Origin of the sequence: Clostridium magnum DSM 2767 (assembly GCF_001623875.1) — a bacterium.
GTDB lineage: Bacteria > Bacillota > Clostridia > Clostridiales > Clostridiaceae > Clostridium_AM > Clostridium_AM magnum.
This window is the reverse complement of the sequence record NZ_LWAE01000003.1, coordinates 1-57,671: the sequence shown is the minus strand read 5'-3', so window position 1 is coordinate 57,671 and position 57,671 is coordinate 1. Positions and strand designations below refer to the sequence as shown.

General features: G+C 30.5%; 49 protein-coding genes and 1 other annotated feature (1 of these 50 running past the window's edge). Of the genes, 14 read left to right on the top strand and 35 right to left on the bottom strand.

What is annotated here, in order from left to right; genetic code table 11:
- From CLMAG_RS13730 to CLMAG_RS13710, 5 genes are all read right to left on the bottom strand, one after another.
- On the bottom strand, positions 1-614 hold the 5' portion of the coding sequence (locus CLMAG_RS13730) for a [Fe-Fe] hydrogenase large subunit C-terminal domain-containing protein (RefSeq protein ID WP_066623278.1). It extends 1,102 nt beyond the left edge of the window; 614 of the gene's 1,716 nt are visible here — the first part of the coding sequence; its start codon is at positions 612-614; its stop codon lies off the left edge, out of view.
- Positions 615-866, bottom strand: coding sequence for a (2Fe-2S) ferredoxin domain-containing protein (locus CLMAG_RS13725; RefSeq protein WP_066623270.1), 252 nt, complete (start codon positions 864-866; stop codon positions 615-617).
- A gap of 248 nt (positions 867-1,114) precedes the next feature.
- A complete protein-coding gene (locus tag CLMAG_RS13720) occupies positions 1,115-2,290 on the bottom strand; it encodes an alanyl-tRNA editing protein (protein ID WP_066623265.1) in 1,176 nt (391 codons plus the stop codon).
- 91 nt (positions 2,291-2,381) lie between these two features.
- Positions 2,382-3,278 carry a potassium channel family protein gene (locus CLMAG_RS13715; protein ID WP_066623250.1) on the bottom strand — a complete coding sequence of 299 codons (897 nt, stop codon included), beginning with the start codon at positions 3,276-3,278 and terminating at the stop codon, positions 2,382-2,384.
- 102 nt (positions 3,279-3,380) lie between these two features.
- Positions 3,381-3,626, bottom strand: a complete 246-nt coding sequence (locus CLMAG_RS13710) for a hypothetical protein (RefSeq protein WP_066623246.1) — start codon at positions 3,624-3,626, stop codon at positions 3,381-3,383.
- A gap of 333 nt (positions 3,627-3,959) precedes the next feature.
- Here CLMAG_RS13710 and CLMAG_RS35185 point away from each other — a divergent pair, with 333 nt between their 5' ends.
- Both CLMAG_RS35185 and CLMAG_RS33735 read left to right on the top strand, forming a co-directional pair.
- Positions 3,960-4,070 (top strand): iron-sulfur cluster assembly accessory protein, encoded by a 111-nt coding sequence (locus CLMAG_RS35185; RefSeq protein WP_479723207.1) that lies wholly within the window; start codon positions 3,960-3,962, stop codon positions 4,068-4,070.
- Between the two features lie 69 nt (positions 4,071-4,139).
- A complete protein-coding gene (locus tag CLMAG_RS33735) occupies positions 4,140-4,289 on the top strand; it encodes an iron-sulfur cluster assembly accessory protein (RefSeq protein ID WP_242873036.1) in 150 nt (49 codons plus the stop codon).
- A gap of 86 nt (positions 4,290-4,375) precedes the next feature.
- Here CLMAG_RS33735 and CLMAG_RS13700 read toward each other — a convergent pair whose 3' ends face one another.
- The gene (locus CLMAG_RS13700; RefSeq protein WP_066623243.1) at positions 4,376-4,600 is read right to left on the bottom strand and encodes a patatin-like phospholipase family protein; all 225 of its coding nucleotides are present in this window, start codon (positions 4,598-4,600) and stop codon (positions 4,376-4,378) included.
- 172 nt (positions 4,601-4,772) lie between these two features.
- Between CLMAG_RS13700 and CLMAG_RS13695 the strand changes: the two genes are divergently transcribed.
- Positions 4,773-5,210 (top strand): hypothetical protein, encoded by a 438-nt coding sequence (locus tag CLMAG_RS13695; protein WP_066623234.1) that lies wholly within the window; start codon positions 4,773-4,775, stop codon positions 5,208-5,210.
- A gap of 370 nt (positions 5,211-5,580) precedes the next feature.
- Here the strand turns inward: CLMAG_RS13695 and ppaX are convergent, their stop codons facing one another.
- The 4 genes from ppaX to CLMAG_RS13675 all read right to left on the bottom strand — a co-directional run bounded on the left by ppaX (position 5,581) and on the right by CLMAG_RS13675 (position 10,606).
- Complete coding sequence (gene ppaX, locus CLMAG_RS13690; protein WP_066623232.1) at positions 5,581-6,234, bottom strand: pyrophosphatase PpaX; 654 nt, start codon at positions 6,232-6,234, stop codon at positions 5,581-5,583.
- Positions 6,235-6,337: 103 nt separating this feature from the next.
- Positions 6,338-8,224, bottom strand: coding sequence for an LTA synthase family protein (locus CLMAG_RS13685; RefSeq protein ID WP_066623227.1), 1,887 nt, complete (start codon positions 8,222-8,224; stop codon positions 6,338-6,340).
- A gap of 172 nt (positions 8,225-8,396) precedes the next feature.
- Positions 8,397-9,929: a sensor histidine kinase gene (locus tag CLMAG_RS13680; RefSeq protein ID WP_066623224.1), complete on the bottom strand. Its 1,533-nt coding sequence runs from the start codon at positions 9,927-9,929 to the stop codon at positions 8,397-8,399.
- Positions 9,926-10,606, bottom strand: a complete 681-nt coding sequence (locus CLMAG_RS13675; RefSeq protein WP_066623221.1) for a response regulator transcription factor — start codon at positions 10,604-10,606, stop codon at positions 9,926-9,928. Before CLMAG_RS13675 ends, CLMAG_RS13680 begins: the two co-directional genes overlap by 4 nt.
- A 285-nt stretch (positions 10,607-10,891) precedes the next feature.
- Between CLMAG_RS13675 and CLMAG_RS13670 the strand changes: the two genes are divergently transcribed.
- Positions 10,892-11,089: a hypothetical protein gene (locus CLMAG_RS13670; protein WP_139264208.1), complete on the top strand. Its 198-nt coding sequence runs from the start codon at positions 10,892-10,894 to the stop codon at positions 11,087-11,089.
- A 293-nt stretch (positions 11,090-11,382) separates the two neighbouring features.
- On the opposite strand, the gene CLMAG_RS34970 is transcribed toward CLMAG_RS13670, so the two are convergent.
- Positions 11,383-11,991 (bottom strand): methyl-accepting chemotaxis protein, encoded by a 609-nt coding sequence (locus tag CLMAG_RS34970; RefSeq protein ID WP_423231079.1) that lies wholly within the window; start codon positions 11,989-11,991, stop codon positions 11,383-11,385.
- 748 nt (positions 11,992-12,739) lie between these two features.
- Positions 12,740-15,358, bottom strand: a complete 2,619-nt coding sequence (gene adhE, locus CLMAG_RS13660) for a bifunctional acetaldehyde-CoA/alcohol dehydrogenase (RefSeq protein WP_066623217.1) — start codon at positions 15,356-15,358, stop codon at positions 12,740-12,742.
- 505 nt (positions 15,359-15,863) lie between these two features.
- On the opposite strand from adhE, the gene CLMAG_RS13655 reads away from it, so the two are divergent.
- Entirely contained in the window at positions 15,864-16,712 is an 849-nt protein-coding gene (locus CLMAG_RS13655; protein WP_073393236.1) for a TerC/Alx family metal homeostasis membrane protein, read from the top strand.
- Positions 16,713-16,854: 142 nt separating this feature from the next.
- On the top strand, positions 16,855-17,205 hold the full coding sequence (locus CLMAG_RS13650) for a hypothetical protein (protein WP_066623213.1): 351 nt from the start codon (positions 16,855-16,857) through the stop codon (positions 17,203-17,205).
- 46 nt (positions 17,206-17,251) lie between these two features.
- Here CLMAG_RS13650 and CLMAG_RS13645 read toward each other — a convergent pair whose 3' ends face one another.
- The 3 genes from CLMAG_RS13645 to CLMAG_RS13635 all read right to left on the bottom strand — a co-directional run bounded on the left by CLMAG_RS13645 (position 17,252) and on the right by CLMAG_RS13635 (position 20,918).
- Positions 17,252-19,129 (bottom strand): PTS fructose transporter subunit IIABC, encoded by a 1,878-nt coding sequence (locus tag CLMAG_RS13645; protein ID WP_066623210.1) that lies wholly within the window; start codon positions 19,127-19,129, stop codon positions 17,252-17,254.
- Positions 19,130-19,257: 128 nt separating this feature from the next.
- Positions 19,258-20,169, bottom strand: a complete 912-nt coding sequence (pfkB, locus tag CLMAG_RS13640; RefSeq protein ID WP_066623208.1) for a 1-phosphofructokinase — start codon at positions 20,167-20,169, stop codon at positions 19,258-19,260.
- Positions 20,166-20,918, bottom strand: a complete 753-nt coding sequence (locus CLMAG_RS13635) for a DeoR/GlpR family DNA-binding transcription regulator (protein ID WP_066623206.1) — start codon at positions 20,916-20,918, stop codon at positions 20,166-20,168. Before CLMAG_RS13635 ends, pfkB begins: the two co-directional genes overlap by 4 nt.
- Before the next feature lie 416 nt (positions 20,919-21,334).
- Here CLMAG_RS13635 and CLMAG_RS13630 point away from each other — a divergent pair, with 416 nt between their 5' ends.
- Both CLMAG_RS13630 and CLMAG_RS13625 read left to right on the top strand, forming a co-directional pair.
- Complete coding sequence (locus tag CLMAG_RS13630; RefSeq protein ID WP_066623204.1) at positions 21,335-21,856, top strand: hypothetical protein; 522 nt, start codon at positions 21,335-21,337, stop codon at positions 21,854-21,856.
- A 199-nt stretch (positions 21,857-22,055) separates the two neighbouring features.
- Positions 22,056-22,850, top strand: coding sequence for a TIGR00266 family protein (locus CLMAG_RS13625; protein WP_066623201.1), 795 nt, complete (start codon positions 22,056-22,058; stop codon positions 22,848-22,850).
- 130 nt (positions 22,851-22,980) lie between these two features.
- Here CLMAG_RS13625 and CLMAG_RS13620 read toward each other — a convergent pair whose 3' ends face one another.
- Positions 22,981-23,922, bottom strand: a complete 942-nt coding sequence (locus CLMAG_RS13620) for an AEC family transporter (RefSeq protein ID WP_066623198.1) — start codon at positions 23,920-23,922, stop codon at positions 22,981-22,983.
- Between the two features lie 289 nt (positions 23,923-24,211).
- Positions 24,212-24,419, top strand: a binding site (T-box leader).
- A 146-nt stretch (positions 24,420-24,565) separates the two neighbouring features.
- Between CLMAG_RS13620 and CLMAG_RS13615 the strand changes: the two genes are divergently transcribed.
- Positions 24,566-25,996 (top strand): sodium:solute symporter family protein, encoded by a 1,431-nt coding sequence (locus CLMAG_RS13615; protein WP_066623191.1) that lies wholly within the window; start codon positions 24,566-24,568, stop codon positions 25,994-25,996.
- 114 nt (positions 25,997-26,110) lie between these two features.
- Here the strand turns inward: CLMAG_RS13615 and CLMAG_RS13610 are convergent, their stop codons facing one another.
- The 7 genes from CLMAG_RS13610 to CLMAG_RS13580 all read right to left on the bottom strand — a co-directional run bounded on the left by CLMAG_RS13610 (position 26,111) and on the right by CLMAG_RS13580 (position 37,702).
- Positions 26,111-28,306 carry a methyl-accepting chemotaxis protein gene (locus tag CLMAG_RS13610; protein WP_161486974.1) on the bottom strand — a complete coding sequence of 732 codons (2,196 nt, stop codon included), beginning with the start codon at positions 28,304-28,306 and terminating at the stop codon, positions 26,111-26,113.
- Positions 28,307-28,399: 93 nt separating this feature from the next.
- Positions 28,400-29,896, bottom strand: coding sequence for an HD-GYP domain-containing protein (locus CLMAG_RS13605; protein WP_066623188.1), 1,497 nt, complete (start codon positions 29,894-29,896; stop codon positions 28,400-28,402).
- 3 nt (positions 29,897-29,899) lie between these two features.
- A complete protein-coding gene (locus tag CLMAG_RS34965; protein ID WP_066623185.1) occupies positions 29,900-30,586 on the bottom strand; it encodes a response regulator in 687 nt (228 codons plus the stop codon).
- A 33-nt stretch (positions 30,587-30,619) separates the two neighbouring features.
- Positions 30,620-33,445, bottom strand: a complete 2,826-nt coding sequence (locus CLMAG_RS13595) for an ATP-binding protein (RefSeq protein ID WP_066623183.1) — start codon at positions 33,443-33,445, stop codon at positions 30,620-30,622.
- 388 nt (positions 33,446-33,833) lie between these two features.
- Positions 33,834-35,021, bottom strand: coding sequence for a pyridoxal phosphate-dependent aminotransferase (locus tag CLMAG_RS13590; protein ID WP_066623172.1), 1,188 nt, complete (start codon positions 35,019-35,021; stop codon positions 33,834-33,836).
- Positions 35,022-35,185: 164 nt separating this feature from the next.
- The gene (locus tag CLMAG_RS13585; protein ID WP_066623165.1) at positions 35,186-36,514 is read right to left on the bottom strand and encodes an aminotransferase class III-fold pyridoxal phosphate-dependent enzyme; all 1,329 of its coding nucleotides are present in this window, start codon (positions 36,512-36,514) and stop codon (positions 35,186-35,188) included.
- Between the two features lie 36 nt (positions 36,515-36,550).
- The gene (locus CLMAG_RS13580; protein ID WP_066623164.1) at positions 36,551-37,702 is read right to left on the bottom strand and encodes an iron-containing alcohol dehydrogenase; all 1,152 of its coding nucleotides are present in this window, start codon (positions 37,700-37,702) and stop codon (positions 36,551-36,553) included.
- A 530-nt stretch (positions 37,703-38,232) separates the two neighbouring features.
- Between CLMAG_RS13580 and CLMAG_RS13575 the strand changes: the two genes are divergently transcribed.
- On the top strand, positions 38,233-39,561 hold the full coding sequence (locus tag CLMAG_RS13575) for an IS701 family transposase (protein ID WP_082831782.1): 1,329 nt from the start codon (positions 38,233-38,235) through the stop codon (positions 39,559-39,561).
- A 307-nt stretch (positions 39,562-39,868) separates the two neighbouring features.
- Here the strand turns inward: CLMAG_RS13575 and CLMAG_RS13570 are convergent, their stop codons facing one another.
- Genes CLMAG_RS13570 through bioD form a run of 3 tightly spaced genes read right to left on the bottom strand, consistent with a single transcriptional unit; the run spans position 39,869 to position 42,467 of the window.
- On the bottom strand, positions 39,869-40,306 hold the full coding sequence (locus CLMAG_RS13570; RefSeq protein WP_066623162.1) for a tellurite resistance TerB family protein: 438 nt from the start codon (positions 40,304-40,306) through the stop codon (positions 39,869-39,871).
- A gap of 55 nt (positions 40,307-40,361) precedes the next feature.
- On the bottom strand, positions 40,362-41,723 hold the full coding sequence (gene bioA / locus CLMAG_RS13565) for an adenosylmethionine--8-amino-7-oxononanoate transaminase (RefSeq protein WP_066623156.1): 1,362 nt from the start codon (positions 41,721-41,723) through the stop codon (positions 40,362-40,364).
- Positions 41,724-41,741: 18 nt separating this feature from the next.
- Complete coding sequence (bioD, locus tag CLMAG_RS13560) at positions 41,742-42,467, bottom strand: dethiobiotin synthase (protein WP_066623154.1); 726 nt, start codon at positions 42,465-42,467, stop codon at positions 41,742-41,744.
- A gap of 430 nt (positions 42,468-42,897) precedes the next feature.
- On the opposite strand from bioD, the gene CLMAG_RS13555 reads away from it, so the two are divergent.
- Complete coding sequence (locus CLMAG_RS13555; RefSeq protein ID WP_066616512.1) at positions 42,898-44,172, top strand: IS110 family RNA-guided transposase; 1,275 nt, start codon at positions 42,898-42,900, stop codon at positions 44,170-44,172.
- Between the two features lie 181 nt (positions 44,173-44,353).
- Here CLMAG_RS13555 and CLMAG_RS13550 read toward each other — a convergent pair whose 3' ends face one another.
- The 6 genes from CLMAG_RS13550 to CLMAG_RS13525 form a co-directional block, all read right to left on the bottom strand.
- Complete coding sequence (locus CLMAG_RS13550; RefSeq protein WP_175562182.1) at positions 44,354-44,905, bottom strand: biotin transporter BioY; 552 nt, start codon at positions 44,903-44,905, stop codon at positions 44,354-44,356.
- Between the two features lie 130 nt (positions 44,906-45,035).
- Positions 45,036-45,362: a NifB/NifX family molybdenum-iron cluster-binding protein gene (locus CLMAG_RS13545; RefSeq protein ID WP_066623152.1), complete on the bottom strand. Its 327-nt coding sequence runs from the start codon at positions 45,360-45,362 to the stop codon at positions 45,036-45,038.
- Between the two features lie 101 nt (positions 45,363-45,463).
- The gene (locus CLMAG_RS13540) at positions 45,464-46,357 is read right to left on the bottom strand and encodes a radical SAM protein (protein WP_066623151.1); all 894 of its coding nucleotides are present in this window, start codon (positions 46,355-46,357) and stop codon (positions 45,464-45,466) included.
- Positions 46,358-46,374: 17 nt separating this feature from the next.
- Positions 46,375-47,223, bottom strand: a complete 849-nt coding sequence (gene nifH / locus CLMAG_RS13535; RefSeq protein ID WP_066623149.1) for a nitrogenase iron protein — start codon at positions 47,221-47,223, stop codon at positions 46,375-46,377.
- Between the two features lie 137 nt (positions 47,224-47,360).
- Positions 47,361-48,689: a nitrogenase component 1 gene (locus CLMAG_RS13530; protein WP_066624993.1), complete on the bottom strand. Its 1,329-nt coding sequence runs from the start codon at positions 48,687-48,689 to the stop codon at positions 47,361-47,363.
- A 49-nt stretch (positions 48,690-48,738) separates the two neighbouring features.
- On the bottom strand, positions 48,739-50,211 hold the full coding sequence (locus CLMAG_RS13525) for a nitrogenase component 1 (RefSeq protein WP_066623144.1): 1,473 nt from the start codon (positions 50,209-50,211) through the stop codon (positions 48,739-48,741).
- Positions 50,212-50,565: 354 nt separating this feature from the next.
- Here CLMAG_RS13525 and CLMAG_RS13520 point away from each other — a divergent pair, with 354 nt between their 5' ends.
- Positions 50,566-52,563: a response regulator gene (locus CLMAG_RS13520; RefSeq protein ID WP_066623141.1), complete on the top strand. Its 1,998-nt coding sequence runs from the start codon at positions 50,566-50,568 to the stop codon at positions 52,561-52,563.
- Between the two features lie 103 nt (positions 52,564-52,666).
- Here CLMAG_RS13520 and CLMAG_RS13515 read toward each other — a convergent pair whose 3' ends face one another.
- Entirely contained in the window at positions 52,667-53,104 is a 438-nt protein-coding gene (locus tag CLMAG_RS13515) for a zinc ribbon domain-containing protein (protein WP_066623139.1), read from the bottom strand.
- Positions 53,105-53,382: 278 nt separating this feature from the next.
- On the bottom strand, positions 53,383-54,681 hold the full coding sequence (locus CLMAG_RS13510; RefSeq protein ID WP_066623137.1) for a hemolysin family protein: 1,299 nt from the start codon (positions 54,679-54,681) through the stop codon (positions 53,383-53,385).
- Positions 54,682-55,058: 377 nt separating this feature from the next.
- Between CLMAG_RS13510 and CLMAG_RS13505 the strand changes: the two genes are divergently transcribed.
- On the top strand, positions 55,059-55,550 hold the full coding sequence (locus CLMAG_RS13505) for a hypothetical protein (RefSeq protein ID WP_066623134.1): 492 nt from the start codon (positions 55,059-55,061) through the stop codon (positions 55,548-55,550).
- A 522-nt stretch (positions 55,551-56,072) separates the two neighbouring features.
- Positions 56,073-56,474, top strand: coding sequence for a hypothetical protein (locus CLMAG_RS13500; RefSeq protein WP_066623133.1), 402 nt, complete (start codon positions 56,073-56,075; stop codon positions 56,472-56,474).
- Between the two features lie 153 nt (positions 56,475-56,627).
- Here CLMAG_RS13500 and CLMAG_RS13495 read toward each other — a convergent pair.
- On the bottom strand, positions 56,628-57,671 hold a 1,044-nt coding region (locus CLMAG_RS13495), incomplete at its 5' end, for a DUF438 domain-containing protein (RefSeq protein WP_066623126.1).

Below are 57,671 nucleotides of genomic sequence, written 5' to 3'. Positions count from 1 at the left end.
GTTAGAACCGCATCAACTACATCTTTATTTGAAAAACTTTGTGATTCTATTTTTTTCGCTATACAAGGTCCTATAAATACAATAAAGCTATCTTCACCATAAAACTCTCTTATCGCCTTGGCATGAGCTACCATCGGTGATACTACAGGAATCATGTACTGAATCAAATCTGGGTAGTATTTTTCAATTATATAGTTAGCAGAAGGGCAGCAGGTTGTGATGTAGTTATCCACCTTCATATTTTTTATATAATTTTTATATAATTCCGACACAATACTAGCTCCTATGGCAGTTTCTTCTACATATAAGAAACCAAGTTTTCTTAATAACGTTATAATCTTACCAGGGCTTGTATCAAAGAAACCTGGAAAAGATGGAGCAACACTGGCTATAACCTTTTTACCTAAAAAAACAGCTTCTTTTACTCTTTCTAGATCGCTAACTATGCGCCTTGCATTCTGAGGACATATTGAAAGGCAGTGGCTACAAGCAATGCATCTATCATCTACAATTTCTGCCTGTTCATTTTTAAATTTAATAGCCTTTACTGGGCAGGATCGTAAACATTTATAACAATTTTTACAATTAGCCCTGGAAAAATTCATATAATTCATCTACTTTATCCTCCGTAAAACTTGCTCTTTAAAAAACTCCTCAACATTTGTTTCATTCACAGAAAAAATACTATCTTCTTCATTAATCTTTACAGATACCCCTGTAGTACAGTATCCTAAACAAAAGGCACCTTTCAATTCTACTTTTTTAGTAATATTATGAACTTTAACCAACCTTTGAATAGCTTTTATTACATCATAAGATCCTTTAAGATGACATGCACTTCCTACACAAACTTGTATTATAATCATAAAAATCACTCCTACTTATGAATAACTTAAAAAACTGCATTATTGGACTTCTATAGTTTTTAAAATTTATAAAAAAGTTATATCTTATTTTAATTATTTAATATAATTATGCTTATATATAATTTTATACTAAACACTTGTAAATTTATATATATATTTGTTTAATTTAAAAAAATATCGGAAAATAATAAAGCAACATGAAATCTCTAAAAATAGAGATTTCTCATGTTACTTTTGGTTTAAAAATATTAATTATTTTCAGTTAAGCTTCTGTTTAAAAACTGAGAGAAATTTATTAGATCTTGTTTATTTTCAAAACTTCCCTGCGCTCTTTTGGCATTTCCACCGCCTTTTCCATTAAACACCTTAATATTTTCCTTAAACAGCTTACCACAACTTATATCAGAGTGACTATCATTCATAAATAGAATTTTATTCTCCTTTAATGAACTTAAGATTAATATGAAATTTTTTGAGCTTAATGCGGCAGCAATTAGTTCTATATCCTCGAAGGATTTATCTTCATATTTTCTTAGTATGACTTTTGAATTCTCTGCTTTAATTATGTTCTTTGCTTCACTTTCAGCTATGATTTTTTTAAGACTCTTCAGTTCCTTTGTAAGTTTTTCAATTTCTAAAGATTGATTTTCAACCCTTTCTAGTAAATTATTTTCATCAGAAGAAAGATGTCTGTTTAAATTGCTTATAATATTTTGCTTATTTTGAAAGTCTTTTAATACTCTAATGCCACAGTTAAGATATATTCTAGTCATTCCCTTATATCTTTCACTCTTTATAATCTTTATAATTCCTATCTCGCCAGTTCTAAGTACATGGGTGCCGCAGCATGGGCAACAATCCATATCCTTTGCCTCAACAACTCTTACATCCTCATCAACATTAATTTGCTTCCTCATAGGGAAATTTTTGCTTTCTTCCTTTGAAACTACATATGTGCATATTTCTCTATTCTTGTAGATATAGGAGTTAACTTCATCTTCAGCAGTTCTAAGCATCTCTTCTGTCATTCCATCTATATCAATATCTATAGTTACATAGTCTTCTCCAAGGTGAAAACCCTTATTATTTCCATTGTAAAGTTTAAATATTGCTCCAGATAAAAGATGTTCCCCACTGTGTTGTTGCATATGGTCAAAGCGTCTATGAAAATCTATTTTGCATAAAACTATTTTATCTTCAACAGCCTTTTCAACCTGATGGTAGATAACATTATCTTCCTCATAAACATGTAGAACCCTAATACCATTAAGTTCACCACGGTCTGAAGGCTGCCCTCCACCCTCAGGGTAAAAAGGTGTTCTATCTAAAACTACTAATATTTTGCCATCCTTATTAATTATATCTTTAACCTCTGCCTCACATTGAGTTAAATAAGGGTCATTATAAAATAATTTTTCTGTCATATCTAATAGCTCCTCTCAAGCATTCTATTATTTTGTTATATTTACTTCTTTACAGTTAACTAATTTAAGCAAGTTTAGTTTTAATTTACCTTTAATCCTTTTCATTCCAAAACAAACAGGAGGCAAACATTCCTATAATGACTACCCCTAAGATGGTTTCAAACATCACAAGTATACGTACTATAGTAGAATTAGGAAGTATATCACCGTAGCCTAGTGTAGTAATAGTTACAGAACTAAAGTACATAAAATTCCATAATGGATATTTAAAATTCCCAGTTGCTACGCTTTTCAAAATTAAAGGACTATCATCTAAGAAAGACATGGAGTTTTCCATAAGCACTGTAAAATAAAAACTTAGAGGATAGAATTTGTAATCTTTTTTCAGAAACTCATCTTCAATTAAGGGATAATCTTTTATCCATACTATTACAGTATCTATTTTATCTAACTTTTTACTATCACCCTTTTTATATACAATATAACTATCATCTCTATTCATACTATTTATTTTGTATAAGGATATTCTAAGCTTATAGGCTGTAATTTTATTATTTATAACTTGCTCTTCTGCACTATCTATTCTCATATGAGTGATTCCCTTACCTTGAAGTAACAGGTAGTAATAATTTGCCCACATTTCTCCAATAGTCTTATCTAAAACAAAAACATTTAATTCATTCTCTTTATCATATACGTCTCCGTAAAGCTTAACTATAGGTCTTTTATATTCTTCACTTTTAATTAAATCATTTATTATTTCATTAAAGTCTTTATTATGTATATTGATTTTTAAGTTTTTTTTAAAGACAGTTATCTTTGTGTGCATATTAATATCATTTTGAAATACAAAATATTCTCCAGAGGACATATTTGCTATCTTCCAGTATAAAAAACCGAATATAATTAATATACTTAAATATAGCATAGCTAGTATTAATAATAAAGTTCTCTTTCTTAAATTATGCAGTGGCTTTAATAATATCATCATGTATCCTCAAATAAATAATTTATACATTAATTTTATTACTTAAAGCTTGAATATATGAAATGAACTTCTATCAATTATGAAAGATCTTTAATCTTTACTCTATAGATCCTCCATTATTCTCTTTGCTAAATAATCTGCATCTAAATTTTCATCCACTTCAATTGATATTATTTGACTTAATCCAGCAACTTCCCCTGTAGTATACAGTATCTCTCCAGAAGTTTCATTTACTTTTCTTACAACAATAGCAATATCACCTTTTACAATTTTAGCTTTCTTTCCATTTTGAACTTCAATAGTGAAGTTATCTGTAAATTCTATTTTCTGACCTATTTTATACTTCATTTTCATCCTCCCTAGTTATATAAATTAATTGGATCATAGTAAATCTTAATACATCCATAAATATTAGCACAATTATTCAATAATGCAATAAGTTTAATTACTGTATTTATATATTTAAATATTATCAGATATATATGAATATTTAAATGTAAAATATCAAATTAATAAATAGTGACTTAGTGTTATTTGATTTTATAATAGTTGAAAATATTACTATTATATATTATTATAGGATTATATTTAAAAGTTAAATCTTAATTAGTTACTATTATTTATTGTAAAATAACTAATAGTAACTAATTAAAATATAAAATGAAAAGTGAGGTAATATATATGGCAGTTGTTCAAATGAGCGATGTGGCTTATGAAGATTTTATTAAGCTTCTAGAAGAAAATAATATAGATTCTAACACTATTCGAATCTATTTAGCAGGTATGGGATGAGGTGGCCCAGCTTTTAATCTTGTTCTGGATGAACAAAAAGATAGTGATGTAGTAGAGAAAATAAAAGATATGAGCTTCTTAGTAGATAAGGATTTAGTAAGTCAATTTGGAAGCTTAACTTTAAAAAGTGGCAGAGAAAATGATCGAGGTGGTTTCTCAATAGAACCAGAAATCCAAGCTGATAGTGACTGTGGCGGTGGCTGCTCAACTTGCCACTAGTTTGCTAAAACTTAGTAATTATTAAATATTTTAAAAGAATCCATAATGAACTGGAAAATACCCCAAGTTCACTATGGGTTCTTTTGTTAATTTTTATATTTATCTAGATAGTTTTTGCAGTTATAATTTATCATTATATCCTTTAGTTCTTTACCTGTATATCCTGCAGTTAGGAGCGACGCTATCATTGAACCTGATGAAGTACCTGCACATCTATGCCACTCATATCCTTTGTCTTCTAAACAGCATACAGCACCGATTAGGCCTATCCCCTTTATACCACCACCTTTAAATACTGCATCAGCCTTCATATACAAATCACCTCATTAAGTACTATTAACTATATTTGATTACTTACTTTATAAGTTATGATTAAATATTAGGATTTAAAACCTTAATAAAAATTATCTTAATGAATAATATTTTTTCAGCAGTGAGAAAATAATTATATTAAAAATACCAATAAAGAAATGGAGGTTAACTATGAAAATAGAAGCTTATTTTACAGGTATAAAAAAAGCAAATGAAGCTGTTAATCAGTTAAAAAACGCAGGTTTTAATAATTCTGTAGCAGATATAAATGATCATTATGTTGAATATAATATTGGAGTAAATCCAGTGCTTCCAGGAAATGAAAACGCACCAAACCTTTCTTCCTTGGTTTTAAATTCTGGACCATATGCAGAGGATCCAACTAAAAGACCTCTAAATGCTGCAAATCCCATGGTAAGTGGTATGGGTGGTTTTGACGAAATTACAGATGTAAATTATAAAGTTATCGTTAACTTAAATGAAGCCGATATTGATAAAGCAAAACAAATTATTAACAAAATTGGTGGTGATTTTAAGGATCCTAATCTAGATTTACCTCATAGACTAGAAGACTTACCTAACATAGACGATACTGATTTACATTTATAATCCATGTTTTATATATTTTGATTATACACGCTAACCTAATCTTCTCTAATAAGAGAGGATTAAGTGTTTTGCACAAATTAATAGTTTAGTATATCCTATATTTCTTTAAAGTTGAATTGATAATTTCATGTATTTAATATTTTTTTATAGTCTAATTTTAAATATATGAAGTTATTAATTTATTTTATTAATAATTTTTAGAGTTTTAGTTGGTTTACTTTTTAATTACTTTACATAATATTTATTATTTATACTAGATATCCTACTTATCAATATACTTTCTTATTTCCGTTACTTCATAATTTTTTACATATTAAAAACCCCTACTCTTTCCATAAGGGTTTTTAAATCTTTAATATATAGTTTTCATTTAAATAGCTTGTCTATTTATAGAGTTACATACTTCAACCAAGTCTTCAATTTTCTCTATTACATAATTCGGTTTATACGTCATAAGTTTATCAATTGGGAGAGCTGTATATTGAACAAGACATGTACTACATCCAGCATTTCTGCCACATAAAATGTCATTATGACTATCTCCTACCATGATTGCTTCTTCTGGTAAAATCCCCAAAAGCTCACAAGCTTTTTCAGCTGGCTCTCCTTGTGGTTTGTGTTTTTCCGTATCCTCAGGTGTAACTATAACATCCATATAATCATATATATTTATTAGTTTAAGTCCTCTATCAGCTAAAATTCTTCTTTTCGAGGTTACTATTGCAAGCTTAATACCTAAAGCTTTTAACGCTTTTAAACCTGACTCTACCCCTTCAAATTTGATAGCAAATTTATCATGATTTGTCTCATTATAATCTCTATAGATACTAACTAACAAGTCTCTATTATCCTTATCAAACTTAGCCATTGTTTCTTCTAATGGCTCACCAAAAGTTGTTACTATTTCTTCCAAAGGTACTTCTTTATTAAGATGTTTTTTTAGTGCATATTGAAAACTATCTATTATAAGCTTATTAGTATTTATAAGTGTACCATCTAAATCAAATAAAATTCCTTTAATCATTTATGTCCTCCTGTATAAAAATTATAATATTAAGTTTCACTTCATAATATCATATCAATGGGTTTATCTCAAGTTTAGTATTAAAAGCTTTGAAGGAGATAAGCTATTTTGACTTATCTCCTTCAAAGCTTTTAATTAAATTGTGATTTAACATATCATCTGAATATCCAAGCTCCCTAGTATACTCTTCTTTCTTTTTCTTTAATTCATCTGTTTCCGGTATAATATTACCTGTTTTTATATTATAGTAGGTATTTGTCCATGAAACATAAAATGCATTTCCATCAGTAAAAGACCCACTTCTAAAAAGTACTTTATTGCTATTAGAATTAAGTAAATCCTTTCCAAACATATAGTCCCTAGGCAAATTAAATAAGTTAGCTAGTGTTGGATAAAGATCCATTTGGCCTCCATAAGTATGATTAACTCCTTTATTCTCATCTTCTGGGAAATGTATGATTAGAGGAACCTTTTGATATTGAAACCATTTTAGATCATCAGGATTATTTACATTTTCAAAGCTATAAAGCTCATTAATATTTTCTTTAGGAATAGCAAAATGATCACCATATATTACTATAAGTGAATTCTTAGTAATGCCCTCTTGATCCAATTTATCCAAAAACATTCCTAGTTGTTCGTCGGTATAATGAATTCCCTTTAGATAATTGCCTAAAATGGAATTTTCATATTGGCCAACATTAAAATCACCATAACCTTGAGAATCGTCATAAGGAAAGTGGCTACTTAGGGTTACTAAAAATGAATAGTAAGGTTCTTTAAATGTCTTTAGCTTTTCAATTGATTGATCTAAAAAGGATTTATCACTAAGCCCTAAGCCAACTTCTTCATTAACATTAAAACTATGTTCACCGTAGAAGTTATCAAAGCTCTCTGATTTATACATTACATTTCTGTTCCAAAAACCTTCGCTGTACCCATGCAGAGCAGCTGTATAATAATCACTATTTTTCAACTGGCTTGCAAGAGAATTATATTGATTACCACTATAAGTATAATAAGCAGCACCAGATGCTGCCGGATATAGTGAGTTATTAGACATAAATTCCGCATCTGAAGTATTTCCACCTGCCACTTGATAGAAATAATTATCAAAATACAAGCTTTTATTTATCCATTTATTCAAATTAGGAGTTATCTCTTTTCCATCTACCTTTTTATTAATAGCGAACTGCTGTAGTGCTTCAACTTGGATAACTATTAAATTTTTCCCTTGAGCTTCTCCCCTTAAATTTGATCCTGTAATTTGATTATTATCATCTAAGTATGATTTAATTTCAGTTACTCTTTCTGATGATAACTTCTTAGAATTTTTAACATTAGTACTGATATAATTATAGGCATCTACAGCATGGAAATTTAGATTGCCTATCATTTTCGTTAAGTATATCCTATTACTCATAGCGCTTAAAAGCGTAGGTTGTTCTTTTGCTATTGCGGCTACAGATTTTGCATCAATAGATATTCCAGTTACAAATATAAGTAAAAAAAACACTATCTTATTTACAGCAGTACTATTATACTTTCTTTTAGCATTTTTGTATCTTTTTAAGAATGGAAATAAAATTATAGTATCTATTACATATATAAAGTCTTTGATATCAATCAAACTAGTTACACTGGAAGATACCCCGCTTAGAAGTTTTATATTTCTCAAAGCAGCTACTGTTGTTACATCTTTAAAATATTTATAATACATTATATCTGATATTAGTACTAGACCTATTATTAAATTTATTGTGTATAAAAAATTCATTCTTGTTTTATGCTCGAAAAGCATAGAAAAACTTGCAAGTATTAAAACAGATGCAAAAACCGGATGGGTGACACCCATATATAGATATTCTGGAGATATTTGTTTTGCATATAGCATTAGTTTAAAAAATATTATCGCTGCAAAAAGTATTATATCTAAATTTCTTATTAGAAAATGAGTTACTCTACTTTGTTTAATCATATCTATACTCATACTTAATCCACCTTTCTAAAATCCATATGAGTATTATTGTATAATTTTAATATTACAATTCTGTGGCAGACCTATTAATAAATTATGAATTAACACTCATCGTTTAAATATTATGACTCTCGTTTTCTTTTGTGACTAAAATTTAATATTTTTTCTAATTGTATGAGAGACACTAATTTATATTATTTACTGCAAAGTAAAATCTAACCCCTTGTTCTGTATTTTCAACTCCATACTTATATCCATGTAAAATTAGAATATTTTTGACAATAGCTAGACCAATTCCTGTTCCACCCATTTTTCTAGTTCTTGACTTATCTATTTTATAAAAATTATCCCATATTTTATTTATTTCTTCACTAGGTATATAAGCTCCGCTATTTTCAACAAAAATAATAACCTCTGTATCTTCCTTTCGTTCTATAGAAACTCTAATAAACCCATTCTCCTCTGTATGTCTAATTGCATTAGTAATAAAATTAGTTATAACTTGCTCTATTCTAGTCCAATCTGCATTAATCCTTATGCTAGGTATTAAATCCAATTGTAGATTAATATTTTTATTCCTCATTAATGTTAAGAATTTCTTTAGAATTGAGTTTATTAATTCATCTATATTAAATTCTTCTTTATGCAATTTAAAATTACCCGATTCTAATTGGGATAAATCAAGCATATCAGCAACTAAATTTGCCATCTTATGACTTTCATCTAATATAACATCTAAATAATACTCACTTTCATCTCCTTGGAATACACCATCTTTTAGTCCCTCTGCATATCCTCCAATAAGACTTATAGGAGTTTTTAGTTCATGAGAAACTGCTGCTACAAATTCCTTTCTCATTTTTTCTAAAAGTCTTTCTTTTTCTATATCATCTTCTAACTTTGCATTTGCTTCCTTTAACGAACTTAGTGCTTCATCTAGGTTCTCTGATAAAAAATTTAAGGTTTTTGCCAGGTTACCAACCTCATCCTCTCTTACAATATCACATTTCCTAGAAAAGTCTAGTTCAGCCATATTGGAAGCAGCTTCATTTAGCATAATAAGAGGCTTTGAAATCATACTTGAATAGAGTGAGGATAGTATTATAATCAAAATAATTGCACCAATATAAAAATATATATAAAACTCTTTTATTACAGAAGATGCTTCATTTATTGGTTGAAGTGATGATATTGCAAATATTATCTCATTCTTATCATTATCTGGAATAGCACTGACAATACTTCTTACTTCATCAGTCCTTTTTTCTGTTATAATTGTTACTTGCCTGTTTTTCTGTATCATTTCCATGAATATATTAGAATTAATTGTCCAATCTCTTATAATCTCATTTATAACTTTTAATCTTGTGGCATTTAATTTTTCGCTATTGAATTTTGTTATAAATTTAAGTTTTCCATTACTATCTAATATAATCACTTTAGCATTATGATTTTCCTCAAAATCTCTAATTAATTCTGTAATTTTCTGATTATCCTCTACTTTATTATAAGATATTTTAAACTCTTGAATTCCCTTTTGAATGTCATTTTTCTTTTTGCTCATATAAAACTTTTCAAAAAAAAGAGATTGAATTATGAGATTACTGCTTATGAATATAATGAATACTAAAGCTGTAACAATAAAGAGTTTTAATGTTATACTTTTTTTTATTTTTTTAGAAAAATCCTTATGTAAATTTAGGTTATGAATACTCATTTTTTTACCTCAAACTTATAACCCATTCCTCTAACGGTAGCTATTAAGTATGACTTTTCTCCCAGCTTTTCTCTTAACCTTTTAATATGTGTGTCTACTGTTCTCAAGTCACCATAATAATCCAATCCCCATACAGCATCTAATATCTTTTCTCTGCTTAACACTATATCCTTATTCTTAATAAAATAGCACAATAATTCAAATTCTTTTGGTGATAAATATATTTCTTTATCATTTATCTTAGCTTCATGGTATTGCTCGTTAATATAGACACCATCATAAGCCTTTTCGTCACTATTTTCCCACTCTTCTGGATAGGCTCTCTTAAGCAAAGCTTTTATTCTAGCAACTAAAATTTTAGTACTAAATGGTTTAGTAACATAGCTATCTGTACCCAACTTAAAACCTAGTAACTGATCATCATCCTCTGACTTTGCTGTAAGCATAATTACAGGTACATTTGAAATTTTTCTAATTTCTCGGCAAGTAATCCATCCATCCATAATAGGCATCATTATATCTAACACCACAAGATCTACTGAATTTTCATTAAATTTTCTAAGTGCTTCTTGACCATTCTCAGCTTGTAGAACATTTAAGCCTTCTTTTTTTAGATATGCCTCTATAAGAAACCTAATTCTTTCTTCATCATCTACTATCAATACCGTTTTACTCATATAATTCTCCTAATTCTCTATTTTACCCAGAATTATAACATAAAGTTTATTCTTTTTCTAATGATACTTCCATGCTGTGACAGTTCTGTGTCAAAGTTATTAACAGACTGTAAATGAGATAATTTGTTTTTACCTCATTTACAGTCTATAGAAAATATACTCCGATACAGTATTTACTGAATACATAAAATTTTCTCAGAATGGCATAATTTTATGCAGTTTAAAATATATTTATACAAAATAATATTATCTAAGTTAAAAGCAATAATTATGAAAGGTGGTATTATGGATTTAAAAAATATTATCAATGATATTAATGATGTTAACAGAAGAATAGAATATGAATACAATAAATGGAACGAAACAGATGATTTATATCTTATTGAGGAATGTATTTGGACAATAAAAAGCTTAGAGATACGTCGCAGCAATTTGTACAAGAAGGCAAAAAAATCTAGAATTTCTTATGAAAAAGTAGTGTAACTTAATTATAAATCATAAGAGCACTATAAATTTAAAATCAAAGGATCTAATACCGAATACATACTTTTATGTGGAGAATTTACTGGAAGATCCTTAAATGCATTACTTGTTTTTATTCAACCTAATTTAACCAAAGCTGGTGACTCTATTCACTACGCTTCAAAATCACCCTACTATTGGGTTACTTCATAAAAAACAAGCGAAAATTCTAACTATTTTAACTCCTATGTTTTTTAACAACAAAAAAAATTAAGGGGCTTAGTACTAATATACCAAGTCCCTTAATTTTTACTTTAATAACCTAACTTTTCCATGTATAAAGTCAATTCTTTTATACTTTGCTCTAATTCCTTATCAACTATATTTGACTCATCTATATGATGTAATAAGTTACTATTGGTATTCTTCAAAATTTCATCTATTTTTTTTATTTTATCTAAAACTTGTCCTACATTTCCCTTCTGTATCGAGAATATATCTATTACTTTTTTTACTCCACCTTCAACCTCAGAGAAACAAGTCAATGTATCTTCGATTTTTTCTACAGCTCCTTTAGAAGCATCTATTCCTTCAGAAATTACTTTAGTACTTTTTTCTGCATTATTTAATACACTTTTTGTTTCTAAGTTAATACTGTGAATTAAGTCAGTAATATTTTTTGTGCTCTGTCCTGTAACTTCTGCTAGCTTTCGTACCTCATCTGCTACTACCGCAAAACCCTTACCACTTTCTCCAGCTCTAGCTGCCTCAATAGCTGCATTTAATGCAAGTAAATTGGTTTGATTTGCTATACCACTAATTAATTGAGCTATCTCATTTATCTTATTAAACTTTTCAGCAAGTCTATTAATACTACTATAAGTTCCTTTAATTTCTTGTTCTAAAAGCTTAATAATATCCATCATAGCTTCAACAGATTGTTTACCTTCAACAGATTTTCCAACAGTATTTTCTGTAATTTTTAACAGACTTTTACCTTCACTATATAAAGTATTAGTAGTATCATCTGTGCTTGTTGTTAATTCAGCTATAGCCTTCATTTGCCCTGCAATATCACTTGCTAAATCTCCTAGAACATCATGTTCTCTATTTACAGAATTATGCTGTTTAATTATACTCTCTATTTTTTTATTCATTCTTTTTAGGAATTCTAAAGTTTGCTCATTTATGCTACTATTAATAATTTCCTTTTCCTTTATTTCACTAACGACTGTATTTTCAATATTCTCGTTATTTTTTTTACTCTTAAAAATATTTATCACTATCTATCGTTCCTTTCCATCCCCAATTATTTTCTCCCCTTGCATCCTAATACATTTTATTATAAATTATATGAAGATATCATTCAATATTTTTTATTTCCTTATTTCTCTACCGGCTTAAATCATAATCCCTAGCATATAAACAACCTCGACATTATAATTATGATTATTTAATAAAGTTAATACATCTTTAAACAAAATGAAGTAAAAACTTGAATCAGGTGGAGTTTCAAACTCCACCTGATTCTTAGCTGAACGAATCCAGGGACGTAGCCGCTCGTGACGTACACTTTGAAGAAGATGAGAGTATTAGAGCGGCTAGTCATCGGATAAAACTTAAATTAGTTTTATTTTTAGCTAATTTAAGTTTTATTTCCTATCTAGTTATCTACACATTATCGTTATTCTTATCTATATTTGTTTGATTAAATTCAAAAACATTTATATACAGTTGCTTTATTTCACTTATTAGTGGATATCTAGGATTAGCTCCTGTGCATTGGTCATCAAAGGCATCTTCACACATTTCATCAAGAGTTCTATAGAAACTATCTTTAGAAACCCCAGCTTCACTAATAGTTTTAGGCATATTAACTTTATTCTTCAATCCATCTATTGCTTTAATTAAAAGTTCAATCTTCTCTTCTTCAGTATTGCCACCTAATTTTAAATAATCAGCAATTTGTGAATACCTCCATCTAGCATTTGGATATTTATATTGAGGAAAAGCAGCTTGTTTTCTTGGATTTTCTGTAGCGTTAAATTTTATTACCTCATTAATCAATATTCCATTAGCTACTCCATGTGGCACATGATGTATTGAACCAAGCTTATGAGCCATTGAATGACATATTCCTAAAAATGCATTTGCAAAAGCCATTCCTGCCATAGTAGCTGCATTTGCCATTTTTTCTCTAGCCTTTATATTATTATGTCCGTCATTATATGCTTGTGGAAGATATTTAAAAATTAGCCTAATAGCTTCTAGTGCTAACCCATTTGAGTATTCTGAAGCGAGAATAGATACATATGCCTCTATAGCATGAGTTAAAGCATCTATTCCTGATGCAGCGGTTAAGCCTTTTGGCATGTTAAGCATCAACTCAGCATCAATTATAGCCATATTAGGAGTTAACTCATAATCAGCTAGAGGGTATTTAATACCTACTTTTTCGTCTGTAATAACAGCAAATGGTGTAACTTCTGATCCTGTTCCTGCTGAAGTTGGAACAGAAATCATCATTGCTTTCTGACCCATCTTAGGGAATGTGTAAACCCTCTTTCTAATGTCCATAAATCTCATGGCAAGATCTTCAAACCTCACATCTGGATGTTCATATAATACCCACATTATTTTTGCAGCATCCATAGGTGAGCCTCCGCCTACTGCAATTATTACATCAGGTTTAAAGCTTTCCATCTCATATGCACCTTTTCTTGCTGTGGCAAGAGTTGGATCTGGTTCAACATCAAAGAAGACTTTAAAATCCACACCAATTTCTCTAAGAACTTTTATAACATTATTAACATATCCTAATTCATAAAGTACTTTATCAGTAACAATAAATGCTCTTTTTTTCTTCATCTCCTTTAACTCTTGCAGTGCAACTCCAAGGCAGCCAAATTTAAAGTAAATTTTTTCTGGAACTCTAAACCAAAGCATATTTTCTCTCCTCTCAGCCACCCTTTTAATGTTTAATAGATGTTTGGGTCCAACATTTTCTGATACGGAATTTCCTCCCCATGAACCGCAACCTAATGTTAAAGATGGTGCAAGTTTAAAATTATATATATCACCTATGGCTCCTTGAGCTGAAGGCATATTTACTATTGTTCTTCCAGTTTTCATTAAATTACCAAATTTAATTACTCTATCCTTTGATTTTAGTGTATTTGTATATAGTACTGATGTGTGTCCAAAACCACCTAGTTCTACTAGTCTGCCAGCCTTTGTAAGGGCTTCATCAAAAGAACTGGCTCTATACATCGCAAGTACTGGAGAAAGCTTTTCATGTGAAAGTGGTTCTTCTAGCTCAACAGATTCAGCCTCCCCTATTATGGCTTTAGTTGTTTCAGGTACATTAATTCCAGCCATTTTAGCAATCTTATAAGCTGATTGCCCTACTATGTTAGCATTTAAGGCACCATTAATTAATATTACTTTTCTAATCTTATCTACTTCATCACCTTTTAGTATGTAAGCTCCTCTTTCCTCAAATTCCTTCTTAACTTCATCATATATCTCATTCATGACTACTATAGATTGCTCAGAAGCACAAATAACTCCATTATCAAAACTTTTTGATAAAAGTATAGAACTTACTGCCATCTTTATATGCGCTGTTTCATCAATAATAGCAGGTGTATTACCAGCACCAACACCTATAGCTGGCTTACCAGAAGAATATGCTGCTCTCACCATTCCTGGTCCACCAGTTGCTAAGATTAAATCGGATTCTTTCATTACAAGTTGGGAAAGTTCTACAGAAGGCTCATCTATCCAGCCTATTATTCCCTCTGGGGCACCTGCTTTCACTGCTGCTTCCAATATTATTTTTGCAGCAGCTATAGTTGAATTTTTCGCTCTAGGATGTGGAGAAAATATAATACCATTCCTAGTCTTTAAGGCGATTAAAGCTTTAAAAATCGCTGTAGATGTTGGATTGGTGGTTGGAACAATAGCTGATATAACACCTATTGGTTCAGCAATTTTAGTTATTCCAAAGGACTCATCATTTTCTAAAATTCCACAAGTTTTTTCATCCTTATACTTATTATAAATATATTCTGCTGCAAAATGATTCTTAATTACTTTATCTTCCACAATTCCCATGCCAGTTTCCTCTACCGCCATTTTAGCTAGAATAATTCTTGCATTATTTGCAGCCATAGCTGAATGCCTAAATATTTCATCCACCTGTTCTTGACTATACGTTGAAAATATTCTTTGTGCTTCTCGTACTTCTTCAATTTTCTTCTGTAATTCCTCACTATTAGTTACTCTCATAGATTTATACTCCTTTCTTAAGCAAAAACTATATATAACAGTAAGTTATTCTATAAGTAATATGTTCTAGTACTTACATCTAGTTTAAGTATTACTTTATTGTTATATTTGTTTTTATCTAAAATATAGTATCTCTCAACTCATAATTTTTAGTATAAATACTTAAATATTTTTTTAGTTTATGTATAAGCAAAATTTTAATCATTTATAGAATAGTGTATTTGATATCTCTTTTAGTGTTATTTTCTATAATATTATATTATATTTTTTACTTGACAATACCATTCTGCTTATGGTATTATTAACCTATAAATTAAATAAATTGATGTTAAGAGGGAGTAATTTGAATTATGAAGTCAACACTTCGATTTAGTTTTTCTAAATCTGGCTTTGTAAACCTGAAAATGGTAATAAGACTTTTAACATAATCCTTTAATAATTAGGGATTATGTTGGAAGTCTTTTATTTTTCCTCCCCTATCAATTACAATTTAGGAGGTAAATTTATGTCTACAAAAAAATCTTTATTACACTTAGGCTTTTGGGTCGGTTTAGCATTAATCTTTAATATTGGAATTTACTTTTTTATGGGACAAGAGAAAGCAATGGCCTTCCTTGGAGGATATGTCATTGAACAAAGTTTAAGTCTAGATAACTTATTCTTATTCTTGCTTATTTTCGAAAGCTTTTCTTTAAAGCCAGAGTATCAAAAAAGGGTGCTTACTTACGGAATAGTTGGAGCAATTATTTTAAGATTTATATTTGTAGTCCTAGGGATTTCAATTGTTAATAAGTTTCATTGGATGCTATATATATTCGGTTTATTGTTATTAGTAAGTGGATTCAAAATGCTCTTTAAGAATGAAAGTGAATCTGATGTTAAAAATAGTAAAATATTGAAAGTCCTAAATAAAATAATACCTGTTTCTGAGGAACTTGATGGAGAAAAATTCTTCACAAGAAAAAATGGTATTCTTTATGCTACACCATTACTTGCAATATTAATATTAGTAGAAGGCTCTGATATAATATTTGCTATAGATTCAATCCCAGCTATATTTTCTATAACAACAGATCCTTTTATTGTATATACATCCAACGTATTTGCTATATTAGGTCTTAGAAATCTATACTTTTTACTTGAAAAACTTCACAATAACTTTGCATATGTGAAGTACGGCGTAGCTTGTATATTAATCTTTACTGGTATAAAGCTTTCAATTGCATTCTTCCATGTAGAAATTTCTGTACTAGTATCTTTGGTTACAATCTTTACAATATTATTAGTCAGCATTTTAGCTTCCATATTTAAAAGCAAAAAAGATAAAAAACTATATTCTCTAGATACTAAATAAAAACTTATAAAATAATAGAAAGCTCCAGATGAATTTTTTTCTTCTGAAGCTTTTAATAATAACGCAGGTTGATTATCGGATAAATATACAAAAACTAACTATACTATTATAATGAGAACTAAAATTAAAAGGAGCATAATAAATGGCTAGAAGAGCAAAAGTAATTTCAACTAAAGAAATAGAAATTCCGAAATATCCAAATCAATTAAAACAGGCCGGTATAGCTGCATTAATTTTTTTTATAGGTGGTCTCATCTATCCATTTTTTTTCGCAATATCAGCAGCATTTTTAGTCATCGCAATTGGAGTTATTGCTTATAATCCCAAATTTAAAGCTATATACTATTGTAGACGTGCAATTTTAAAATATAATTCTCAAAAGTATAATGAATGCCTTGAATTGTGTAAAAAAGCTTTAAAATATGATAGCAGCCTAACTTCAGCTCATAATCTGATGAGTTTAAGCATAAAGAAAAGAAATAAAAAATTATAGAAGTTATTATAAAAAACTCCCGCTTTTACAAACGGGAGTTCTACAATTATTCTTCTACTGTTTTTTTAAGAAATCCTAACATAAATGCTGTTACAAAGGATCCTATTAATACAGCTAGTATATAAAGGAATGGATTTCCTTTTACTATAGGAACTACAAACAATCCGCCATGTGGAGCTGGTAATCCTATATTAAACATCATTGAAAGTCCACCAGCTATAGCTGAACCAACAATTGCTGAAGGTAGTACTCTACCAGGATCTGCTGCTGCAAATGGTATTGCACCTTCTGTTATAAAACTAGCACCCATTATATAGTTAGTTTTACCTGCATCTTTTTCTTGTTTTGTAAATTTGTTTTTAAATAATGTAGTAGCAATGGCAATTCCAAGTGGTGGAACCATACCACCAGCCATTATTGCTGCATGTGGAAGGTAGTTACCTGAACCAATCATTGCAATTCCGAAAGTATAGGCAGCTTTATTTATTGGACCACCCATATCAACAGCCATCATTCCGCCTAACACTATACCAAGTATAACTTTATTGGCAGTACCCATTGAACCTAAGAAAGTTGTTATTCCTGCATTTATAGCTTTAACTGGATTTATTACAAATAAGAACATTATTGCGCCTGTTATAAATATTCCGAATAAAGGATACAACAATACTGGCTTTATACCTTCCAATGACTCCGGAAGCTTAGAAAATACATTTTTAAGACCAACAACTATATAACCACCAAGGAAACCTGCAATTAGTCCACCTAAGAAACCTGCACCATTATTTGCAGCTATAAATCCACCAACCATTGCTGGAGCAAATCCAGGTCTATCAGCTATACTCATACCTATAAATCCAGCAAGAACTGGTACCATAAGTGAAAATGCATTTCCACCACCGATATCCATTAACAATTTAGCAAATTGATTAAAGGATGGATCCTTAGGATCAAAGGATTTAATACCAAACATGAAACATATTGCTATTAATATACCGCCACCTACAACGAAAGGTAACATATTTGAAACACCATTCATAAGATGTTTATAAAAACCTGATCTCTGTTTAGCCCCTGTATCGTCCTTGCTACCTCCAGTATGGTGATATGTTGATGCATCACCATGTAAAGCTTTATTTATAAGTTCTTCTGGTTTTTTCATAGCTTGAACTACAGGAACCTGAATAACTTTCTTTCCTTCAAATCTTGCCATTTCTACCTGTTTGTCTGCCGCCACTATTATAGCAGAAGCTTTTGCTATTTCTTCATCTGTTAATTTATTTTTAACCCCTGTAGAACCATTTGTTTCTACCTTTATGTCTACTCCCATTGTTTTTGCCTTATTCTTTAAAGCATCCGCTGCCATATAAGTATGTGCTATACCTGTTGGGCAAGCTGTTACAGCAAGTACTAATCCTTTTGATTCTTTCTTTTTAACGTTATCTTCTGACTTCTGTGTTTGTAAGTATTCATTTTCTTGCTTATCTATTAAGTCTAAAATATCCTTTTCAGTCTTTGCATTCATAAGCCCATTTCTAAAACCTTCATTCATAAGCATACTTGATAATCTAGATAGTGTATCTAAATGATCATTATGTGCTCCTTCGCTGGCTGCTATCATAAAGAATATGTGAGCATTGCTGCCATCTAAGGAATCATAATCTATTCCAGCTTTAGAGCGTCCAAAGGCTAAAGCTGGAGTTTTAACAGCAGCAGTTTTTGCATGAGGTATAGCTATTCCATCACCTATTCCTGTAGAAAATTCTTCTTCTCTTTTTAATATTGCCTTTTTATATTCTTCTTTATCATTTAATTTTCCAGCCTGATCTAACTTATTTACTAGTTCATTTATTACATCTAGTTTTGAATTGGATTTTAAATCAACAATAATCGTATTTCTTTTTAAAAGTTCTGTTATTTTCATATTCTTTCCTCCCTATTTTGAATTAAAGGTTTTCACATAGTTTATAAAATATTGCCAACTACTAAATTTTGAATTTACTGCTTTGAGCATAGTTGGCATATTGCGTCCATTTGTAATTATTTTTGCTTTTATAACTTACTAATGTTAACTTGAGGCAACAAATTTTCTACATCTTCTTTTTTACATAAATCCATTGAAAATGCTGTTGCACTTCCTGCTGTTGCTCCCCATTTTAATGATTCAATAACATCAGAAGTTTGCGAATATCTGGCAATAAATCCAGCTATAAGTGAATCTCCTGCTCCAACTGAATTTTTTACAGTCCCCTTTGGTGCTGATGCGTGATAGATACCTTCTTTACATATTAAGAGGGCTCCCTCACCTGCCATTGATATGACTACATTATCTGCTCCCAATTCTCTAAGCTTTTGTGCATAATGTATTATTTCTTCTCTAGTACTAATTTCAACATTAAATATCTCGCCTAATTCGTGATTATTAGGTTTTATTAGGAAAGGTCTATATCTTAATGTTGATGTCAGAGCCTCTCCTGTTGTATCAACCACAATCTTTATTTTTTTATCTAAACATTTCTCTTGTATTATGGAGTAAATGTTTCTTGGAAGAGAATTTTGCACATTTCCTGCTAATACTAGAAAATCTTCTGAATTTAAGCTGTTTATTTTTTCAAACAATTTATTTAAATTTTCTTCATCAACATTTGGACCTGATCCATTTATTTCTGTTTCGTCATTAGATTTAAGTTTTACATTTATTCTTGTATCACCATTTAACTCTATGAAGTCAGTGTCTACACCTTCACTTTCGAGAGAATTTTTTATAAATTGACCTGTAAATCCACCAATAAAGCCTAGTGCTTTATTTTTTATACCTAGATTATTTAAAACTCTAGATACATTAATTCCTTTTCCACCAGGATATTTATTTTCACTAACAACTCTGTTAACAGCTCCTGGTCGAAAATTTTCAACATTTATAACATAATCAATAGAGGGATTAAAAGTTACTGTGTAAATCATTCCTCTGTCACAACCTTTACTTTAGTTTTTTTACTATATCCTTCATGATCTTCTGTCTTAGAATTAGTAATAATCGTAGCTTTTCCTAAATCAGCAACTTTTACAAAGCTTACTTCACCAAATTTACCTTCATCTGCTAATACAAAAGTTTCCCTTGAATGTTTAATAGCACTTTCTTTTAAAATTGCTTCCTCTGAATCCGGTGTAGTAAAGCCATATTGTAGATGAATTCCATTGATACCTAAAAAACACTTATCAAATCTAAACTTCTCTAGGTTTTTCAAAGCATCTATACCTATAATGGCCTTTGTTGTACTTTTAACTTTACCACCTAAAATATAACAATTTATATTATTTTCAACAAGTGCATTAATGTGTTTAAGTCCATTTGTCACTACAACTATATTCTTTTTGTCTATAAACTGAATTATTTCAAAGGTTGATGTACCTGCATCTAAATACACTGAATCTCCATCTTCTATAAGGGTAGCGGCATATTTAGCAATAACTCTCTTCTCATCTACACTTTGAATTTCTTTTTCACCATAACTCAGCTCCAATAGCCTTCCTTTTGGCAAAGTAGCTCCGCCATGTATTCTTTTTAATGCATTTATGCTTTCTAAAAAGGTAAGATCTCTTCTTATAGTTGATTCTGAAGTATTTGTTATTTCTACAAGTTCATTTATTTTTGCTAATTTTTTTTCTTGAAGAACCTCTAGTATTATTTTATGTCTTTCCTCCGTTAACAACTTTTATCACCTTCTTTATATATGGCATTTCTGCATAAGCACTCTTTATATTTAAAGTATGCTTATTTTATTTTCTCTTTATGTAAACATTATAATATATAAATATTCAAAATACAATCATTTTCTTTCAAAAAACGTCAATTTTTTTCACAAATTTTAAAAAAATCAGTCATAATCTTTCAAAATATTATTCTTGTATATATACCAGCTTAAATTCAAATTTAACTATAGCAAATGTTAAGAAAATATTAGAGCTAAAAATAACTATATGTAATGAGAATAATATATGGTAAAATATGAAGTGAAATTTAAATCACTTAAAAAATTCGAGAATATGCACTATAAAAGCATGTGTTCACTGTAGCATATTTTATAGAATCGATATATTTAAACATTAAAGGGAGGTTCAATTAACAATGAGTTATGATAAGTTATTTTTTATATTTGCAGCGTTAATTGCAGTATCTTTAGTAGTATGCATTATAAAGAAAGTTACTAAAGCAATTATTTTCACTTTGGTAATTATATTTATCTTTTCTTTTGTAAAAGCAATTAATTTAGGTCAAAGTCCTATGGATGTATTTAACTCTTCCAAAAATGACGTAACTTATACTAAAGAAATTTACAACTATTCTCAGAAGATAAAGAAATCAGTTAGTAATACTATAGCTGCAGTAGAAAATAAATCCCTACCTCAAATCAAAGAGGAAAATAAAAATCTACATAACTATTTAGATAAGGTCAGCAAATTACCTCATGGAGTTGAGCTAAACTCTTTTCATGATAACTACTGTAGTTATCTTCAAAATATAGTACTGACTTCTGATACATTGATAAAGGGTGCAGATGTTTCAAATGGAATTTTAAAGAATACAGAACAAGCAAAAAGTAATTTTCAAAAGTATTTAGATGAACTTTTGAAAATTAAAGCAAAATGAAGTGTAAACTTGAATCAGATGGAGTTTCAAACCCCACCTGATTCTTAGTTGAACGAATCCAGGGACATAGGCGCTCGTGACGTACACTTTGAAGAAGATGGGAGTATTAGAGCGGGTAGTCATCGGATAAAAAAGGAACTGTGGAAGAATATTTTAATATATATTAAAAATACTAATATGTAGTGAAAGGATGATATATATGAATTCTCATGAAATTGACTATAAAATCTATGGAGATGACATTCAATTCGTCGAAATCGAACTAGATCCTAGAGAAACTGTAATTGCTGAAGCTGGCAGCATGATGATGATAGATCCTAATATTCAAATGGAAACAATATTTGGAGATGGTTCTTCTCAGTCAAAGGGTGGATTTATGGATAAGCTTTTTGGAGCTGGAAAAAGAGTACTAACTGGTGAAAGCTTATTTATGACTACCTATACTAATGTGGGTTATGAAAAGGAAAAAGTATGTTTTGCTGCTCCCTACATTGGTAAAATAATTCCTATGGATTTGAGCACCTTAGGTGGAAAGCTTGTATGTCAAAAGGATTCCTTCCTATGTTCAGCAAAAGGAGTGTCTGTTGGTATAGATTTTAGAAAAAAGTTAAGTGTTGGTTTCTTTGGCGGTGAAGGTTTTATACTTCAAAAATTAGAAGGAGATGGGATGGCATTCATCCACTCTTGTGGTGCACTTATAAAAAAAGATTTGTTACCTGGCGAAACCCTAAGAATAGATACTGGGTGTCTAGTTGCTATGACCCGAGAAGTACATTATGATATAGAATTTGTGGGTGGAATTAAAAATACTTTTTTTGGTGGTGAAGGAGTATTTTTCACAACTGTATCAGGCCCTGGAAGCGTATGGATTCAATCTCTTCCATTTAATAGACTTGCAGAACGTGTATTTGCAGCTGCTCCTTATGGTGGTGGCAAAAAGGAAGAGGGAAGTATTTTAGGGGGACTTGGAAATCTCTTTGATGGTGATAACTAGAATAATAATATACATAACACCCTGTAATTAAACCTTCGTTAATTACAGGGTGTTTTTATTAAATAAAAACTTGAATAGGAACTTTTATCATTAAAAAACTCAATAATTGCATAAAATGGTTAATATGTAATTAACTCAATATTAGCATATAAATAGGAATAACCAGCAAACTACCGATAGTTGTTATAACTGTATTTATTGTTGCATATTCGTAATCAGCATCATAACTCTTTGACACAATAGCAGTATTTGTCATTACAGGCATCGCAGCTTGAATAACAAATACTTTTTTCATAAGTAAAGGAATAGCAGAGTAATGACTTAATATAAGAATTAACATTGGAGATACAAAAAATCTTCCTAAAATTAAAACTAACATATCAATGCTAAATTTAAATTTACTTAAATCAGCAGAATAAATAGTTATACCTATAAACAGCATAGCTAATGGAGTAGTTAAATTCCCAAAATACTTACAGGTATCTAATATAAATTTTGGTAAATGAACATTTAACAGCACTAGTGTTACTGCTACTATGAAACTTAATAATGGAACTGATATAATTCTTTTTACTGTATCAATAGAAAATATTTTAGCATCTTTATTAGATTTCCCATCCCTACTTATTTCATAGGTTCCAATAGTCCAGAAAAATGCAGTATTTGCTATGTAATATAGCAAAACATTTGGTATGCTCTGTGCTCCAAATAAAGCCATATTTACTGGTAGTCCAATAAATATAGAATTAGACACAAAAAACATGGATCGAAAAGTACCAATTCGTCCCTCTTTAATTCTAATAATTTTAGAAACTGCTACAGCAATTAAATAGCAAATTGACATAGAGGCAAATGGAATAAATAATCCTTTACTTAAATGAATCAACTTATCTTTGTCAAAGCTTTCCATAAACTGAGATACCATAAGACATGGAATCCCCAAATTACAAACTAATTTTGAAAAGGTCTTAGAGATTTTTTCGTCCAACCATCCCCTGCTAGCTAAAAAGTATCCTGTAGAAACCATTAAAACAATACTCAGTATACTTTCTAACGCATTTAAAACTATCATTTTATTCACCTATCTTTCACATTGTATTTTATTATATGTCCTCATTAACCGCTATACACTGTGACATAATTGTTTTTAGTATACCTTTTTTATAAAAATTAATCAAGAAATGTAAGCGAAATTGTAAAAATTATGATGAATCTTGACATTATTTCCAGATTAAATGCAAACAACAATATAAACTTAAGAATATTGAAGAAAACAAAGGAAATTACCTATATATTTCTTTTTTAACAAAAAAACAAAATTTGTATTTACCACAAATTTCAATTATAATTTACTATAAATACTAAATGTGAAGACGGAAAAAGTAATTAAGTCCATCACAAAGAGAGACAGTGGTTGGTGTGAACTGTTTGAGAAGCTTAATGAAGTACATTCCTGAACTGCAGGCTGAAATTTTTAGTAGGCTGAGCCGAGTAACTCACGTTAAGAGTAAGAGAAGATCAATTTTGTATGTAAAAGTAGGGTGGTACCACGTATAATTCGTCCCTTGGCCAGGGGCGTTTTTTTTATTTTCTAAATACACTAAAGGTATTTTTTAATATTATTATTTTAATAAACATCATATGGGAAAAGGGGAACTTTCCCATGCAGAGAAAATTTTATATCTTGACTTAAAAATATAAAGGGGGCTAATTAAATGAATATTTCTTTGTTTATAGTTATTGGTTATATATGTATTCTTTTCTTAATAAGCTTTGTTGCTAAAAAGAGGGCTTCTAAAGGTGGCGAAAGCTATACTTTAGCAGGCAGAGGTCTCACTACCCCGCTTGTAACCTGCTCACTTGTAGGCCTTGCTATAGGCGGGGCTTCTACTATTGGTATAGCTGAACAATCCTATAATGTGGGTCTTTCAGCTGGTTGGTATAATGTAGCATGGGGCTTAGGTGCTATAGTAATGGGAGTCGTATTAGCTGGAAGATACAGAGAATTTAATGTATCAACAGTTCCAGAGCTTTTTGGTAAGTTTTATGATAGAAAAAGTAGAGTAGTATGTGTCATATGTCAGATAGTTATAAACCTTGTAGTTGTATCTCTTCAATATATTGCAGGAGGAGCTATTTTATCTTCACTACTACCAAATATATTTACCTTAAAGACTGGTATGATAGTAAGTGCCTGTGTTTTTGTAGCCATAACCTTTATGGGTGGTATGTGGTCTGCAGGACTATGCAACTTGTTTAATGTACCGTTAAAATATCTAGGAATTATTTTATGCACAATATTAGCAGTTTCCTCAAGGAGAGGCATTCAAAATATGAGTCTTCAATTACCTCATAATGTGCCTTACTTTAGTTTTGTAAAAGGAACCGGCTTTTGGGTTATATTAAGTTGGATTTTAGTAATGACAACTCAAGCTATGTCTATGCAGGGACCTGTACAAATAACCTTTGCTTCAAAAAATGCAAAGACCGCAAGAAATGGATTTATAATCGCAGGATTACTTATGATTCCTATAGGTTTTTTATGTGCTCTTATAGGAATAGCAGCTAGAACAGCTTTTCCTGGAGTACCTGCAACGTTAGCTTTACCTAAAATGATATTATCATTAAATCCCATAATAGCAGGAATAACCTTAGCAGCACTTTGGGCAGCAGATGTATCTGCAGCTTGCAGTCTGCTTTTAGGATCTACTATCTTATTTACACAGGATGTATATAAACAATTTATTAATCCTAAAGTAGATGACAAAAAATTTCTAGCAATAAATAAATTATGCGTTTGTTTACTTGGCGCAATAACTTTCTTACTAGCTTTATCCATGGGCAGCATCTTAAAGGCTATATCTATAGGTTTAAGTCTATCTACAGCCTTTACTGTAACTTTCTTATTTACTATATTTTTACCTAAGTTATGCAGAAAGAACTCAGCATTTCTTACTACTTTAATGGGAATAATAGCTCTTTTCTTATGGCAACTGGTACCTGCAGTACGTATTTTTCCACATGTGATTTTTATGGAATGGCTAGTTTGTTTATCAACATTCTTGTTAGTATCCATATTTGATAAAGAAAATCTTAATTTTATGAGAGAAAGTACAAATAGTAATCTGTTAACAGAAGCAGAATAGCATTATGAATTATATACTTTATTAAGATTAATTAAAAGGGCTAATTCTAAAATATAAGTTTTAGAATTAGCCCTTTTAATTAATGACCTACAATAAATAATTTTTCTCTTGAAATTACTTAAGTTTAAACCCATTAACTATATCCGAAAGATTTTCTGAAGAATATGTTAGAACCTTTGATGCATTGCTAGCCTTCTTGCTCTGAACTCTAATAGATTCAACAAGCCCAAGAGTAGTTTCACTATTATTTATATTCTTCTGATTGTCACTAGATACTCTTTCAGCAGCAGCTTTTGCACTCTGAGTAATACTATTCATCTCTAAAGACTGACTTTTTATTAATCTAGATATGGAATCCATATTATTATTTACATCTATAATGAATTCCTTTATTGAGTTAAAAATAGTTACTGAACTTGATACCGCTTCACTTTCTTTAGTTACAGTTTCTGCAACATTATTTATTCTATTAATAGTATTTTCTATTTTACTTTGCATATTTTTTATTAAATCACTTATGGATATAGCGGCTTCACTAGATTCAGAAGCAAGCTTTGAAACCTCTGTTGCAACTACAGAGAATCCTTTTCCAGCATCACCAGCTCTTGCAGCTTCAATAGAAGCATTTAGTGCCAGAAGATGGGTCTGCTCACTTATTCCAGTTATAACATTAGTTACTTCGTTAACCTTATTGGAAAAATCACCAAGTTCAATTATAATTTTACTTGTTTGATACATTTCTTTTTCAAGTTCATTCATAACATTTATAACTTCACTTATAACTTCATCATTTTTTTGTGAGGCTTGCCTTGTGCTAGTTGTTTTTGAATGAAGAGAATTTATAAGATTATTTATATCATCTATCGAATGTGATATATGGTCAAATTTTTCCTGAGTCATATTAAACACTTCTGTTTGAGTTTTACTGATTTGAAGAAATTCATCAATAGAACCAGAAATAAAAGTCATATTCCCCTCTACGTTGTCTGTAAGTTTTGATAAATTTTTAGCTGAACTTTTTGAAGCCTTTGAAATTTTGTTTATTCTTTTTATTATACTCATTTGATTATTAATAAATTTATTAAACCATTTTGATAATTCACCAATTTCATTATTTGAAAGCTTGTCCACTCTCTTTGTTAAATCCCCTTCACCTTCAGCTATTTCCTGCAATATCTTTAAAGTTGTCTCCATAGGTGATGTTACATATCTTTTTACAGCAAATAGCATTGTAAAAAAAGTAATTAGCCATACTAAAATAATTCCAGGTATTTTAAAACCTTCATATATATTTGAAATAAAATAATTCCCTAATAGTAAAACACCATTTATAATACTTACTGTTACAGGGATAACATACTTAAGACTTGAAAATTTATAAATTTCAGCAATGTCACCTTCACACATCATTCCCCATTTTTCAGTAGAGTTTGGTGGGCATATAACAACACCTTTTCCACCAACTAATATGTGTCTATAATCAAAATATCCAGGATAACACTCCAAATTTTCCCCATTGTTCATAGTATTATGTACACCTTTATGCAGTTCCTTTGTAGCAGGGTCGGTAAAAATTATTTCGAATTCTGTGTGTTTTTGTATTTTTATTACTCCCCAATTTTTTGTTCTAATTCCATCTTTAAGGTTATCTCCAAGAGTAAAAGCGTTATCTTCAAAACGACTTCTCGATATGGCAGTTCCAGGTTTTATACTTCTATCAGACTCTACCATAAACAAATAGTTATCCCCAGATTCTTTATAAATGTGAGTATCCTCATCTTGTATGACATCACTCATCACATCATTTGGAACTCTTCCACATAGTACTGCTCGTCTTCCATTATTTTTATTTTCAAAAGGCACAGAAAACATAATTGTAACTTCATCAAAAAAATCAGAGTTTCCAGGTCCAACTTTAAGTGTTACTTCATCTTCATAAGGACCATACATAAGAGATTTGCCTTCCATACCAGCTTTGAAGTTAGGGAGGTAACTCATATTTACCTTAATATTTTCATCATAGGTAGATATATTAACTATTCCTTCTTGATTAATTATAAATAGTTCTGTAAAGTCATTAAATTCTGATTTTCTATTTTTTAATATAGAAATAAGTTCCTGATGATTTGCTTCATTTTTATCTAAATAAGCAAGGATAGTATCCTTTGTAACCTCCATGGCAGACCACATATCTGAAAACCAATTTTCAAGAGCTTTCTTTCTACCTCTTGCAATTCCTTCAAAAACCTGTTCTGAATTTTCTCTAAGCCTTTTATTAAAATGTTTATTTAAGAAATACGACAAGTTCATCAAAATTCCCCCAAAAAATCTATTATACTTACAATTAAATTGTCTGTATATTAAATTATAACATTGTAAAACCTTCATTTCAACAATAAGCTTTTAGTCTTTCAAATCTTCATAAATGATTCTAAAGTCTTCATGTATTCTCTTAAAGGCTTCCAGCACCTTAGGATCGAAGTGTTCTGGATTAACCCTTCCATCTCCTAATGTTATTATTTTATAAGCTTTCTCATGAGAAAATGCAGGTTTGTATGATCTTTCGCTTCTTAGTGCATCATATATATCTGCAATAAAAACTATCCTTGCAGATAGTGGTATATCTTCCCCCTTTCTTGATTCAGGATACCCTGTCCCATCATATTTTTCATGATGGTATTTAGCAACCTCTGCAGACATTTTTAAATACTCTGAATCACCTATTATCTTCTCTCCATAAGTGGTGTGCTTTTTGATTTCTTCAAATTCTTCCTTAGATAATTTACCAGGCTTAAGTAATATGTTTTTGTCTACATATATTTTACCAACATCGTGCATCTGTGCTGAATTATAAAGTTTATTTATAAAGTGCTTACTAAGGCCTAACTCTTCTGCAATTCTCTTAGCAAAGGAGTTAACTCTTTTAACATGTTTTCCTGTCTGATCATCGTTAGTTTCAGCAGCTCGTGCCAATGCATTGGTTGTGTATTCAAAAGCTTGTTCTATTTCATCGATCTGATGTTTTATTGTTTCTATTAAATCAATATTAATTGCCAGTGCTTTCATTATGGATATATCATAACTTGTAACTATTTTCTTATAGTTAATGCCTATTAATATTAGATTACCTATAGCAAAACCCGAAAAATTGTTTATAAGTCCACTATTGTCCTTAATTGCTTTTGGAAATATTTTTTCACTAAAACTAATATCTGAAATTTCATCCAAATTGCAATTTTTACCGAAACCATTGTTTGAGTACACATCAAATTTAAAGGAATCTTTTTTGTTAATATCAATGTGAATTTTTTCTTCATACTTATTATTACTAAGCTGAAAACTTAGGGAATCATATTGTTCTTTTTTTAAAGATAAAACCCATACAACATGAGGTTTATTTGTTAAAAACAGATTTTCACCGAAAACTAAATCAAGCAAATCCTTATACATAATTTTTGCACTATATTGGCTACTTGAATACTTCTTTAAAAAGGATTTAATTTCTCCATTCAACAGATCTATTGCATCATAGCTTTCCATAAGATTATCGTATTTAATCTTAAATATAGTCGACTGCTTAATAAGAGGCATAAGAAGACTATTAAGATTTTCAATTGATATCAAAATTTCATTTTTAATTGAATTTGCTATTTTTGCTTTTTCACTATATACATATATCACAGGTAGGTACTCAATATCTAAAATTGATTGAATAATGTCAAGTGTATTATCTTCACAAATATCAACATCTATTATTAGTAATTTAGGATTTTTCTTATACATTTCAACCATCATATCACCTTTAGTGACGCAATGTAATTTATAATCGCTACTTAAAGAATTTCTTATGCTTAATTCTTTACTTCTACTGTTGGTAAGCAAAAATATAGTATTACTCATATATTAAGCCTCCTGATGAATTATATTATTAAGTCTTTCACTTTTTAATTTATATTCCACATTTCCTTCTGATCTTTGAATATTTTTTCCTAATTTTATTATTGATTGTATCACTTCCTCAGGAACTTCCAGTAATATACCAAAGTCAAATACTATATTAAGAGGTTTTATAAAGAGCAATCCTTTTATCGCAGTATCTAAGTTTGGTAAATCCTTTATACCTAAATGTTCATTAAAACCTACAACAAATTTACCTTCTTTATTATCTATTTTAAAACCAGGTTCAGTTTCAATAATTTCTTCATTGTTCTCCTCCACTGTTTCAGTATCATTCCTAAGCACTTCATTTACTACTCCAATCAGTGTATTAGGTTCAATGGGTTTTATAATATAATGCTTAGCTCCATTTTTTAAGGCCTCAAAAACCATTTGTTTTTGATTTAAGGCACTAATTATTATTATCTTAGCATTACTATCCTTTTTTATTATTTCGCTTACAGCATCTACACCGCTCATTTTTGGCATTGTTATATCCATAGTAACTAAATCTGGCTTTAAATTTGAGTATAATAATATTGCTTGCTTACCATCTAACGCTTCCCCTACTACTTCATGACCATTTTTTGAAAATATACTATATAAATTTTTTCTCATAACAGTTGAGTCATCTACTATTAATATTCTAGCCATCTATATTTCCTCCTCTAAATAATTCAACTTATTTTATTCTTCATCAAAGATTATATAAATGCAAAATTCATACTCTGAACAAATTAAGTTACAGTTTAATATTTGAGATTGAGTGTTCTTTATGCATCCTCCTGTACTATTTGATATGATTGAAGGTATTCCAATATGAAATATACCATTTGTATTTTCAAATTTGCCAGAAGTTAATCCTAATATAGTGTTTGATATTTCTCCTAGCACATCTTCAAAATAGCTTATTTTATCCTCTTCTTTAATATCATCTATCATAAAACCTTCTACTAATTTTTTACCCATAGCATTGTTAATACTAATCATTAAAATTGAATTGAAAGTTCCATTGATACTTAACTGAGCAGTTATGTCATTTAAAGTTATAGTATTTTTTGCTTCAATTTGCTTTAATTCAAAATTTAGTCTCGTTTGCTTAAAAATTATGTCTATAGCAATTTCAGCAATTACTTTGATAAAATCTTCAGCTGTAACTGAAACTTTTTCTTCATTTTGAATTTTAGGAAGTGTTAAAGTGAAAACTGTACCATAATCTTCTTTGTTGTCCACTTCTATTTTTCCACCACACTCTTCTACACTTTGTTTCACAGCACTCATTCCTACTCCTCTTCCAGAGATATAAGTAGGTTTCTCTTTTGTGGTCATTCCGTGCTCAAATATTAAATTGATTTTTTCTGAACAACTCATTTTATTTAATTCTTCTTTAGAATATAACCCTTTATTTAAAACTTTTTGTTCTAGCAGTTCTACATTAATTCCTCTTCCATCATCAGCAATTATTATCTGGAAGTTGTTTTGTAGATTTTTAAGATTGCAAGTAATATACCCTATTTGCTCTTTTCCTGCTTCTAATCTTTCATCTACTGTTTCTATACCATGATCTACACAATTTCTAAAAATATGCGCAATAGATTTTAAAACATCATGATAATAATTAGCATCTATCATTATATCATCACCAGTTACTTTAAATGGTTTTACTGTTTTACCTAGTCTCTCACTTAATTTCATAACATAATCCGGATAAGACCTTAGTAAATCCTTTAATGACTTACTCCTTAGACTTTTTATAATCCGTAAAATAATCTTACTTTCACTTGGACTTAATGTGTTCTTAACCTTATTTTCAATTTCAATAAGCCTTTCCTTCTTTATATACAAAAGTTCACCATCTTGCATAAAATCTTTACCTGCATAAATTTTTATGATATCTAGATCTTCTTTTACCCATGAAATTAATTCTTTATTATCTATATCTTTTATGTCAAACTGAAATTTATCTTCATATAACTTGTCTTCTAATTGATTAAGTTTATTTACAACATTAACCATTTCATATTGACTAAAAGTACCTTTAAAAGTATGAATTTGTCTTAATACTTGATCATACTGTTCTTTAGGTATATTTTTAAATGACTTATTTGCAAAATCTTCATATTCTTTAACAAGCGCTCTAAATTCATCTCTATTTATAATAGTTCTTACTACCATTTTTAAAGTATTTCTCTCTTCGTCCATCTTTTTTTCCAACAATCTTTTTTCTGTTATATCAGTTATTATTACCATGATTAAATCTTCATTCTTTAAATCTTTAACCACTTTATAGCATAGACTTAAAATTCTATCATTTATCTCAATTTCTTCTGGTAGTAAGGTTAAATATAGTTTTCTCTGCCTTTTATCTGAATTGAATATTTCAACAAATAATTCATCCATGAAATTTATCATGCTTCCATCTTTTTGGTATAATATGGAGGATAATTTTTTATGTAGAATTATACTATTAAATATTTTTTCACACTGAATACTATATTCCTCCTGGATAAGCAAGTCTTTTTTAAAAGTCAGGAATCCCTGCTCTGCATTATTTAATATATTTTTTAGCTTTAAATTTTTGCTATCCAGCACTTGGTTTATATTCTCTAGGGTTTTTCTAGTCTCATTAAGAGTAAAATTTTGAGCCTCCAACTCAGTGTTTTGATTTGCCAAGATATCAACATAATTATGCATTCTAGCCATAATTATGTTTGTAGATTGAGCCAATTCCTCAACTTCACTTATTGGTTTTTTAAATTTAATCTCAGCACAAATAGCTTCTTCTATATTCCCATTTGCTAGATCTTTCATTATTTTGTCAAGGTCAGCCAAAGGTTTTATAATAGCAGTACTTAATTTATAAGAGGCTATTTTAGATATTAACAGAGTTATGAGAAATACAAGGAAGCATATTGCAGCTAAAACTATATACCCACCCAAAATAATCATCGGATTAAGCCTTACTTGAAGTGTAAAAAGCAGTTTGTTTTCATTATCAGCTACGGTTTTTATAGTAGTTTTATTTAACATTTTAATTAACCAATTCTCCCATTTAGATGTTAACTTAACAGGGTCTAAATAGAATTCAGGTACAGAAGAATAAATCAGTTTATCATCTTTTAATATATTATAGTCTACTACCAAAGGCAGTTTTCCTATATCTTTTATATGATCATTATTATTTTTACTTGTATCAGTTTCTGATTGGTTATTAAAAAAAGAAATTGCATAAGAAAACCCTACTCTTTCAAAAATCTCTTTGTATTCTGGAGTTACTTCTGTAAATTCAGTTTTCATTTTTCCCTGGCGCAGTGCTTTTGAATATTCATCTCTAAGCTGAAATCCGATTTGATTTGCAGCAGTTTCAGATATTATTGAACTGAAAATTTTAAAGGTTGCTCCCAGCGCAAACATCATCACAACCACCATTATCAATAAACTATAAAAATTCAAAGTAAATGCCATGTTTCTTATTCTTCTTTGCAAACTTCTTTTATTAACTTTCTCCCCCATATTATTACCTCATATTATAATTTATATATTATAATTATATTTCATCACCAATATTTTGATTTTACCATACTATGTAACATTTTCAATAAAAATTTACCAGATAATCTATAAAACTGAAAAACATCCTAAATCAAGCTTTATCTTTACCTAAACTTAACCTGCAAATTGTATCCTAATGATGTTAAGTATGAAATAGTATTCTTTTTTATTGCAACAATAATACTCTATCAACCTAAAAGTTAAGAGGGCTTATGATAAACATATTTTATCATGAGCCCTCTTAACTTTTAGTGTCATTACTTATATAATTAATATCTGAAAATTTCTAAATCCTACACTTTGCTCTGTAACCATCATAATATTACAGAACAAAGCGAGACTCTTACTACTAGCCTTTATTAAATTCTTCCGCTAATTTTTCAAAAGCAGAAATTGATCTTTCAATCATGTCAAATTTTACACAATATGAAATTCTAAAATATCCTGGACATCCAAAACCACTTCCCGGAACAAGAAGTAAGTTATGATTTATTGCTCTCTTTATAAACTCCACATCATCCTTTATAAATGCCTTTGGGAAAAGGTAAAAAGCCCCTTGAGGTTTTACACACTCAAAACCAAGTCTTGTAAGATTTTCATATAAAAAATCTCTTCTCTTTTTATATTCTTCAGTTTCTACTTTAGCATCTAATGAATCAGCAACAACTTTCTGAAATAATCCTGGAGCATTTACAAAGCCAAGGGTACGGTTACAGAAAGTTAGAGCATCCATAAGTATATGTATATCATTTATTCTGCTGCTTGCTGCAATATAACCTATTCTCTCACCTGCTAGTCCTAAAGATTTACTAAAGGAATTTACTATAATTGAGTTATTAAAAATAGCTAACATACTTGGTACCTTAGCTCCATCATAAATTATTTCACTATATGGCTGATCGGAGAGAACAAAGATTGTTGTTCCATATTCTTTCTCTTTTTTAGCTAAGATTTCTGCAATATTTTTTAATTTTTCTTCACTATATATAACTCCTGTTGGGTTATTAGGATTATTGATAATTAAAGCTTTTGTTTTTGGAGTTATGCTCTTTTTAAAAGCATTTAAATCTGGTTCAAAGGTAGTAACATCCGGTGGAACCACCACTGTTTTTCCACCATGGTTATCTGCATAGAAATTATATTCTACAAAGTATGGTGCAAAAACAATAACCTCTTCACCTGGATTAAGAATAGCTTTTAATACTACGTTTAACCCTCCTGCAGCACCAACTGTCATTACAACGTTATCCGCTGAAAGCTGAACTCCACTTTCTTTTTGTAAAGATTTTGCTATTTTTTCTCTAACCTCTGGATAACCCGCATTATTCATATATCTATGAATACCTTTTGAATCATTTAATATGTAATTTTTAAGTGATTCTGTTACCTCTTTTGGAGGTTCAGCATAAGGGTTTCCAAGACTAAAGTCATAAACATTGTCTGCCCCATATTTTTCTGCAAGTTTTGCCCCTTCCTCAAACATTGCTCTAATCCAAGAAGATCTGCTTAAATTGTCTACTATCTTTTCTGAAAACATGAAATTGCCCCCTTTTATTTTTGCAAAATAAATGTTTATCAGATTATTATAATACAAAACACAGTGCAATACTATATATATTTGCAGAAAAATTCAAATAGAGTATTCCTATATTGGATTCATACAAATATTAGGATACTCTACTCCTACTGTAGATTTTTCACTTATTTTATATACTCATCAACGAAATTTAAAACCCTATCTAAAATTATCATAGCTTCATTTATCTCCTCTTCCTTTATTATCAAAGGTGGTGCAATCATTATGCAATTTTCATGGGAATAAGTTGAAAATCCTTCTTGTTTTAGCATTCCTATCATTTTTCCCATTATCTTATCAGGATCTTTTCCATAAGGTACTAAAGCTTCCCTAGTAGTTTTATCTTTAACCAGCTCTATTGCTGAGAACAATCCTATATATCTTACATCTCCTACAGATGGATGTTTTTCTTTAATCTTTTCAAGCTCAAAACCTAATATTTTGCCCATATTTTTGGCGTTTTCTATTAAGTTTTGTTCCTCATATACCTCCAAAGTTGCACAACCTGCTGCACAAGCTAATGGATGAGCATTGTAGGTTAATCCACACATTAATGTATTCTCATCAAAATATTCTGCTATAGGTTTACTTACTATAACACCTCCTAAAGGCACATATCCACAAGTAATTCCCTTTGCGAAAGTAATAATATCAGGCTCAACATTCCAATTGTTACATGCAAACCATTCTCCTGTTCTTCCCCAGCCTGCCATTACTTCATCACAAACCATAACTATTCCGTATTTATCACAAAGAGTTCTTACACCCTGTAGATATCCCTTTGGAGGAATGATGATTCCGTTACTTCCAGTTATTGTTTCCATGAAAATAGCTGCTATACTTTCTGGTCCTTCATAAAGTATCTGTTCATTTAATTTATTTACGTAAAACTTAGCTGCCTCTTCTTCACTTTTAAAATCTATATCTTCTCTATAAATGTAAGGGTCAAAGAATTTTACAAAACCAGGTATACCAGGCTCACAGGTATATCTTCTAGGCTCACCACTTAAATTTGCTGCACCAAAGCTAGCGCCATGGTAGGAACGATATCTTGAAAATATTTTATGTCTTCCTGTAACCAATTTAGCTATTTTTATAGCATTTTCATTTGATTCAGCTCCTCCTAAGGTAAAAAATACTTTTCCCATATTCTCAGGTGCTTTTTCTATAACTTTTTTAGCCAGTTCCGATCTTACATCTACAGCATAGCCTGGTCCCATAAAAGGAAGTTTTTCTGCTTGATTTTTTATAGCTTCAATAACTTTCTTATTACCATGTCCTATATTTAAATTTACAAGCTGAGAAGACATGTCCATATATCTCTTTCCATCACTATCCCAAAAATATATTCCTTCAGCTTTTGTAATTACTAAGGGATTTAAAGCACCCTGTGCACTCCAAGAATGAAGATTATAATTTTTATCATATTTTTTTATTTCCTCTACTGATAACATTTTAGTACCCCCTTAAGTCTATTAATAATTTTATTTTTACTCATATATTTTGTTATAAATCCCCACAAGTTCTTTCACATTAGGTTTTCTAGGATTATTAGCTGTGCTTCCGCTGGCCATAGCATCCTCTGCCATCTTTTCTATTAGCTCTTTTTCTACACCTACTTGTTTTAAAGTTTTAGGTAAGCCTGTCTCAAAAAATAATTTATTTACTGCCTCTACAGCTAAACTACTAGCATCTCTAACAGATTTATGATTTGTTTTTTCTCCCATGGCCTTTGCAATAGAAACAAACTTTTCTGCGCAGGCAGCCCTATTAAACTCCATAACTACTGGAAGCAGTAATGCATTTGCAAGACCATGTGGCACCTTGAAATATGCACCTAAAGGTCTCGACATAGAATGGACTAATGCAACTGATGCATTGCTAAAAGCTAAACCTGCATACATTTGACCTAGCAACATATTTTTTCTAGCTTCTAGATTTTCTCCGTCTAAAACTGCTTTAGCTAAATTAGCGCTTATAATCTTAATAGCAGATAAAGCGTACATATCTGTAGTAGGCTGAGACTTTTTAGATATAAAAGCTTCTATAGCATGGGTTAAAGCATCCATTCCTGTAGCAGCAGTAACTGCTGGAGGCATCATAACTGTAAGCTTATGGTCTAAAATTGCTACTTTGGGTATTAAGGTATCACCGCCTATCAGCATTTTTATCTTTCTTTCTGTGTCTGTTATAATTGTAAATTTAGTTACCTCGCTTCCTGTACCTGCTGTTGTAGGTATTGCTATTATTGGCATTCCTTCTTTTTCAGGAGTTTTTTTCTCATAATCTACAATATCTCCTTTATTACCAGTCATGACACTTATGCCCTTTGCAGCATCTAAAGCACTTCCCCCACCTAATGCTACTATTAAATTAGCACCTTCTTGTTTTGCAAGCTTGACACCTTCTCTCACAGTATTAACACTAGGATCTGATTCCACTTTATCAAATACTATATATTCTAAAGAGCTGTCTTTTAGGCTCTTTAACACTTTATCAAGAGCACCTGTCTTTTTAGAAGAACCTTTACCAGTAACTACTAAAACCTTATTACCAAAGGTCACTGCTTCTCTTCCTGTTAAGTTTACTGTATCTTCTCCATATATTATTTTCTCAGGACTTTGAAAAATTGAAAAACTCATAAAATCTACCTCCACAACATATTAATTGATAATTTACAAATTTTTATATGTCATTATTAAACTTTTGTTAAATTTATTATTTATAATTTACCACATTATTAAAGTTAATCACATGTCCATAGTGTACAAATTTACCTTGATATTTTTGTACATAGAAAACAATTAATATTTTGTATAACAAAAAAACTGCCATAGATATAGATTTTAATTTATCTACAGCAGTTTTCATTTTGACATAGCAAAACTTAAGCATTTATCTTTCAATTAGTATATCTTACATAAATATTATTTAGACCTTGGCGCTATCTTCTATTCCCGTCCATAATATTTTTCTTCCTTCGTTCCAAAATGTCTAAAAATGATATATCTTGATCTTCATCTCTTTTGATATGCTTTTTTTCATATTTACTATTTAATTCCACCACTTTACAAGTAATTTAAGTTACCAAAAAATACAACGTACCAAATACCTCTTAATTATCAATACTAATATTGAGCAAACCAGCACTGATTAGGAGGTATCTAGTACTATGATTAGTATTGACGAAAAATCAACAATTAAAACAATAGAAAATTATTTAAGTAAATATCGCTCCATCTTCAATAAGCGGAGCTTTCATATATTTATTTTACTTGTTACTGCTATGCTTTCAACTCAAGAAGTTCGTTCTATAAAATTTTTATATGACAATTTTATCAAAAAGTATTGGAATAAAGTTCTTAATAGCTTTTATTATTTTTTATCCTATACAAACTTCTCGATAGAGAGCTTAATGTTTGCAACAGTAAAAATAGCAATCTCACTTATTCCCGAAGAGCTTAAGTCTACTATAACTATATTCTTAATTATAGATGACACACTTCAAGCTAAATTTGGAGATAAGTTTGATTGTTACGGTAAGCTTTTTGACCATACAAAGCATGATGGCACCTCTTTCTTAAATGGACATTGCTTTGTATCATTGGTTATAAGCATCCCTATACTCTTTTGTGGTAAAATCAAATACCTTACATTGCCAGTTGGATATAAACTCTATGATAAGAGTGAAACCAAACTTGAAATAGCTGGTAAGATGATACAAAACATTATGCTGTTACTATTAGATTACCAAGTTATAGTGTTATGCGATAGTTGGTACACTAAAAGACCTTTTCTAAATATGTTCAGAAATTATACCAATCTTTCTATCATAGGGGCAGTCCGTTCTGATACCAGCATATATGATTTATGTCCAGAACCTACTGGAAAAAGAGGACGCCCAAGAAAGAAAGGTTTAAAACTTAATATTAGAGATTTTGACTACACTAAAGAGGATGACTACTATATTGCAACTAAAAAGGTTTTAACAAATTTGTTTAATGAACCTGTTATAGTAACAGTAACAACTACAGATGTAGATAAATTCTCATCTGTAAGAGTTTATATTTGCTCCATAGAGCCATCAGATATACAAATTTTTAAAAACTATACTGTAGATGAATGTAAAGCTGATAAAGAAAGACCAACTCTTATTCCATTTTTTGCATATAAATTCAGATGGAATATAGAAGTGTTTTTCTATCAACATAAATTCTTTTGGTCTTTTGGTAACTACATGGTACGAAATAAAAAGGCAATAGAAAATTATACTAATTTACTGGCTATCGCCTATAGCTTTGTAGTAATATTGCCTTTTATTCATAAGTCTTTTTCTAAATATAAATTTCAAAGTCCTCAAGAAATTAAAAATGCTATCTCTTACCAAATATCAAAAGAATTAATATTAAGCACTTTCGTGCAAAAGATACAAAAGAGCAATATTAATCAAGAAGCTTTAGAGGCAATTAATTCCTTAATATATTTAGATGAGGTTAGTTAATTTTCTTGTAAAGTGGTGTATTTAATTCTCTATGTGTATTATATTCATCTGTTTTAATAATTGGATTTATTCTCATTTTTTATCACTCCCATTATATAATACGAACCAAAAATTGATTTTCATGGTGTATATGGAGCAAAATAATTCTTTCAAAATCAAAAAATTAAGTTCTTTCTTTAATATATAAAAAAATAAGCACCAGTATTACTACCAATGCTTATTTTCTATATATTAAATACACTTATAACATATAGTGTCAATCATTCTGCAACTTTCCTTTATATTTCTTTTATATAAGGTTCTACATTTATAACAAGTCCATAGCTGCTTTTTTTAATGACTCTATTTTACTTTCATAATCAACAAATGTAGATTCATAGACTTCCTTAACTATCTTAAAGTAATCTATAAATTCTTTCTGCTTCTTAGTGCTAATATCAAATTGAACAGCAAGGTTATTTAAGAACTCTACTTCTTTTTCATCATATGATCCATCTGCTAAAGCTAATCCAACCAATTCAAAATAAATTATGTTTCTAATTCTATCAGTTGATGAAACTAGCTCTTTTACTGATGCTTCAAAATCAAGGCTTTCTATAGTTTCATTAGTTAAAGAGAGTTCTTCTATATACTCACTTAGCAATTCCTTTTCGCTTTGAGCAAAAGTATCATCTATTTTAGCTAAAGTTTCAACTATCTTAATAAAGTCAATTGCTTCCTTTTTATTAAGTTCATTTAAAAACATATTTAGTTACCCCCTCAGAATAATAGTTATTAACATAATATTACAACACAACAAACTAGTTGTAAACCTTAAAGGTGTTGCTTTTAAAATATTCTTCAATGCTTTGAAAACAAGTATTGACCATAAATTCTATTTCATCTTCATTAATAATATATGGCGGAATAAAATAGAGTACATTTCCTATGGGTCTTAGCACTAAGCCCTTTCTAAGAGCAATCTTATAAATTTCATAGCCTACTCTCATATGCCAAGGATACCCTTCTTTTGTTTCCTTATCTCTCACTATTTCGATAGCTGTTATCATACCTAGACTTCTCACTTCACCAATATAATTTGAAAGCTTAGCTTTTTCTAGTGTAAGTTTTTTTATAAATTCACCTTTTTTCTTATTTTGCTCTATTATATTTTCTTCTTCAAATATTTTTAGGTTTTCTAAAGCAATAGCACAGGCCATAGCATTACCTGAATAGGTATGACTATGCAAAAAGGATTTTCGATCCTTATAGTCACCATAGAAGCAATTATAAACCTCATCTGTTGTCATTACTACTGACATTGGCATATATCCAGCAGAAATACCCTTTGATAAACACATAAAGTCCGGACTTATTTTAGCATGATTGCAAGCAAACATCTCTCCTGTTCTTCCAAAGCCTACAGCAATCTCATCTAAAATAAGATGTATATCGTACTCATCACAAAGTTTGCGCAGCTTCTTTAAGTAAATTGGAGAGTAAATTTTCATGCCTGCAGCCCCTTGAACCATAGGCTCCACTATCACAGCACTTATCTCCTGATTATTTTCTATCATACACTTTTCCATATTTCCAAAACATTCAGCATGACAACTATCTCTATTATATGTACATCTATAGCAATCAGGGCCCTCCACCCTTATAGTATCTAACAAAAGAGGCTTGTATACCGTATTAAATTCATCTATATCACAAACAGACAGAGCCCCTAGAGTTTCTCCATGATAAGCGTCACTAAGTGCTACAAACTTTTTCTTTTTAACATTTCCTCTTTGCATATTATAGTGAAAACTCATCTTTAAAGCTATTTCTACAGCTGAAGACCCATTGTCTGAGAAAAACACCTTCTTAAGTTTATTTGGTGTTATTTTTACCAACTTTTCTGCTAACTCAATAGCAGGCTTATTTGAGAAATTTGCAAATATAACATGCTCAATGTTGTCTATCTGTTTTTTTATAGCTTCATTAATTCTTTTGTTGCTGTGCCCTAAAGTGTTTGTCCACCAAGATGATATACAGTCTAAATACCTTTTTCCATTTATATCATAGAGCCAAACCCCTTCACCTTTTTCAATGACTATTGGATTCAATTCTTCATAATCTTTCATCTGCGCACAGGGATGCCATATATACTGCAAGTCCTTTTCTACATAACTATTCATACCTATACCTCCTAATTATTATAAATAATCCATCCATTCTATTATCTTCTCTACATTAAAAGCTTTATCTGCATTTACTCGTATAGCTTCTATACTGTCATCTTTTAAACCTTCAATATTTTCAAATTTGCCTATGATAGGTAGTTTAGTTAACTTTTTTATTAAATTTATGTTATCATCATAAAGTAAGCTTTTTTTATAGTTGTTTATTATGATTCCTTTAATTTTTATTCCTAATGCTTCTATATATTTTACTGTTAACACAGTGTGATTTATTGTGCCTAATTCAGCTCTTGCTACAATAATGACGCTCATATTCAAATCTTTAATAAGATTCTCAAGTAAATACAATCCTCTTTCGTCATCTATCAATGGACATACTATTCCACCGCTACCTTCAGCAATTATATAATCGTAATGTTCCTTTAAATAAGAGTATTTTTCTTCTATCACATTTAGATCAATTGATTTATTCTCAAGCTTCGCTGCAAGATGGGGTGATACCGCAGTTTTATAAACATAAGGTGTGGTATTTTCATAGCTTTCCTTTAGGTTACTCACCTCACCAACAAGCTTTGTGTCAACTGGAATAAGTTTGTCACCTATCTCTACGGCACCACTTAATGCTGCTTTAAAATATGTAGCCTTATAACCACTCCCTCTAAGGACATGCATAAGTGCTGATGTTATAATGGTTTTTCCTACATTGGTATCTGTTCCAACTATAAATACTCCTCGTATAATAAGTTTATAGCAGTTATTTACTGCCTATAAACTTATTTATTTTTTATATTTTGTATAGATTAAGAAAGCATCTCAATTTTTCTAGTGGGGATTCTCCCAATTCAGTATTGCTGATTCTTATACTTTCCGATCTATACTGTTTTAACCTACTATTTATTAAAGGATTTTCTAATGCTAAAATAGTCATAACGGAACTTTAGCGAAGGTTACTGCTGTATTCCTCCTGCAAAACACATTGTGTTATTGCCTGTAAAGCTTGCAGCCTGACCAAAGTATCATATTCTGCTTACACAAATGTTGCATCTCCTTTCGCAGCCACCAGCAAGGTTTTGCGTCTGGATGAATGCTAATTACGCGAGGTTGCAGTTAGTACTTTGGATTAGGATAATCCTTTCTAATTTCCTCATTATTTTTGAAAGGTGGTGATTTCATGAAGAAATTAGATTACTTATCAACTCTATTTGTTGGTATCGATATTGGTGCGAGACAAAATGTTGTCTCTGCTATTAATTTTGAACAGGAATTCTTGATTAAGATGAAACCTGTTCCTAATACGCAATTTGGTGCAGAGCAACTTGAATCCATGCTTGTTAAGGTTTTAGAAAACAATACTTTTAAAGCTGTTATAATCGGCTTAGAATCTACTTCCTTTTATGGAGTACATATAGCCAATTTTTTATCTGCTAGTGAAAAACTTATGACTTACAAACCTTATGTTTACTGCTTGAATCCTAAGGAAGTTGCTAACTACAAAGAATCCTTTAATTCTCTTGATAAAAATGATGGCATTGACTCTTTTGTTATTGCTGACTTTGCAAGAGTTGGCAGAATTCATATTGAACCTTGGCGTGGTTCTCAATATCTTGCTCTGCAAAGACTTACAAGGCACAGACTTCATATTGTTGAATGCTTAACTAGAGAAAAAACTTACATGTTATCCAATGTATTTCTTAAGTTCAGCGAATTTGCATTATTACAGGGAGAAGATCATCCTTTTTCTAATAAATACGGTGCTACCGCATCTTCAATACTTACTGAATTTCTATCTTCCGAAGATATTGCAAATACATCAATTGAAGAACTTGTTGACTTCGTCAATAGAAAAAGTCGGAAAAGGATTTCTAATCCTCAGATGACTGCTGAAATTTTGCAGCAAGCTGCACGTAATTCATACCGTCTTGATAAATGTTTGTATGAGCCATTAACAACCTCTATTGCTTGTTCTTTCAACTGTATTCAGGCTTTTGATAAAGAACTTAAAGGTATTAACAAAGCCATTGAAAAAGCTGTTATGGGAATGAATCCTGTGGAATACAAAATATTAATGTCTATTCCTGGTTTTGGCCCTGTTTACTCCAGTGGCATTCTTGCTGAATTAGGAAGTGTGCATGCATTTCCTAGTAATGATGCTATTGCTAAATACGCTGGCATCGTGTGGAAAGAAAATCAATCTGGAGGTTTTAAAGCTGAAAATACACCTATGAACAAAGCTGGTAACCGTTATTTACGCTATTATCTCATAGAAGCTGCAGGAAGTGTTGTTTGCCATATTCCTGAATATCAAGAGTTCTATCAGAAGAAATTTGCTGAAGTAACTACACATCAGCACAAACGAGCACTCGCGCTAACATCTCGTAAACTTATTCGTATGATTTTTGGATTGCTGGCTAAAAATCAGCTCTACTCTTCAAATAGAGTAGATTAATCTATATAAATTATACGAACATACTTTCTCATTGGACTGTATGTTTATTAAGGTTACCCATTTTTAAAGAAATCATTTGATTTTCTTTTCATTTTGTTCTTGACATATTACCAAATTGCTTTAGTCATCTTTTCTAAGCTCTTTATAGTTTCTGTCATATTCTATTCCTCCTATTTACTTTTCAATCAACATAACCACTTTTCCTTAATATAGGCAGTATTTTTATTGAAATGTATGCTACAAAAACAGTTAGTAAAAGGTCTCCAGCTATACAAACTACAAATCCATAAAAAAATGCAAAATATAAAGAAATGTTTTTTCCTAAATATAAATTATAAATAGCATACAAATATAGAACTCCAAATAAGTATATGAAAAACAAACCTAAAAGCAGTGCAAATATGGCCTTAAGAAAAGTTAATTCTTTAATATTATCTTTTATTTTACCTATAACATAAGCTGCTACTATAAATCCTATGAGATATCCAAAAGTAGGTTTAAATATATAGTAAAGTCCTCCACCTTCAGTAAACACTGGTATTCCAATAAGCCCAATAACCACATAAAGTAATTGAGATAATGCTCCTAATCTTGCCCCTAAAATTATACCTGCTAAAGCACAAAATAGATATTGTAGAGTAAAGGGTACATAAGGAATCGGTACTCTAATAAAGGCTCCTATTGCGGTTAAAGCCGCAAATATTGATACTAAAATTAAACTTCTTGTTCTCATCATAAATTATCCTTTCATTACAATGTTTGTCTAGACATACCAATAATAAACTATACCCCTCTTATTGTCAACTATTATTTCTTAGTTTAGTTGACAATAAGAGGGGTATGTAGATCATTTATTAAAATTTTTACACAAATTTAGTGAACCTCTCCAAAGCCTTATTTATTTCCATAGATATTTCAAAAACCTTTATGCCTTTGCCTTGAAGAGCTAGTTCTGGACCCATTCCAATTTTACTAACTAACACAACCTCACAATCAGAAATAAGCTTAATAGTTTCATCAATTTTTTCTTCTACATGTCCATTAGTTCTACAAATAGGGATAGTATTCCTCTCTTCTATCAGTTCAACTAAATCGTATTTAATATCAAATATCAAAAACCTACTTGCTTTTCCAAAATGTTCGTTTACCGTTATACCATCACTACTTGCAACAGCTACTCTCAATGACATCATATATCCTCCCCAAAAATTATAACTTTTAAATATTTTAGGCATCTGAAATAAAATAGATTATAAAATTACTAGTTATTTTTTCAAGGTGCTTTAGTACATTACCCATGAGAGAAAGTTTCAAGATAATTATGTGTTTCATAAAGTTTATTAGAAAAATCCTTCTTACCAGGTATACCACAGGCATCTGCTCGACAGTGTTTACAATGCCTAAAAACCTGGATATATTCCTCTGCTGCTATTCTTGCTTTATCTAATTGTTCGCAGCTAGGAGCTGAGATATGACTTAGTTCATGTTCAGGTATAAGGGGTATTATATTATATAAAAATGCCCCAGCATCTTTGACAGTCTTTGCTATTTTAGCTATATGTTCATCATTGATACCTGGAATCAACACAGAATTTACCTTTACTATAGCTCCAAACTTACTCATTTTATTTATGCCTCTTAACTGATTATCTATAAGAATTTGTGCTGCTTCTTCGCCATAATACTTCTTACCTTTATATACTATATAGGATATAATCCGGCTTTGGATGTATGGATCTACAGCATTTACAGTAACAGTAACAGTCCTTACTCCTGCATCATAAATATCCTGTGCATACTTATAAAGTAAAAGTCCATTAGTACTGAGGCATTTTACAAGACTTGGATATTCCTTATCAATAATTTTAAAGGTTTCAATAGCATCTGGAGTTGCTAGTGTATCTCCTGGGCCTGCTATTCCAACTACTGTTATTTGGGGACAAAGCTCTAAAGCCTTTTTTATTGTTTTCAGTGCATCCTTTGGAGCTAATATTCCCTTTGCAACGCCCGGTCTTTCTTCATTATTATTGCAGTCCCTCTTACAGAATTTACACTGTATATTACAAGCAGCACTTACTGGAAGATGAACTCTAGCAGAATTTGAATTGGCTTCCCTACTTAAACAAGGATGTATTTTTGAAAGATGGGAAAAGTCTGTATTTTTATTTCCATATATATTTCGCATAATATTTTCCCCTTATTTTAATTTACCTCTTGCGCTAGTAAGCAATCAGCCCATTGCTTACCCCAATCCCTAAGTTCTTGAACCCCTAAAGGAGAAGGTACTTTTGACTCAGTATGACTAGCTATTTTCTCCGCTAATCTAGTATAAATTTTTGCCTGCTCTGAATCCGGTGCAACTTCAACAGTAGTTTTACCTTGAAGCTCACTATGGGTTACTGTAACTGACCTTGGTACATATTCCATTATTTGAGTGTTTGTGTTTTCTGCAAAATCATCAAGTATTTGTCTATCATAAGGTCTATTAATAGAATTTCCTATAATACCGCCCAGTAAAGCCCCACCGGAATTAGAATATTTCTTAATGCCTTTGAATAGATTATTTGAAGCATAAATAGACATAAAATCCGAGGAAGAGACTGTAAATACATGCTCTGCTATTCCCTCTCTTATAGGAACTGCAAAACCTCCGCAAACTACATCACCTAAAACATCATATATTACATAATCTAAATCTAATTCTTCAAAAATCCTTTGCTGCTTAAAAAGCTGCACTGCTGTAATAATACCTCTCCCTGCACATCCAACTCCTGGTGCTGGTCCACCAGACTCTACGCAGTAAACCCCATTAAAGCCTTCAAAAATCACATCATGTGCATTTACTTTATTCTTTTCCCTCAAGGTATCCAAAACTGTAGGAATATAGGTACCATTTCTTAAGGTATTTGTTGAATCGCTTTTAGGGTCACAACCAAATTGCATAACCTTATACCCCATCTTTGCTAATGCTGCGCTTATATTTGAAGTGGTTGTGGACTTTCCTATTCCACCCTTACCATATATTGCAATTCCTTTAACTTTTTTCGTCATTTCAATCACTCCTTCTATAATCCGAATAGACTGATGCAGTTTCATTTCTTAAAAAATGATGTACTAAACTATATATTCCAAAGGTCATACTTCACTTAAATGAAATGTGACCTTTTTTAATAATATAGTTTTCTCTTCTATTTATATGTTTGTAAAATACTATCATATATATCTTCTGCTAATCGAAGACCTCCACTATATCCAATGTAGCTCCTATCTAAAACTAATCTATGCATCACTGGCAAAGATATGTTAAACCAAAATCCATTTTTCATTTGTGCGACTTCTATATCCCAGGAGCTTCCTAAAATTAAAGGTACATGTCCATCGTAATCATATTCCCTCAGCTTTTGAGTTATCTTTCCACCATCAACCTCAAATGTAACCTTGGTTGAAGAATATGGGGTTAAATTTTTAAATTCATTTATTATAGATTCCTGATATTCTTCCGGTGTATCCTCTGTAATATACTGTTCCCCTGGTAAAATACCAAGCTCATGTACTAAAAACTTACTAAGACCGATAGCGTAATAAGAGTCATTTACATTAAAGAACCGGTCTGCTATACCAAATCGGAATTCAGTAAAGAAATCTACCGCTCTTATAATATAATAGTAAAACTTTTTTTCTTCTTTTTTAATGAAGTTTTCAATTCTTTCCTTATCCAGACCAGCAAATTCTCCAATTCTCCTTAAGAATTTACTAGTTTCATTTGCACCTATAGGCATAACAGGATAGTGCAAATAAGGTGTACCATATTTACTTTTCAATAATTGAGCAGTTTTTAGGCCTACCCAAGGTGATAACACTAAATTAAACTCTGCATTAGGAATGCTTTTCCACTCTTTCACTCCTTCAGATTCTGGTCCAAAAAGTATATTTGCCCTTAATCCTATACTTTCCAACAAATGCTTTATTTCACCTAAATTGCCAGACCAAAAACTATCTTGATAGGGAACGGATGCCCAAACATTTACCAATCCTTTTTCTTTTTTAACTTGAACATCTCCAACAAACTGATTTATTATAGCTTCAATTACAATTTCATGTCCTTTATAATTTGTTCCTTTAAATCCACCAGTTTCTGCATAAACTATTGGTATGCCTTTTTGCTGATATTCTTTGACTACCTGTCCTACATCATCACCGACTATATCTGCAGTACATCCAGTTAATACAACAAACAAATCACCATTTAAAACCTTTAATGCCCCGTCTATTACTTCTCTCAATCTATCTTCTCCACCAAATACAACTTCTTTTTCTGTTGAGTTTGTACAGGGCATAGAACTTCCTCCAGTATATCCTGATCCTTGATATCCTGATTCTGTGCTTAACCCACGGAAGAGTTTATATCCACAACCTGGACCTGAATGAAGTATTGGAACTGCTTTGTTAATTGCTATAACGGTCTGCTGAGCTCCAAGAGCACAATAATGTCTTGGCTGCTCGACGGCATTGCATATCTCCTTCTTACGCCACCAAAATAAGGTCTCATTCCATTGTTCAACAACATTACTCAACTTGCTCCCTCCCTAAAAATGCATACGGACCCTGCTCCATCCACCAACTAGTGTATGGGAGTTCTGAATGGGCAGCAATGTTTTCAACAAATTCCTTAGTTTCTAGCACATCAATAATTTTATTACCATAGTTCAAAATTCCTTGGTAGCCTATACCAAACTGTTCATCTCCTACAAGCAAAGTTGGTATTCCAAGGTTTACCCCCCAAGCTGCCAAGCCACCATGCCTTACAACTAATAAATCTGGTCTTAATCTACTTAATACATTTACAAGTTCAAAGACTTGCTTATTACACACACTAAAGCTCCTAACATCCCCATAGTTGTCAACTACATGTTTTAAAGCATCACTTCTTTCATCCCCATTATCAAAACAAGGGTCATGATGGAATATTCCTGCTCCAGCCACCTCCATTTCAAGATCTCTAAGCAGTGCAAGCAAGCTATGGCCATGAGCTGCACCAGCAGATACATAGACTTTTTTACCTCTTAGTTCCTCCCTCAGTTCCTGAAGTTCTTCTGCAATCCTTTCTCTTTCTTGCTTTATAACGATCTCAACTCTGCTTTCTTTACCGGTCAATCTACCAAGCTCTCTTAAAAATTCATCTGTGCCTTTAAGACCATAGGGTGGTGGTGACTTGACTTCTGGAACCCCATACTCTTGCTCCAAAGCTGCTGCTAAGTAAGTTCCTAGTGTAGAACAAACTTGTACTGTAGCAGCTGCCTCAGATATTTTTTTTAACTGTTCAATCTTACTGAAGGGTACTATATAATTAGGTCTAAGACCTATTTTCCCGAATAAATCAGTAAATATATCACTGCCCCAAAAATTTATAACGTTAATTAAATCCTTTTTCTTTTTAATAGGCGGTTTTACTATTTTTCTTACAATTGCATGAAAAGCAGAATCAAAACCTGTTGCCCATATTTTGGACTTAAACCCTTCACAGGAAACGTATACAACTGGTATTCCTAATTCTTCTTCTAGTGCATCAGTTATACCGGATACATCATCCCCAATAATACCAGATGCGCAGGAAGCCGTAACAAATATTGCCTTTGGACTAAATCTTACATAGGCATCTCTTATAGTAGATTCTAATTTAGCTCCGCCTCCATAAACCATGTCTTTCTCTTGAAGATTTGTACTTAATAAATTTACATTTTTTACAGGTATTTTTCTTCTTATTTGTTCTGCTCTATTAGTAAAGTTAAATTCAGCAAAGTCTGCACTGCAGCCTAAGGGAGCATGATTTATTACTGCAGCATCTTGTATCATTACAAGCATAGACAATGCTCTACTTGAGCTACATTCAAGACACTGGCTAAAGGAACGTTTTCTTTCACAAAATCTATTTTTTCTGGATTTATCACATAACTCCTTAGCAGTTCCCACAAATCCATTACTTGAACCTAGCCTTGATTCTCTAATTTCTACTTCAGGTGATTTTATATTGATGCTCACTTATATCCCCCCTCTTTCACTTCATCTAAATTGTAGAGATTGACATAATATGTTTACAAATAAATTTTACAACACATATTTATATTTGAAAAACAACTAAATTTTATATGAATACAACAAAAAGTTTTTGGCATATCATTTGCACAACCAATGATAGTCTTCTTTCTATTTATTTTGATTAGCCTTAATGAATTAGCTTGAAAAACATGATATAATTACCATTAAGTAATTCAGAATCGTAGAAGAGTTTGAATTAAAATAAAAGTAAGTAGTTGTAAAATTGTTGTAATAAATAGATGAAATTGCGTTATTATAATTAAATACCAAAATACGGTAGAGGGGATGAAAATATAAATGAAATCTGAAGTTTTATATGATACTTTGAACAACACGGAAAAGGAAGATAGAAATAAAAACACGGTAATCGAATATGAGCTTGAGAATCATAATAGATTATTAAAGTCTATTATTGATGCTATACCAGATTTTATATTTTATAGGGATTATAAGAATAGCAATGGTCTATATCTTGGATGTAATTATGCCTATGCTAATCGTGCAGGTCTTACTGAAGAAGAAATTATAGGAAAAACTTGCATGGATATTGTAAAAGATAAGAAATTAGCAGAACTCTACATGCAGAGAGAGCATGATGTATTGAAGGCAAAGTCAGCTATAATTTATGAAGATACTATTAGGAAGGCTGATGGGAAGAACATAGATATAGAAACTTTAGAAGCTCCTTTTTATGATGAAAATGGAGATATTATTGGTATAGTAGGTGTTTCTAGAGATATAACATCAAGAATGGAAGTTTTAAGAGCAAACCAGGAAAAAAACAAGACAATTGTTGAGAACATGCATGATACTGTGTTATTTTACAATTCAGATTTGATTATTACTTATGCTCATGGAAGTGAAAGATGTTTAGAATATACTGTTGAGGAAATGGTAGGCAAAAGCATATATGATTTTATTCATTCTAATAGTATAAGTTGCTTTAGTGATAAGGTTAATGCAGCTATAAAATATGGCAATAATGTTCCTCCATTTGAAATAATATTTATATCAAAAGAAGATAAGGAAAAGTGTATTGAGGTATCGGGAAGAGTTATTAAAAGTGATCACGGGAAGTTTATGGAGGGAATAGCTATTCTACATGATATAACCGAGCAGAAAAATTATGAGAAAGTATTGCTTGAGGCAAGAGAAAAAGCTGAATCAGCTAATAAAGCAAAGAGCCAGTTTCTTGCAAATATGAGTCATGAAATAAGGACTCCGATGAACGGAATAATGGGAATGGCTGATTTGCTTGAGCTTTCAGATTTAACTGATGAACAGAAGGAAATGGTTGGTATAATAAAGTCATCTTCAGCTTCATTGCTCCAAATTATCAATGATATTCTTGATTTATCAAAAATCGAAGTAGGAAAGGTTGAGCTTAAACGTGAACAAACAAATATCCTTGAGCAATTTAAGGAATTAGAAAAGTTACTAGGTGTGGTTGCAGAAAAAAAGGGTCTCTCCTTAAAAGTTGATATAGAAAATAGTGTACCTGTAGAAGTATCCACAGATAAAATCAGATTAAAGCAAGTTATAGTCAATCTTGCTTTCAATGCTATAAAGTTTACTGAAAAAGGCGAAATTAAACTTTCTGTTAAAAAGGTAAAGGAGATTGGTGATAAAGTTGAATTAATGTTTTCTGTCTCAGATACAGGTATAGGAATAAAAGAAGAAGACATTCCAAAGCTCTTTAATTATTTTACACAACTCGATGATACTATGACAAAGAGGTTTCAAGGTACAGGACTTGGCCTTGCCATATCCAAAAGTTTGGTTGAGCATATGGGTGGAAAAATATGTGTTGAGAGTGAATTTGGAAAAGGAAGTACATTTTATTTTACTTGCTTGGTTGATATACCCCAAACTAGGCAGATGTCATCTCCTACGCAGGTCAGCACCGTAAATCAGGCTTTCAAAAAAAGAATAACCATTTTAGTTGTTGAAGATGATTATGTAAGTCAGATGATTATGAAGAAATTATGTACAATGAATGGTTGGAATGTAGTGGTAGCATCTAATGGAAAAGAGGCCTTAGAAATCCTTAAAAATGCTTGCTTTGATATAATTCTAATGGATGTCCAAATGCCTGAAATGAGTGGAATTGATGTTTCAAAAATGATTAGAGAAAATGAGCTATATACTGCCAGACATACTCCCATTGTGGCTACAACAGCTTATGCAATGAGCGATGATAAAGAAAGATTTCTAAATGCTGGTATGGATGATTACATAAGTAAACCTATAGATGGAAAGAAATTAGTGGGTATGATTATGAAGTGGATTAAATAAACTATTTTTAACCTCCAGTCTTATAGCTCCAAAATTAGAAGGAATAGTTAATTACTATTCCTTTTAACAGTTCTTATAATTGAGTTTATTACTTCCCATACCGTCATTCCAATCCTGAGTTTTTTAGGTAATCTATATTCGTAGATAAGTTTGAATATTTATTTGGATACGTATGTTGTAATTTTAATGAAATTAAACGTAAATCAATATCTTTATTATTTCTCTCTATTATTTTAACTACCTTATAACATAAATCCATTATATCTTTTTTATCAGAATAAAAAGTAACTAAATATTCTATTGTATTCAATAAAGCAGAATAATTCTTTGTATCAATATCTTTCAATGCTTTATTATAATAGTATTTTAGAGTATATTCATTTTCTTTCCCTTCTACTACCTTATCTGGTTCATTATAAAAGCTAATGTAATTATTATTTTTTACATAATTTTCTGCTTCCTCGCTTAAAATTTTAGTTCCGCAGGTACTACAAAAATTACTTTTATCAAGAATCTCAGTTCCACACTTTAGGCAAATCATTTTTATGTTCCTCCTCCTAGAGTTCTACTTATTTACATAGTATTATACTTACTACTAATTGCGCCTAATTTACTACCAATTCCAATAACTATTTTGTAAATTATAATTCAATTCAAAATAAAAAGAGATAGTATGTTTTGGTTACTGCCCTTTTACTCTTTGTATCTTTTAAAACAAGAAGATGCTACTACAAATCTGAATTTTGTTTAATACTACATATAGAGCTCATAAAAAAAATAAGCCTTTTAGTTATTTTATAATAACTAAAAGAACTTATTTTAACTAATTTCAGACAATTTCCTAATTAATATCTTACTTATTCTTTTTCTATCGCATTTCAATATAACAAATTCATAATCCTCATAAATGATTTTTTCGTTAACTTGTGGATATGACTTTAATTGTGAATAAACCCATCCCCCAATTGTATCAATGTTATCAGCTTCAATGCTTATATCCAACAAATCAATAATATCTTGAAGAAGAACTTTTCCATCTACAAAATAGTTGCCATCTTCTGTTATAGTAATTTCGTCAATTTCTTCATCAAACTCATCCTGAATTTCACCAACAATTTCTTCTAAAATATCCTCAATAGTTACTAATCCAAAGGTTCCACCATATTCATCAATAACTATGGCCATTTGTGTTCTCTCTTTTTTAAAGACCTTTAATAATTCACTTATTGACGTAGATTCTGGAACAAACTTAATCTCACGAATAATACCTTCTATATTTTGGTTACTCCCCTCAATTTTTTGCTTATACAAATCCTTAATATGTATAAAACCAATAACATTATCTTTACTGTCTCTGCATACTGGATATCTAGTTAGCTGTTCCGCTAATGCAAATGCTATAATTTCCTCAAAAGAATCCTCTAAAAAAATGCACTCCATATCAGTACGAGGTATCATTATTTCTTTAACGGTTTTCTCAGAAAAATCAAATATATTATCTACAAAAGTTAGCTCAGTCTTATCAATTAGACCATGTTTATAACTTTCCTCTACAAGCAATTTTATTTCTTCATCGGTATGAGCGGCTTCCTGTTCATCTACCTGTAAAATGCCAAATATCTTTAAAATTCCATTTGTACTATAATTAAAAGCCCACATTATTGGATAAGTTACTTTATAAAATATAATTAGTGGCAAGGCTGTATACATAGCTATTTTCTCTGCATTTATAATTGCTAAAGATTTAGGTGCTAATTCACCAAGAACAATATGAAAACCTGTTATTATTGAAAATGCCACAATGAATGAAATTGAGTGTATAACACTAGCTGAAAGGTTAAATAATTTAAATAGCGGCATCATCATATCTGAGAAAGCAGGCTCTCCAACCCATCCTAAACCTAAAGATGCTAAAGTTATTCCTAGCTGACATGCAGATAGATATGAGTTCAAATCTTTAACAACCTCCAAAGTGTGTTTCGCTTTTCTATCTCCCTCAATTACTAATGTTTCTATTCTAGACTTTCTAACTTTAACCATTGCAAATTCCGTAGCAACAAAAAAACCATTCATAAATACCAGTAAAAATACAATAATAATATTTATTAAAATAATCATATATCGTAGTTCTCCTCCTAAGCAGTTGTATATCTTTTATTTACTAATAGCATATTATAACATTAACTTATATTACAATTAAATAAAACTACACAAGTAAATGATATGTATTTCAAATTTCTTTTTATTTATATATTTTTTAGAAAACAAAAATTTTCTATTGTTGTACTCTGCATAAACTTAGTATACTCCTTTTCTTATGTTTGATATTCAATATATATGTTTTATACATTTAATATACTTAAATATTTTTCTTTATAGTCCTTTAGTAAAGTTTCCATTTTCAAAAACATTTTTTAATAGCAAATGTATCACAAAGTTTTAAAAATGCATAAATTATATAGAATAGGACTTTAAATAGGAGTGAATAAATAAAAATGAAAAATTTTCAACCTTTTCACGGTATGATTACCATGATTTATGATTTTAAAATAGATGAAAGTGGAGAAGGATTAGGATGTTATAAATTGATGTCTGTAGAAAACAAATATGGAACTGTAGTAAATTTCGTGGTTGCACCAAATACTTACTTTGTAGATCATGTAATGTTATCAGTAGGTGATATGGTAACAGGGGTTTATGATGCAAATGCAGCTGTCCCTCTCATTTTCCCGCCACAATTTAGAGCAGTTGTTATGGCGAGAGATACACAATATCAAAATGTGAAAGTAGACTATTTTAATAGTCAATTAGTAAGTAGCGATAACAAATTAAGATTAAACATTGCCCCCTGTACTCAAATAGTACTAGAAAATGGGCAAGCCTTTACAAAAAATCCTGGAGACAGAAACTTAATCGTTCTCTATGGTGCTACAACAAAAAGTATACCAGCACAAACCTCACCATATAGAATTATTGTTATGTGTTAGATATTACAGTTTTAAAGACATAAGTTACTTGCTAACTTATCCGCCATTGATTCCATATTTGTAATTAATTTTCAAACAAAAGCTTGTTACCATACTTTTTGTTTATTAATAATGTGTTCTTTCAATACATTCTATACTAGATCCTTTAGCATAATATTTCAATGATATTATCTCTTTAACCTGTTTATTCTTTGAATCCCAATATTCATAATGTTCATCTGAGGGTACAGGAATTGACCTGTATCCTTGTTCTTGTATTTTGAAAAATAAAAGTATGCAATGATTTGAATCGTGCTAAATAATAGTTGATATATAACTCATAATAAAAAAATTACTTATTTTATATAAATTATTTCTATTTACCTCTTCATAATTATTGCTATGTTTAGTATAATATACGTATATACAGCAATAATCGACAAATAGTTTATATTCATCATATGAAATAATTAAAATCTTTCTGTAAAAACAACTTATAAATCGACAATTATATTTTTCATAACTAAGAAAAGGGGTTTACGTATGCTAATCAAGGATTCTAAAGGGAAATATGAATTGACAGTGGATATGGAAAGGTGTATTGTTTATGAAAAAAATGTAGGACTTTGGAATAATGAAGATGTTTTACGTTTACATAATGAATACGTTACGAAAATAGTTCCATTAATCAAAGGAAGAGAATGGTTTAAGTGTTCAGACCTACGGGAGTATGCTGTTTCCGATATTACAGAAGAAATAACCAATCATGTTACTTGGTGCGTTGAAAACAATTTATTTGGAGCAATTATAATTGTAAAAAACCAAGCAGTAGCCGTAGAAATGCAGATGAATCTTTGTGTTCTTTATTCAGGCATGATATATTCCCCTATAGTATTTTCTAATCTTGAGGAAGCAGAAAAATGGTTCAATTCTCATTGGATATAAGTGTTTAACCCCAGTACTTTTACTATATTTCATATAAATAACACACTTGAATAAAATATGCTCATTCAAATGTGAAAAAGAGCCTTAAGGCTCTTTTTAGTAAAAACATCAAATTGATGATGGAGTTAACTGTATAAACAGTAACCCTTAAAATCAATCAGACATTAATCTCTTTTCTCCTTCAATTTCTTGTATAGACTTGATATTTTGACTTACTTCAAGTATCCCAAGGAATTCACCATTCTCATCTTTTACAGCAAAGTACCTTATTAGTATATACATATCTCCCATCTTAATCCAAAAATCCTCGTGCTCCTTCTTACCAGATTTTAGCTCCTCTACTACTTGCTCTACAACATGCATACTTGCTGGCGGATGACAATTTTGAACCTTTCGACCAACCACCGCCTTAGTTCTTACAAATATTCTCTCTTTACTATTAGAAAAGTATTTAACAACTCCATCCTTATCTACAAAAGTTATATCTACAGGTAAATGATCAAATATTGCACTTATTTCTTTTGCCTTTAATATTCCTGTATTGAATTTTATGTACCCTTCTGAATCCTCATTTGCAAGCTTTTCATGTTCTTCCTTAGACTCCACATCAGCTCTTACAGGCTTCCACTTACCTGCTGGCCCAGTTATACAATAACCTATGCTATCACTATCAGATTCAATAATAAACCACTCGTCTTCAGTTAAAGTATCAAGGCTCAATGGGAAAAGTATATTTTCTTCCTTAAAAATCATTTCAAGTACTTTATTTGTAACCTGATCTATTTTTGAAATTATATCTTCTTTACTTTGCAAATCATCTTGAAGCATAGTCTTTACGTTTTTTATATCTTCCCTTATTTCGTCGTCTACACCCCACATAACCTTTGGTGGTGCAGTAATTTCATACTTTTCTAGGTAAGGAAATAGCAAATTTTCTTTCCTGCTATAATGTTTATCCAAATCCCAAAGTATATTAAAATTTTCGATAAGCTTATACCTGTTATCTTTAGTATCACTTTCCTTCAATTCTTCTTGATTCTTCTTTATATTTTCATAAATATATTTCCTAACAGCTTCATTCTCTAATTTAAATGTATGAATTGGATGTCCTGGTGCCTTATCTGGGTGGTGTATTTCTTCTATAGATCCCTTAAATACTGAAGCATGAACATCACAAAGCCTCTGTATTTCTTCAAC

Bases quoted from the DNA above. Each gene is read 5' to 3' on its own strand.
- CLMAG_RS13700 (WP_066623243.1), bottom strand. From the start codon at position 4,600: ATGAAGGCTGATGCAGTATTTAAAGGTGGTGGTATAAAGGGGATAGGC.
- CLMAG_RS13610 (WP_161486974.1), bottom strand. From the start codon at position 28,306: ATGAACTTGTCGTATTTCTTAAATAAACATTTTAATAAAAGGCTTAGA.
- ppaX (WP_066623232.1), bottom strand. From the start codon at position 6,234: ATGATTAAAGGAATTTTATTTGATTTAGATGGTACACTTATAAATACT.
- CLMAG_RS13680 (WP_066623224.1), bottom strand. From the start codon at position 9,929: ATGAGTATTCATAACCTAAATTTACATAAGGATTTTTCTAAAAAAATA.
- CLMAG_RS13570 (WP_066623162.1), bottom strand. From the start codon at position 40,306: ATGTTTTTAAATGAACTTAATAAAAAGGAAGCAATTGACTTTATTAAG.
- CLMAG_RS13515 (WP_066623139.1), bottom strand. From the start codon at position 53,104: ATGATTTGCCTAAAGTGTGGAACTGAGATTCTTGATAAAAGTAATTTT.
- adhE (WP_066623217.1), bottom strand. From the start codon at position 15,358: ATGAGAGTAACTAATAGTGAGGAATTACAGAAGAAAATTGAAGAAGTA.
- CLMAG_RS13615 (WP_066623191.1), top strand. From the start codon at position 24,566: ATGAATATTTCTTTGTTTATAGTTATTGGTTATATATGTATTCTTTTC.
- CLMAG_RS13510 (WP_066623137.1), bottom strand. From the start codon at position 54,681: ATGATTATTTTAATAAATATTATTATTGTATTTTTACTGGTATTTATG.
- CLMAG_RS13520 (WP_066623141.1), top strand. From the start codon at position 50,566: ATGAAATCTGAAGTTTTATATGATACTTTGAACAACACGGAAAAGGAA.
- CLMAG_RS13505 (WP_066623134.1), top strand. From the start codon at position 55,059: ATGAAAAATTTTCAACCTTTTCACGGTATGATTACCATGATTTATGAT.
- nifH (WP_066623149.1), bottom strand. From the start codon at position 47,223: ATGACGAAAAAAGTTAAAGGAATTGCAATATATGGTAAGGGTGGAATA.
- CLMAG_RS13575 (WP_082831782.1), top strand. From the start codon at position 38,233: ATGATTAGTATTGACGAAAAATCAACAATTAAAACAATAGAAAATTAT.
- CLMAG_RS13655 (WP_073393236.1), top strand. From the start codon at position 15,864: ATGTCTACAAAAAAATCTTTATTACACTTAGGCTTTTGGGTCGGTTTA.
- bioA (WP_066623156.1), bottom strand. From the start codon at position 41,723: ATGAATAGTTATGTAGAAAAGGACTTGCAGTATATATGGCATCCCTGT.
- CLMAG_RS13710 (WP_066623246.1), bottom strand. From the start codon at position 3,626: ATGAAGTATAAAATAGGTCAGAAAATAGAATTTACAGATAACTTCACT.
- CLMAG_RS13630 (WP_066623204.1), top strand. From the start codon at position 21,335: ATGAGTTATGATAAGTTATTTTTTATATTTGCAGCGTTAATTGCAGTA.
- CLMAG_RS13555 (WP_066616512.1), top strand. From the start codon at position 42,898: ATGAAGAAATTAGATTACTTATCAACTCTATTTGTTGGTATCGATATT.
- CLMAG_RS13670 (WP_139264208.1), top strand. From the start codon at position 10,892: ATGGATTTAAAAAATATTATCAATGATATTAATGATGTTAACAGAAGA.
- CLMAG_RS13550 (WP_175562182.1), bottom strand. From the start codon at position 44,905: ATGAGAACAAGAAGTTTAATTTTAGTATCAATATTTGCGGCTTTAACC.
- CLMAG_RS13685 (WP_066623227.1), bottom strand. From the start codon at position 8,224: ATGAGTATAGATATGATTAAACAAAGTAGAGTAACTCATTTTCTAATA.
- CLMAG_RS13595 (WP_066623183.1), bottom strand. From the start codon at position 33,445: ATGGGGGAGAAAGTTAATAAAAGAAGTTTGCAAAGAAGAATAAGAAAC.
- CLMAG_RS13500 (WP_066623133.1), top strand. From the start codon at position 56,073: ATGCTAATCAAGGATTCTAAAGGGAAATATGAATTGACAGTGGATATG.
- CLMAG_RS13645 (WP_066623210.1), bottom strand. From the start codon at position 19,129: ATGAAAATAACAGAACTTTTAAAAAGAAATACGATTATTGTTGATTTA.
- CLMAG_RS13540 (WP_066623151.1), bottom strand. From the start codon at position 46,357: ATGCGAAATATATATGGAAATAAAAATACAGACTTTTCCCATCTTTCA.
- CLMAG_RS13545 (WP_066623152.1), bottom strand. From the start codon at position 45,362: ATGTCATTGAGAGTAGCTGTTGCAAGTAGTGATGGTATAACGGTAAAC.
- pfkB (WP_066623208.1), bottom strand. From the start codon at position 20,169: ATGATTTACACAGTAACTTTTAATCCCTCTATTGATTATGTTATAAAT.
- CLMAG_RS34970 (WP_423231079.1), bottom strand. From the start codon at position 11,991: ATGGATATTATTAAGCTTTTAGAACAAGAAATTAAAGGAACTTATAGT.
- CLMAG_RS13650 (WP_066623213.1), top strand. From the start codon at position 16,855: ATGGCTAGAAGAGCAAAAGTAATTTCAACTAAAGAAATAGAAATTCCG.
- CLMAG_RS13695 (WP_066623234.1), top strand. From the start codon at position 4,773: ATGAAAATAGAAGCTTATTTTACAGGTATAAAAAAAGCAAATGAAGCT.
- CLMAG_RS34965 (WP_066623185.1), bottom strand. From the start codon at position 30,586: ATGGCTAGAATATTAATAGTAGATGACTCAACTGTTATGAGAAAAAAT.
- CLMAG_RS13585 (WP_066623165.1), bottom strand. From the start codon at position 36,514: ATGTTATCAGTAGAGGAAATAAAAAAATATGATAAAAATTATAATCTT.
- CLMAG_RS13620 (WP_066623198.1), bottom strand. From the start codon at position 23,922: ATGATAGTTTTAAATGCGTTAGAAAGTATACTGAGTATTGTTTTAATG.
- CLMAG_RS13715 (WP_066623250.1), bottom strand. From the start codon at position 3,278: ATGATATTATTAAAGCCACTGCATAATTTAAGAAAGAGAACTTTATTA.
- CLMAG_RS35185 (WP_479723207.1), top strand. From the start codon at position 3,960: ATGGCAGTTGTTCAAATGAGCGATGTGGCTTATGAAGATTTTATTAAG.
- CLMAG_RS13675 (WP_066623221.1), bottom strand. From the start codon at position 10,606: ATGAGTAAAACGGTATTGATAGTAGATGATGAAGAAAGAATTAGGTTT.
- CLMAG_RS13580 (WP_066623164.1), bottom strand. From the start codon at position 37,702: ATGAGTTTTTCAATTTTTCAAAGTCCTGAGAAAATAATATATGGAGAA.
- CLMAG_RS33735 (WP_242873036.1), top strand. From the start codon at position 4,140: ATGAGCTTCTTAGTAGATAAGGATTTAGTAAGTCAATTTGGAAGCTTA.
- CLMAG_RS13605 (WP_066623188.1), bottom strand. From the start codon at position 29,896: ATGAGTAATACTATATTTTTGCTTACCAACAGTAGAAGTAAAGAATTA.
- CLMAG_RS13725 (WP_066623270.1), bottom strand. From the start codon at position 866: ATGATTATAATACAAGTTTGTGTAGGAAGTGCATGTCATCTTAAAGGA.
- CLMAG_RS13590 (WP_066623172.1), bottom strand. From the start codon at position 35,021: ATGTTTTCAGAAAAGATAGTAGACAATTTAAGCAGATCTTCTTGGATT.
- CLMAG_RS13625 (WP_066623201.1), top strand. From the start codon at position 22,056: ATGAATTCTCATGAAATTGACTATAAAATCTATGGAGATGACATTCAA.
- CLMAG_RS13720 (WP_066623265.1), bottom strand. From the start codon at position 2,290: ATGACAGAAAAATTATTTTATAATGACCCTTATTTAACTCAATGTGAG.